Raw genomic sequence first — 57,671 nt, forward strand, 5'->3', positions numbered from 1 at the left:
GGGGCCCCTCCGAGCGCTCGGAGGGGCCCCGACGTGTGTCCGGGTGCGGTGTCGCCGAGGTTCCCGGGGTGGTTCCGGCCGGGTGCTGCGCACCAGGTCGTCGGGGCTGCTCAGGGGCAGTAGGGTCGAGAGTGACGCATACCCCGGGGGGTGTGACTTGAATACCCTAGGGGGTATGCGTCAGACTGGGGTCAACGCATTGCGGAACCGACCTCAAGGAGACACTTCCCATGCTGCTCGAACGGATCTACGACGAGGACCTCGCCCAGGCGAGCTACTTCATCGGGTGCCAGGCCAAGGGCGAGGCGGTCGTCGTCGACGCCCGTCGCGACGTCGCCGAGTACCTCGACCTCGCCCAGCGGCACGGCATGCAGATCGTGGCCGTGACCGAGACGCACATCCACGCCGACTACCTCTCCGGCACGCGGGAGCTGGCGGCCACCACCGGTGCCGACATCTACGTCTCCGGCGAGGGCGGCCAGGACTGGCAGTACGGCTTCGAGGCCAACCGCCTGTACCACGGCGACACCATCAGGATCGGCAACATCACCATCGAGGCGCGCCACACGCCGGGCCACACCCCCGAGCACCTCGCGATGCTCGTGACCGACGGTGCCTTCAGCGACGCCCCCGGCTACGCGCTCACCGGCGACTTCGTCTTCGCCGGCGACCTCGGCCGTCCCGACCTGCTCGACGAGGCCGCGGGCGGCGTCGACACCCGGTTCGAGGGTGCTCGCCAGCTCTTCGCCTCGCTGCGCGACGAGTTCCTGACCCTGGGCGACCACGTCCAGGTCTTCCCGGCCCACGGTGCCGGCAGCGCCTGCGGCAAGGCCCTCGGCGCCCTGCCCTCCACCACGGTCGGCTACGAGCGCCTGAACGCCTGGTGGGCGCCGTACCTGCGCGACAACGACGAGCAGGGCTTCATCGACGAGCTGCTGGACGGGCAGCCCGACGCCCACGCCTACTTCGGGCGGATGAAGCGCGAGAACAAGGACGGTCCGGCGCTGCTCGGCCCCCTGGCCCCGCTCGGCCGGATGGCCAACGACGACCTCGCCCGCCGTCTCGAGGCGGACGAGGTGATCTTCGTCGACACCCGCGACCAGCACGCCGTGCACGCCGGGACCGTCGCCCGCAGCCTCAACGTCCCCGGGATCGCCAAGGCGGCCAGCTACGGCGCCTGGGTCTACGACCCGGAGAAGGAGAACCGGCCGCTGATCCTGCTGGCCGAGGACCAGGCGTACGCCGAGGAGATGCGTGACCACCTGGTCCGCGTCGGCATCGACACCGTGGCCGGGTTCACCCCCGAGCTCGACGGCCTGCCGATGACCACGCCGCGGACGATCTCCCCGGCCGAGCTGGAGTCCTTCGACGCCACGCTGGTGCTCGACGTCCGCAACAAGACCGAGCACGCCGACGGCCACATCCCGGGCTCGAAGCAGCTCAGCGGCGGCCGTGTGCTGTGGAACCTCGACCAGCTGCCCGACGAGGGCACGATCGTCACGTACTGCCAGTCCGGCGTGCGCAACGCCGTGACCGCGAGCGCGCTGCGCCGTGCCGGCTACGACGTGGTCGAGCTCGAGGGCAGCTACGCGGGCTGGACCGCCTGGCGCGGCTCCCAGCGCGTCGCGCAGCCCGCGTGACCGCCCCGGCGACCCACGCCCCGTCCTCGACGCACGTCCCCCACCCCCTGACGAAAGGCACCACCTCACCGATGGCTTCCACCGCCACCGTCACCACGATCGAGCCCGGCGAGCTGAAGCAGCGCCTGGCCGACGACGAGCTGACCATCATCGACGTCCGCACCCCGGCCGAGTTCGAGACCGTGCACATCCGCGGCTCGTACAACGTGCCGCTGCCGCTGCTGTCCGAGCACACCCACGACCTCGCCGACCGCCTCGGCGGCCGCGTGGTGCTGGTGTGCCAGTCCGGCGTCCGTGCCGGGCAGGCGCAGGACCGGCTCTCCGCGGTCGGCCTGGCCAGCGCCGAGGTGCTGGCCGGCGGGATCTCCGCGTTCGAGTCCGCCGGCGGCGCCGTGGTGCGCGGCACCCAGCGCTGGGCCATGGACCGCCAGGTCCGGATGGTCGCGGGCTCGCTCGTGCTCGCCGGGTTCGTCGGCAGCAAGCTGATCCACCCGCGCGTCGGCTTCCTCGCCGGCGCGATCGGTGCCGGGCTGACGTACTCGGCCCTGTCCGACTCCTGCGCGATGGCCGCGGCGCTGTCCAAGGCGCCGTGGAACCGCACCGAGGTCAGCCCGACGGTCGAGAACACCATCCGGTCCATCCCGGTGGCGCCGCAGGCCGTCTCGGCCCGGGCCGCCTGAGCGGCGGGGGACGATCGTGGACATCACGACAGTGGCCGTGCTCCTGCTGGCGGTCGTGGTGGGCATCTCCCTCGGCCTGCTGGGCGGGGGAGGCTCCATCCTCACCGTCCCGCTGCTGACCTACGTCGCCGGCTTCCCGCCCAAGGAGGCCATCGCCGCCTCGTTGCTGGTGGTCGGTGTGACGTCGGTGACCAGCATGCTGGCCCACGCCCGCCGCGGCAACGTCCAGTGGCGCACCGGCCTGCTGTTCGGTGCGGCCGGGATGGCGGGTGCCTTCGCCGGCGGTCTCGTCGGCGGGCACGTCCCCGGCACGATCCTCATGATCGCCTTCGCGGCCATGATGATCGCGACGGCGGCCGCCATGATCCGCGGTCGCCGCAACGGCCGGGCGCCCGAGCACGACGGCACGCTGAAGGTCGGCCGGACCATCGTCGACGGGCTCGTCGTCGGGCTCGTCACGGGTCTGGTCGGGGCCGGGGGCGGCTTCCTGGTCGTCCCCGCGCTCGTCCTCCTCGGCGGGCTGCCGATGTCGGTGGCGGTCGGGACCTCCCTGCTGGTCATCGGGATGAAGTCGTTCGCCGGCCTGGCGGGCTACCTCACCTCGGTGTCCCTGGACTGGGGTCTCGTCGCGGCCGTCACGGTCGCGGCCGTGGTCGGCTCCCTCGTCGGAGCCCGGCTGAGCAGCCGGGTGCCCGAGGCGGCGCTGCGCCGCGGGTTCGGATACTTCGTCCTCGTGATGGGTGTGTTCGTCCTGGTGCAGGAGCTGCCGGGCGTCGGGGGCCTCGTGGTCGCCGTCGTCGCCGGCGTGGTCGCGGTCGCCGCGGTGGCGTGCCGCCTGGCGGGCACCCGGTGCCCCGTGCGCAGCCGGGTCGCGGCGCACTGACGCCACCCGGCCGCCACCCGCCCCGTCCCGGCCCGTCCGGGACGGGGCCTCCCGGAACGCCCCGGGGTGGACGTATCCTGACGTCCGCCCCGGGGCGTCCTCGTGTCCGGCGGCACCCGTCGACCAGGAGCGAACCGTCCGATGATCACTGCCGACCCGCAGACCCAGCGCCGCATCCTCAACCGCCTCAAGCGTGCCCGGGGCCAGCTCGACGGCGTCATCTCCGCCGTCGAGGACGGCGGCAGCTGCCGCGACGTGGTCACCCAGCTCGCCGCCGTCTCGACCGCGCTCGACCGGGCGGGCTTCGTCATCGTCTCCACGGCGATGCGCGAGTGCGTCAACGACCCGGACGGCACGGCCGAGGCCGAGGACGGGCTCACCGCCGAGGAGCTCGAGAAGCTGTTCCTCACCCTGGCCTGACCGCCGGCGGACGCCGCGTCGGGGCCGGCGGACGACGAGCCGCCACCTGACCGGTGGATGAACGACGGTGAACACTGCCGGAAGACTCAGCGACCTCGCCCCCGCCGCGCCTCCGCGGCTGCGATGCTCACGATCGTGCACGACGAGATCACAGAGGTCGCCCGCCACCGACAGGTCCGGGGCGGTGCCCGGCTGGCCGGCATCGTCGCCGACCTCGCCCGGCCCGTCACCGTGGTCGGCTCCTCGATGCCCGTGGGGCAGCTCGAGGTCATGTTCCGCAGTCCCGAGGTGACGTGCGTCGCCGTGCAGGACGACGACGGCGGGTCCCGCACGGGGCTCGTGGTGCGAGCCGGTCTGACGGCGGCGCTGACGGGCCGGCTGGGCTACGGCCGGGCCGTGCTGGAGCGACGCCCCGTCGCGTCCGTGACCGACTGGTCCCCGATGACGGTCTCGCCCGAGGACTCCGTCTCGACGGTCGCCACCCGCGCGATGGAACGCGACGAGGCGCACCGGTACGACGACGTCCTGGTGGCCGGGTCGCACTGGGCCACCGCCGCGACGGCGGACCTCATGCGAGCCCTCGTCGCGGCGCTGGCCGACCGGTCCACGCAGGACCCCCACACCCGGCTGCCCACCCGCGGTGCGACGTACCACTCGTTGTCACGGCGCTGCGAGCTGGTCCGGGGGTCGGCCCTGCGCGTGGCGCTCGTGCTCGTCGACGTGCGCGGCATGGGGGGCCTCAACGCCCTGCACGGGCTGCAGGTCGGCGACGACGTGCTGACGGCGCTCGCGCAGCGGCTGCGCACCGGGCTGCCCCGCGGGTGCGAGCCCGGCCGCGTCGACGGCGACCGCTTCGCCGTGCTCGCCACCCTCCCGGCGATGGACGACGTGCACGCCGCGGCCTCGGCGGACCAGCTGCGTCGGCTCGTGCTGGCACGGCTGACCGAGCCCGGCGACGACCTGCCGGTCCGGCCGGACCTGCGGTCGGCGGTGGTCTGGTCCGTCGCGGGCGCCGGGTCGCCGGACGAGCTCGTCGTCGAGGCGGAGTCGCGGCTCGCGCGGGACCTGGGGTCGCGCGACGGCGTCCCCGCCGTGCCGGACGGCCCGGGGTCGCCGTCACCCGCCCCGACCACGACGTCGTCGGGTGCGCCCGCGGTGACGCCGCCGACCCCCTCGGCGGCGCCTTCGCTCCTCCCGCGTCGCGAGCGGCGGGCCGGCGCCGCGAGCACGTCCGCGCCGCCGCTGGTCTGAGCCGATCCACCGGGTGCTGTCGACCCGGGGGCGCCGGATACGCGAAGATGTTCTGGTGCCTGCACGGAAAGCCCGATTCGTCCTGTCGACCCTGACCGTCGTGCTGCTCGCCGGTGCGTGCGGGGACGAGGTGAGCCCGCAGCCGTCCGACGGCCCGGCGGTGCGGACCGTGGTCCGCGAGCCGGCCTCGACGGTGCTGCTCGACTCGCCCGACCCGGCGGAGCTCGCGCTGACGGCGAGCCAGCAGATCTTCGAGCGGTCGCCGGTCGCCGTCGTGGCCGGGTCCGGGGCGGACCTGCCGGACGGGGCCGTCCGGGCCCTGCACGCCGCGGCCGCCGAGAGTCTCGGTGCCCCGGCGCTGCTCGTCGGGGGAGCGGTGTCCGACCGCGGGGTGTCCGACGAGCTGGACCGCCTGGGCGCCCGGGTCGCCGTCGTGGTCCGTCCGGGCGCCGACCCGGGGGAGGCGGAGAGCGCCTCGCCCGAGCCGCTGGCGGCGGAGGCGGCCCGAGCGGCCGGTGTCGAGGTGGTCACCCTGGAGACCCCCGCGCTGCTGCCGGGGAGCGACCCCGGCGTCGAGCCGCTGTCCGAGGACGAGGAGCAGGAGCTGCGTGACCGTGTCGACGCGGCGCTGGCGGACGGTCGGCCGTCCCCCGCGTCCTCACCCGCCGCGCGCCTGACCGAGGTGCTCGCCCTGACCGACCCGCGTCCCGGCCAGGAGGCCGCGATCGCCACCCTGCGCGCCGCGGGCGCCGTCGACCACGAGGTGCCGGGCGGGGACATCGCCGGTGCCCCGGAGGTCATCGAGCACGTGGACTCCGTCCAGGCGCTGGCCGTCGTCGGGGTGGGGCCGACCTTCGGCAGCGCGGAGGAGTTCGCGTGGCGGGTGGCCGCGGCCGAACGCGGCGAGCTGCTGCCGACCGGGACGCAGCAGCTGCTGCCGGCGCGGTACGTGAGCGTCGAGGGCGGTCGGCGTGACGAGCCGGCGGCGGTGGTCGACGCGGCGGCGGCCGCGGCCGACACCTACGCCGGCCTGGAGGGCGGGCCGGTCGTCCCGACGGTCGTCGTGCAGGCCAGCGCGGCGGCCGGCCACGAGGGGGAGGACGGCGACTGGGTGGCCGAGGAGCCGCCGGCCGAGCTGGAACCCCTGGTGGACGCGGCCCGGGACGCCGGCCAGTTCGTCCTGCTCGACGTGGGGGCCGGCATGTCCACCCTGCGTGAGGAGGTCGAGCCGCTGGAGGACCTGCTCGCGAGGCCGGGGGTGGGGGTGATGCTGCACCCGGAGGACCGGCGTTCCGACGGCGAGCAGCCTCCCGGACAGGTGTCGGCGGCCGAGGTGGAGGACGTGGTCCGCTATATTGAAGGGGTGGTAACTAATCACGGTCTACCCCCGACGATGGTGGTCCTGCACCAGACGCGACCGGAGTCCGTCGTCGACCGTGACCAGCTCGGCCGGACGGCCGCCGGCACCGAGGCGGTCGAGCTCGTCGTCGCCGCCGACCGGACCGGTGGTCTCACCACGACCGAGTGGGTGTGGGGGCGCGTGACCGACGGCCTGCCCGACGGGGTGCACGCCGGCTGGGCGGGCCCGGAGCCCGAGTACTACCGCTCCGTGGAGCTCGTGCCGACGGACCCCGCCCCGTTGCTCGTGACCGGTTCCTGACCGGCCGGGCCCGACTGGAGACCCATGCTGCTGCCCCTCATCCCGTGGCCCACCGACGTCGCCGGGACCGGTGACGACCCCGTCGCCGTCCCCGCGATCCGCGTCGACACCCCCGACCCCGCCGTGGCCGCGCTGGTCGCCGAGCAGGTCGAGGCCGCCGGCGTCCCGGTGTCCGACGACCCGGCGGAGGGACGTGCCGTGCCCTTCACGCTGCAGGTCGACCCGGCCGCCGGTCCGGACGGCTCGGACGCCGAGGAGCGGTACACGCTGCGGGTCGGCGAGGGCGAGATCCGTGCCACCGCCGCCGCGCCCGTCGGCCTCCTGCACGCCGCCCGCACGCTGCGCCAGCTCGTGACGCACCCCGCCACGGGCGGCGCACCCGTCGTGGCCCCCGTCGTCGTGCACGACGCACCGCGCTACGCCTGGCGCGGCCTGAGCCTGGACGTCGTGCGCCACTGGTTCGGCCCCGACGACCTCCGCGCCGTCGTCGACCTCGTCGCCTCGTTCAAGCTGCGCGTGCTGCACCTGCACCTGACCGACGACCAGGGCTGGCGCATCGAGATCCCCTCCCGTCCGGAGCTGGAGAGGGCCGCCGACCACCAGGTCGGCGGCGGCCCGGCCGGCCGCCTGACCGTGGACGACTACCAGGCGCTGCAGGAGTACGCCGCGGCGCGCCACGTGACGATCGTGCCCGAGTTCGACATGCCCGGGCACGTCAACGCCGCCACCCACGTCTACGGCGCGCTGACGTCCGACGGGGTGCCGACCGACGCCTACGACGGCATCGAGGTCGGGTTCTCGCGCCTGTGGTTCGACAACCCCGCCACCGAACCGTTCCTGCGCGACGTCATCGGTGACCTGGCGCGCATGACCCGCGGGCCGTGGGTGCACGTCGGCGGTGACGAGGTGCTGACCATGGAGGTCGCGGAGTTCGCGCGGTTCGTCGAGCTCGCCGCACGGATCGTGCGCGAGCACGGCAAGACGCCGATCTTCTGGCAGGAGGGGGCGCGCGGCCCGGTCGAGCCCGGCATGCTGCTGCAGTACTGGGAGCCCCGGGGCGAGGACCTCGACCGGTTCGTCGCGGCGGCCGAGGCGGGGGCCCGCTTCGTCATGTCACCGGGCGACCACGCCTACCTGGACATGAAGTACACCGCCGAGCACCCCCTCGGGCTGGAGTGGGCCGGCCACGTGGAGCTGCGCGACGCCTACGAGTGGGAGCCCACCGCGGTGATCGACGGGCTGCCGGCGTCCGCCGTCGAGGGTGTGTCGGCCGCGATCTGGACCGAGACCCTCACCACCCGGGACGAGCTGTTCTCCATGCTGCTGCCGCGGCTGGGCGCCGTCGCCGAGGTCGCCTGGACGGCCCCGGAGCGGAAGGACTTCGACGGGTTCACGGCCCGCACGGCCGCGTCGGCGCCGTCCTGGACGGCTGCGGGCTGGGCGTTCCACCCCACCCCGCAGGTCGCCTGGTAGGACCCGGAGCGACCTCGGGTCAGATCCAGTTCTGGAAGCGGATGATCTCGCGCCAGTAGTCGTACGGCACCGCCATCGCCGACCAGAACGGGTAGAACGCGACCGACACCAGGGTGATGAGCAGCACCACGACCGCGATCAACGCGGCGGTGCCGCCCTTGCCCTGACGCCATCGGGTGCGTTCGAGCGCGACGACCATCGGGTAGACCAGCGTCATGACGACGAACGGCGTGAAGACGATCGTGTAGAAGGTGAAGATCGTGCGGTCCGCGTACAGGAACCACGGCAGCCAGCCGGCGATCGTCCCGGAGATCACCGCCAGCGCACGCCAGTCGCGCAGCCAGATCCCCAGGGCGACCGTGACCACCAGCGCGATCGCGGCCAGGTACCAGAGCAGCGGGTTGCCCAGCGCCGTGACCGCGACCGCGCAGCCGCCGTCCGTGCCCGCCGGGCAGGCGCCGTCGCCCGCACCGAGCCGGTCCCAGTAGAAGGACGTCGGACGCCACTGCACGATCCAGCCCAGCGGGCCCGCCGCGTAGGCGTGCTCCGCGTCCAGCGTGGTGTGGAACTGGAACACCTGCTGGTGGTAGTGCCACAGGCTCGCCATCCAGTCGGGCAGCCAGGAGACGGCCTGTTCGGGGTTCTCCGCGGCCCAGTCGCGGTAGTAGCCCTCCGAGCCGGCGATCCACCGCCACCACGAGGCCACGTAGGTCAGCGCCGCGACCGGGACGATCTGCAGGAACGCCGGGACGGCGTCGGCGAGCGCCGAGTCCTCGAGCCATCGACCGATCCCGGCCCGACGTCGGGCCGTGACGTCCCACAGGACGGTGAGCAGCCCGAACGCCGCGACGAACCACAGCCCCGACCACTTCACGCCGCACGCCAGGCCCAGCGAGACGCCGGCCGCCAGCCGCCACCAGCGCATCCCGAGCCGCGGCCCGTACTTGTCCACCGTGCCGCCGGCGTCCAGGACGGCCGCCACCCGTGTCGCCAGGCGGCGGCGGGCCCACTCCCGGTCCAGCAGCAGGCAGCCGAAGGCGACGAGCACCCAGAACATGAGGAACTGGTCGAGCAGGGCGGTGCGCGAGTGCACGATCGCCTGCCCGTCGATCGCCAGCAGGAACCCGGCGACCAGGCCCATCGTCGTCGAGGCGAACAGCCGCCGTGCGATCCGGACGAGCAGCAGCACCGCCAGGATGCCGACGACGGCCGAGGCCAGACGCCACGCGAAGGGGTTCGCCGCCCCGCCGCCGGCCTCCATGCCCAGCCACATCATCCACTTGCCCACCGGCGGGTGGACGACGTAGGCGGCCTGGTCCAGGTAGGTGTCGACGTCGCCGGCCTCGAAGGCGGCGTTCGGGTCGTCCGGCCACTGCCGCTCGGTGCCCGAGCTGCCCAGGGTGTAGGCGTCCTTGACGTAGTACGTCTCGTCGAAGACCAGCGCGCCGGGCCGTCCGAGCTCCCACAGCCGGGCGACCGCGGCCACGAGGGTGACCAGGACGGCCCCCACCCAGCCGTGGAGACGGGCCGACCACGTCGCGCCGAGGCCCAGGCGCCGTTCGCCCAGCAGCCGGACGAGGAGAGCCCGCTCCGTGCCGCTCTCGGCACCGTCCGTCGTGCCCTGCGCGGCGTCGTCCGGGTGGTCGTCCCGGGCCGGGTCGGCCGTCGCCGACACCGTGGTGACGGTCGCGACCGCGGCTGCCGCGCGGCTCTCGGCGGCCGGCGTCATGCCGGTCTCGGGCCGGCGGGCCGGAGGGTCGGCGGGCGCGGACGCCGCGGCGTCGGGCGCGGACGTGGCCCGCCCCTCGCCGTTGACCGCGGGCGTGGACCCGGTCAGCGCCCGGAGTGCTCCCGTCACCGCGGGGATGCCGCGGGTGTTGGTGCGGCGGTCGTGCCCGTGGATCTCGCGACGGGACGGGTACTGGCGGTTCGGCGACCCCGTCGGGTCTTCCTCCGGCGGCACTCCGGTGTGGGCGGGGGCGTCGGGATCGTGGGCGCTCACCTCGGTCACTCTAGGGGGTCGACGACGCCCCGTGGGACAGTTGTCCCCATGAGTCGTGTCCCCGAGGCCGGGTCCGTCGTGCTGGCCGCCACCCCGATCGGCAACGTCGAGGACGCCTCACCGCGACTGCTGCGCCTGCTCTCCGAGGCCGACGTCGTCGCCGCCGAGGACACGCGGCGCCTGCACGCCCTGGCCGGTCGGCTCGGCGTCGAGGTCGGCGGGCGCGTCGTGTCGTACCACGAGCACAACGAGCGCGAGCGTGCCGACGACCTGCTCGACGTCGTCGCCGACGGCGGCACCGTCCTGGTCGTCACGGACGCCGGGATGCCGGCGGTGTCCGACCCCGGATTCCGGTTGGTCGCCCGGGCCGTCGAGCGGGGACTGGCCGTCACGTCGGCGCCCGGTGCCTCCGCCGTGCTCACCGCGCTGGCGCTGTCCGGGCTGCCCACGGACCGTTTCACGTTCGACGGCTTCGTCCCGCGCAAGACCGGTGACCGGTCGCGCTGGCTCGGCGACCTGGCCGGCGAGCGACGCACGATGGTGTTCTTCGAGTCGCCGCACCGCATCGTCGACACCCTGGCCGCCATGGCGGACGCCTTCGGCGCCGAGCGTCCGGGGGCCGTCTGCCGCGAGCTGACGAAGGTCTACGAGGAGGTGCTGCGCGGGCCGCTCGGGGAGCTGGCGGCGCTCGCGGCGGAGCGGGCCGCGGCCGGACAGGGGCTGCGCGGCGAGATCTGCGTCGTCGTCGGCGGGGCGCCGGCGCCGGAGGCTCCCGGCCTCGACGTGCTCGTGCCGCGCGTCCAGGAGCGGGTCGACGCCGGGGAACGGCTCAAGAGCGTCGTGTCCGAGGTCGCGGCGGCCGCCGGGGTCTCCAAGCGCGACCTCTACGAGGCCGCGCTGGCGGCTCGGCCCGCCCGCTGACCCCTCCGGCGGGTCAGGGCATCCCGGCGCGACTCAGGGCGACCCGGCGCGACTCAGGACGGGGCGCCGCGGGTCAGTCCCGTTCGACCCAGCGGTCGATCGCCCACACGACGGCCAGCGCCAGCCCGACGTCCACGCCGTCCACGACGTCGAGGGTGTAGGCGTCGCGGATGGTCACCCACTTCTGGGTGATCTGCACGACGTGCCGACCGCCGACGGTGACCGAGTAGTTCTTCTCGATGAACGACCCCTCGAGGCTCCAGGGCTCGCTCCCGGGCACCTCCATGGACATGCGGTCCTTGATGGGCGAGAACATCTTGGCGTGCAGCGAGGCGATCTCGGTGCCGTCGGCCCCGGAGATCGTCATGTGCTTGGGGATGCCGAACATCTTGCCGGTGACGGTGTACACCACCTGGCCGTCGCCGTCCTGGATGTCTGCCCGCGGCCGCATGCCGACCTTGCCGTCGACGAACCAGGACTGCTCGCCGGTGTCCGGGTCGAGGACGGCGAAGTCGCGGCCCACGCCGAACCTGCTCTTGAGGAGGTAGCGGGCCCAACCGGCAGGGGGCGGGGGCAGCGGCATCGGGACCTCCGGAGTCGACGTCTTCGCAACGTAGCGCGACGGGAGTGCCGGGGCACGCCGGAGGACGGGCACGCGCCCGGGGCCCTGACTCGCGGCGGGTCGCCCTGACTCGCGGCGGGTCGCCCTGACCCGCGGGTCGTGACCCTTGTCCCGGGGTCAGCGGGTCGAGGGCGTCAGCTCCACCCCGGCGGCCGCCAGCTCCCGGCGCGCCTGCTCGCCCAGCTCCGTCGAGACCGGCGCGGTGAGGTCGGTCAGCACGGTGGTGGCGAACCCCGACCGGACGGCGTCCAGCGCGGTGTGCTTCACGCAGTGCGACTCGGCCAGGCCGACGACGTCGACGGCGTCGACGTCCGCCTCGCGCAGCACCCGCTCCAGGGAGCGCCCGTCGGCGTCGGTCCCGTCGAAGCCGGAGTAGCCGTGGTGGTACTGGCCCTTGGTGATCGTCACGTCGGCGTCGAGGTCGGCGAGGGCCGGGTGCAGCCGGGCGTTCTCCGACTCCGCGACACCGTGCACCGGCCAGGAGTTCACGAAGTCCGGGTCGTCGCTGAAGTGCTCGCCGGGGTCGATGTGCCAGTCCTGCGTGGTGACGACCAGGTCGTAGCGGTCACGGTGGGCGGCGACGTAGGAGGCCACGTCCTGCGCGACGCGGTGGCCCCCGTCGACCGGGAGCTCGCCGCCCTCGCAGAACGTCGGCTGGACGTCGACGACGAGGAGTGCTCGCGTGCTCATGTCTCCACTCTGCCACCGTTCGCAACCCGTGAGGCCGTCCCGACGGGCGGGCGGCCGGTGAGACGCGACGGCCTCCGGGCGGCCCGGCCAGTAGGATTCGGGCCATGACCCACATCCTCTCGGCCGTGGCATGGCCCTATGCCAACGGTCCGCGGCACATCGGCCACGTCGCCGGCTTCGGCGTTCCCTCCGACGTCTTCAGCCGGCACATGCGGATGGCGGGTCACGACGTGCTGATGGTGTCCGGCACGGACGAGCACGGCACCCCGATCCTGGTCCAGGCCGAGCAGGAGGGCGTGACCCCGCAAGAGCTTGCCGACCGGTACAACCGCGTGATCGTCGAGGACCTGACCTCGCTCGGCCTCAGCTACGACCTGTTCACCCGCACCACGACGCGCAACCACTACGCCGTCGTGCAGGAGATGTTCCGCACCGTCCACCAGAACGGCTACATGGTCGAGAAGTCGACGATGGGTGCCATCTCGCCGTCGACCGGCCGCACGCTGCCCGACCGTTTCATCGAGGGCACCTGCCCGATCTGCGGCTACGACGGGGCGCGCGGCGACCAGTGCGACAACTGCGGCAACCAGCTCGACCCGATCGACCTGAAGAACCCCCGCAGCCGCATCAACGGCGAGACGCCGAAGTTCGTCGAGTCGAACCACTTCTTCCTCGACCTGCCGGCCTTCGTCGACGCGCTCGCCTCCTGGCTCGAGACGCGCACCGGGTGGCGGCAGAACGTGCTGAACTTCAGCCGCAACCTGCTCGACGACGTCCGCCCGCGCGCCATGACGCGCGACATCGACTGGGGCATCCCCGTGCCGCTCGACGGGTGGCAGGACAACCCGAACAAGCGCCTGTACGTCTGGTTCGACGCCGTCATCGGCTACCTGTCCAGCTCCATCGAGTGGGCCCGCCGCCGGGGCACGCCCGAGGCCTGGCGTGACTGGTGGACCAACCCGGACGCCCGGTCGTACTACTTCATGGGCAAGGACAACATCACCTTCCACTCGCAGATCTGGCCGGCCGAGCTGCTCGGGTACGACGGCGGCGGCTCGCACGGGGGGTCGCCCGGCCCGTACGGGTCCCTCCAGCTGCCCACCGAGGTCGTCTCCAGCGAGTTCCTCAACGTCGAGGGCCAGAAGTTCTCCTCCTCGCGCGGCGTGGTCATCTACGTGCGCGACATGCTGGCGCGCTACCAGCCCGACGCGTTCCGCTACTACGTGGCCGCCGCCGGCCCGGAGAACCAGGACGTCGACTTCACCTGGGACGGGTTCCTGCGCCGCACCAACGACGAGCTGGTCGCCGGCTGGGGGAACCTGGTCAACCGCACCGCGTCGATGGTGCACAAGAACTTCGGGGAGATCCCGGCCGCCGGCGAGCAGGCCGACGTCGACCGGGAGGTGCTCGCCACCACCGGTCAGGCGTTCGGCAAGATCGGTTCCCTCATCGAGTCCAACCGGCAGCGTGCCGCGATCGCGGAGGCGATGCGGGTCGTGGGCGAGGTCAACCGGTACGTCTCGGAGACCCAGCCGTGGAAGCTCAAGACGGACCCGGACCGGCTGTCCACCGTGCTGCACACCACCACCCAGGCGGTCAGCGACTGCAACACGCTGCTCGCACCGTTCCTGCCGCACTCGGCCCAGTCCGTGCACGAGGTGCTGGGCGGGACCGGCGAGTTCGCGCCGCAGCCGTCGCTCCAGGAGGTCACCGACCTCGACGACGACACGCGCCACTACCCGGTCATCACCGGCAACCACGACGGCGCCTACCGGTTCCCCGCCTGGGAGTCCGTGCCGGTGCGGCCCGGCACCCCGATCGGCAAGCCCACCCCGGTGTTCACCAAGCTCGACGACTCCATCGTCGAGGAGGAGCTGGAACGCCTGCGCGAGAAGGCCTGATGGGACGCAAGCGCGAACGGGGCTTCCCGCCGGACCCGGAGGCCCTGCCCGTCGCCGTGGTCGACAACCACACCCACCTCGACGCCATCGAGGACGTGCTCGACGAGCGCGCCCTCGACGGCGGCCCGGTCCCCACCGTCGCCGACCATCTCGAGCGTGCCGCGGCGGTCGGTGTCGACCGGCTGGTGCAGGTCGGCTGCGAGCTGCCGTCGATCGCGTGGACCGACGCCCTGCTGCGCGACCCGGAGCACGGGTCGCGGCTGCTGGGGGCCGTGGCGATCCACCCCAACGAGGCCGTGCTGCACGCCGGGGTCCGCGAGGTCGGTCCCGACGGGCTGGAGCCGTCGCCCCGGCCGCACCACGCGACGTCGCTCGACGACGCCGTGGCCCGGGTGGCCGAGGTCGCGCGGGCCAACCCGCGCGTGCGGGCGGTCGGCGAGACCGGGATGGACCTGTTCCGCACGGGCCCGCAGGGCGAGGTCGCCCAGCGGGAGTCCTTCCGCGCGCACGTCGCGCTGGCCAAGGAGCTGGGGCTCGCGCTGCAGATCCACGACCGGGACGCCCACGAGCAGGTGATCGAGGTCCTGCTCGCCGACGGCGCCCCGGACCGCACGGTCTTCCACTGCTACTCCGGCGACGAGCAGATGGCGGCGCTGGCCGCCGAGCACGGGTGGTACCTCTCGTTCGCCGGGCCGGTGACCTACCCGAGGAACGACCACCTGCGCGAGGCCCTGCGCACCGTGCCGCTCGAGCTCGTCCTGGTCGAGACCGACGCGCCCTACCTGCCGCCGCACCCGTACCGCGGCCGCCCCAACGCGCCCTACGTCGCCGGGCACACGGTGCGGGCGATGGCGGAGGTCCTCGACCGGCCGCTGGAGGAGCTCTGCCGCGCCCTGTCCGAGAACTCCGAGCGGGTGTACGGATCCTGGTGACCGCTTCCGTGCCCGGCGGGCGGTCCACTACTGTGCGGTGACAGTGGCGACGAACAGGACGAATCGACGGGCAGAGCCCCGTCGTCGGCGTACCCGGGCACCCTTCGTGGGGCGGCGTGGCCCGCTGCCCGCCGCCGCAGGCCTCGTCACGCGTGGCGTCGTCGTGGCCGCGGTCGCCGTCGGGACGGCCGGCGTCGTGGACGCCCACGCGGAGATCACCCTGGACGTCGACGGTCAGGTCCGCACGGTCGACGGCTACGGTGACACGGTCGCCGACGTCCTGGCGTTCCACGGGATCACGCCCGGACCGGACGACCTGGTCCAGCCCGCGCTGTCGGCCTCGGCGCCGGACGACGGCGAGGTCGTGGTGCGCACCAGCAGGGACGTCACGATGGAGATCGACGGAGAGACGGTGACGTTCCCGACGACGGCCCACACCGTGGGAGAGCTCCTCGCCGCCCTCGGTCCCCGCGGCGAGGGGGCGGTCACGACGGCGTCGCGCAGCGACCTGCTGGGGCGCTCGCCGGTCCGGGTCTCGACGCTCAAGACCGTCCACGTCTCCGTCGACGGCGCCGTGCTCCCGCTGCGCACCACGCAGGCCACCGTGCGCGAGGTGCTCGACGAGGTGGGGATCACGCTCGCCGCCCAGGACGGCACGTCGGTGCCCCTCGGGGCCGCGGCCGTCGACGGCATGGTGGTGGTGGTGCACCGGGGCCAGTCGGCCTCGGACGTCGTCACCGAGGTGGTCCCGTTCGAGACGGAGACCGTCGAGTCCGACGAGCTGCCTCGGGGGCGCGAGATCGTGCAGACCCGCGGTGTGCCGGGGGAGCGTGTGACGACCTACGAGGTGCGCACGATCGACGGGACCGAGGTGGAGCGCACCGTCGTGGAGCGCACGGTCACGGTGGAGCCCGTGACGGAGGTCGTGCTGGTGGGCACCCTCGACATCGCCGACATGCAGGTCGACCCCTCCTCGGCGAAGGCCGTCGCGCGGTCGCTCGTGGCCGAGCGCGGTTGGGGCGACGACCAGTTCATCTGCCTGGACCAGCTCTGGGAGAAGGAGTCCGGCTGGCGCTGGAACGCCGAGAACCCGTCCAGCGGGGCGTACGGCATCCCGCAGGCGCTGCCCGGTTCGAAGATGCAGTCGGCGGGGTCGGACTGGCAGACGAATCCCACCACGCAGATCATCTGGGGCCTGGACTACATCACCGGCCGCTACGGCACCCCGTGCGAGGCCTGGGACCACTCGATGACCGTCGGCTGGTACTGAACCGTGTGACATCGGTAACACCCGGGGGCGGAATTTTTCGGTCATAGGCGTCCGCAACCGGCCATTCTTACCATGAGCACGGTTGGTCGAAGATCACGATGCGGTTACGGTCGTCGCGATCGCCGGACCGACCCGGACCCGACCGCTCGCGCCGGGGTAACCGTCGTCGAACCCGGACCGCACGACGTCTGGACCGCCATGCAGGCCTCTCCTTTCGACTCCGTGACTCCCTCGACCGAGCCGGTTGCCGTTCACTCCTCGTCCGCCGGCAGCGGTGGCGAGCCGCCCGCCGATGCGGCGGCCACCCGTCGTCGACGCCGCCGGTGGCCGCTCGTGGCCGTCGTGGCGACGCTCAGCCTGGTCGTGGCCGGCGGGGTCTCCGCGGCCGTGGTCGAGCAGCTGCGCAAGGACGTCACCATCGACGTCGACGGCCGCCTCACCACCGTCACGACCTACGCCGACACCGTCGACGACGTGCTGGCGGAAGAGGGCGTCCGCGTCGGCGACAACGACGAGGTGACCCCCGCCGTCGACGACGAGCTGCGTGACGGCACCGTCGTCGAGGTCCGGTACGGCCGCGAGCTGACGGTCGAGGCCGACGGCGAGCGGGAGGACGTCTGGGTCGCCGCCCTCGACGCCGACGAGGCGCTGGAGGAGCTCGCCGACCGTGCCGAGCAGATCCGGCTGCTGCCGTCGCGCTCCGCGGAGCGCGCCGTGCTGCCGATCCGCCTCGACGCCGACCAGCCCGTGACGCTCGTCGTCGGCGGCAAGTCGTCGGTGGTCGACGACGGTGCGGTCACCCTGGCCGAGCTGCTCGCCGCCGAGGGCGTCGAGATCGACGCCGACGACCGCGTGCACGTCGAGCAGGTCGACCCGCCGCGCGCCGGCGAACCGTCCGTGCGGGTCGTCGTGCAGATCGTCGACACCGAGAAGGTCGTGCGGACCAAGAAGATCGACTTCGACACCGTCACGAAGACCGACCCCGACCGCTACGCCGACCAGGGCTCGACCGTGGCCACGCAGGGCCGGCCGGGCGAGCGCACCATCACCTGGCGGGTCACCCGGGTCGACGGCGAGGTGACGAAGCGCGAGAAGGTGTCGAACAAGGTCACGACGAAGCCGGTGGATCGCGTCGTCGTCAAGGGCACCAAGGAGCGTCCCGCTCCCGAACCTGCTCCGCAGCCGACCGAGTCCAGCAGCTCGTCGTCCTCCTCGTCCGGTTCCACCTCGTCCTCCTCGTCGTCCGGTTCCACGTCCGGCGGGTCCGCGCCCTCCGGCTCCGTGTGGGCCGCGCTCGCGGAGTGCGAGTCCGGCGGTGACCCGACGACGAACACCGGCAACGGGTACTACGGGATGTACCAGTTCTCGCTGTCCACCTGGCAGGCGGTGGGCGGTACCGGGCTGCCGTCCGACGCGTCGGCCGCCGAGCAGACGAAGCGGGCGCAGATCCTGCAGTCGCGGGCCGGGTGGGGCCAGTGGCCGCACTGCGCCGCGAAGCTCGGTCTGCTCTGACCGGTTGAGCCGCGGCCGGCAGGCCCGGACCACGTCGCGTTCACGCGCCCCAGGGGGCGCTCCACTTCGGGGATGACGACGCGGTCCGGGCCTGCCGGCCGCTTCGCCGCGTCCTCCGTCCCCGCAGCCGGGCCGGTTCGACCCTCGTGCCCGTCTCCGGGCGGTCCCGTCTCGGCGGTCACCCGGGAGATGACGGAGCCTCGGATCTGACGGTGGGGGAACGGGGGTGTGCGGGGCGTGTGAAAGCCGTGTGCCCGCTGCCCCGATGTGACCTACGTCCTCTTGCCACGGATCACGGAATGGTTACGGTGGCCGCCGCGTCGTTCCGACCGGGCGAGTCCACGCCGTCAGGACCGACCGTCCAGAGCTGTCGACATGCACGGCCCGCAGGGGGCCGGCCCCACGCACTCACCTTGGAGCTGTATGACCTCCGTGCCCGAGAACATCGAGCCGCAGCCGACCACGGCTGAGACCCGAGCCGTGACCCGGACGCACCGCGTCCGTCGTCGGCGCACCCTCATCGCCTCGTTCACCGTCGGCGCCCTCGCCCTCGGTGTCGGTTCCGCCGTGGGCGTCTCGCAGGCCCACAAGACCGTGACGCTGGACGTCGACGGGGAGACCCGTTCGGTCGGCACCTTCGCCGGCGACGTCGACGGACTGCTCGACGAGCAGGGTGTCGACCTCGGCGAGCGCGACGTCGTGGCGCCGTCCACCGCCGCGGCGCTGCGCGACGGGAGCGACATCGTCGTGCGCACCGGCAAGCAGGTGGACGTCGAGGTCGACGGCAAGGAGTCGTCCACCTGGATCAACGCCGCCGACGCCAACGAGGCCCTGAACCTGCTGAGCCAGCGTGGCAGCGAGGTCCGCCTCGTCGCCTCGCGCTCCGCTGACCGTGCGGCGCTGCCGCTGGACGTGCACGCCGGCGAGGACGTCGCCGTCGTGGCCGACGACGAGATCGAGGTCGTGGACGGTTCCGACGAGCTGGACGCCGTGCTCGGCGCCGCCGACGTCGAGATCGACTCCGACGACATCGTCACCGTCACCGACGCCGCGACCGCCGGCGTCAAGGCCAAGAAGCTGCCCGAGGGCGTCGAGATGCCCGACGTGGCCGCCGTCGTCGAGCGCCTCGAGGTCGAGCGGGTCGAGAAGACCAAGAAGATCGAGCGGGACGTCAAGGTCGTCCAGGACGACGGCCGGTACGAGGACCTCGACCGCAAGGTCAAGAAGAAGGGCCGCGACGGGGTGCGCACCATCGTCCGCGAGGTCACCACGATCGACGGCGAGAAGGTCTCGAGCGAGAAGATCAGCTCCGAGGTCACCAAGAAGCCGAAGACCCGCGTGCTGGTCCAGGGCACCAAGGAGCGTCCGGAGCCGGAGCCCGAGCCCGCGCCGGAGCCCGCGACGTCGTCGAGCTCCAGCTCGTCGAGCTCGGGTTCGTCGAGCTCGGGATCGTCCTACTCCGGGTCGAACCGGTCGATCGGTCAGCAGATGGCCGCCGAGCGCGGCTGGACCGGCTCGCAGTGGACCTGCCTGGAGTCGCTGTGGACCAAGGAGTCCAACTGGTCGCACACCGCGTCCAACCCGTCCTCGGGTGCCTACGGCATCCCGCAGGCGCTGCCCGGCGGCAAGATGTCCTCGCACGGCGGCGACTGGCAGACCAACCCGGCCACCCAGATCGCCTGGGGCCTGGACTACATCGCCGGCCGCTACGGCACGCCGTGCGGTGCCTGGAGCCACTCCCAGGCGAACAACTGGTACTGAGCCGACTGGTACCGACACCCCTGGTCGGGCGATACTGCCGCCCATGACCAACACCCCTGGCGCCCTGCTCGGCCCTGCGGAGATCCGCGAGCTGGCAGGGCGCCTCGGCGTCCGGCCGACCAAGACGCTGGGGCAGAACTTCGTCCACGACGGCGGCACGGTGCGCAAGATCGTCCGTGCCGCCGACGTGCGACCCGGTGACCGCGTCGTCGAGGTCGGTCCGGGGCTCGGATCCCTGACCCTGGGGCTCCTCGAGGCCGGCGCCTCGGTCGTGGCCGTCGAGATCGACCCGGTGCTCGCCGGCCAGATCACCGACACGGTGCGGCACCACGCCCCCGACGCGGACCTCGAGGTCGTGACCGCCGACGCGCTCGACGTCACCACGCTGCCGGGCGAGCCGCCGACCGCCCTCGTGGCGAACCTCCCGTACAACGTCGCCGTGCCGGTGCTGCTGACGTTCCTCGAGCGTTTCGACTCGCTCCGTTCGGTGCTGGTGATGGTGCAGGCCGAGGTCGCCGACCGTCTGGCCGCGCCGCCCGGGTCCCGGACGTACGGCGTGCCGTCGGCGAAGGCCGCCTGGTACGGCGCCGCCCGTCGGTCGCTCAACATCTCCCGGCACGTGTTCTGGCCGGAGCCCAACGTCGACTCCGCGCTGGTGGCGATCGAACGCCACGACCCGCCGGAGACCACCGCCACGCGACGGCAGGTGTTCACCGTCGTGGACGCGGCGTTCGCCCAGCGGCGCAAGACCCTGCGCGCCGCGCTGTCGGGGCTGTTCGGCTCCGGCGCCGCGGCCGAGGACGCGCTGCGTGCCGCGGGCGTCGACCCGCGGCTGCGCGGCGAGCGACTCTCGATCACGGATTTCGCGCGGATCGCCGAGCACCTTCCCGTCACGGCTGGCACGGTGGACGAGTGACACTTGCTGCCGCCCCGTCGCCGTCCGTCCGCGTCCGCGCGCCGGGCAAGGTCAACCTCTCGCTGCGTGTCGGTCCGGTCGAGGAGGACGGCTACCACCCGCTGGTGACCGTGTTCCAGGCCGTGGCCCTGGTCGAGGAGGTGACGGCCACCGAGGTCGCCGACGGCGCGGGGATCTCCGTGACCGTCGAGGGGCCGCAGGCCGACCGGGTCCCGCTGGACGCCACCAACCTCGCCTGGCGGGCGGCCGAGCTGCTCGCCGAGCACGTCGGCATCTCCCCGGACGTCGCGCTGCACCTGGCCAAGGGTGTCCCCGTCGCCGGCGGGATGGCGGGCGGGTCCGCCGACGCCGCGGCCACGCTGGTCGCCTGCGACGCGCTGTGGGGCACCGGGCTGTCCCGTGGTGAGCTCTCCACGTTGGCCGCGGTCCTCGGGTCCGACGTGCCGTTCGCCCTGCTGGGCCACACGGCCGTCGGGACCGGTCGCGGCCACCTGCTGACGCCGGCGATGTCCCGCGGGGAGTTCCACTGGGCGTTCGCGACCCGCGACGAGGGTCTGTCGACACCGGCGGTGTACCGACGGTTCGACGAGCTGTGCGGCCCGACCGCCCCGCCGGTGGACCTCGTCGACGACAACCCCCTCATGCAGGCGCTGCGCGCGGGCGACCCGTCGGCCCTCGGGGCGGCGCTGCACAACGACCTCGAGCCCGCCGCGCTGGACCTGCGGCCCGAGCTGGAGCGGACGCTCGAGATCGCCCGGAACGGCGGGGCGCTCGGGGCGATGGTGTCGGGGTCCGGACCCACGGTCGCCGCGCTGGCGCGGTCGCGCCAGCACGCACTGGCGATCGCGGCGACCTGGACCGCCGAGGACGCCGCGGACTCGGTGTGGTGCACGACGGCGCCCGCCGCGGGGGCCCGCGTCCTCTGACGGGCCGCGGAGCCCGCGGGTCAGGGCGGGATCTGCCCGATCAGGGCCGACCCCCGCGAGTCAGGGCGGAACCCGCCGGGTCAGGGCCGACCCCGGCGAGTCAGGGCGGAACCCGCCGGGTCGGGACGGCAGGGCAGGGCTCGAGGTCCGTGACCTCGAGTGCTCATGACGAGGGTCGCGGCTCAGACCTGCTTGCGCAGGAACGCGAGCGTCGGCGCGAAACGGTACTGCTGACCGCCCTCGTGCCCGTTGTACGGGTAGACGTCGATCTCCCGGTCGGTGCCGCCCCAGGCGTTGTACGCGGCGTAGACGGTGGACGGCGGGCAGACCTGGTCCATGAGCGCGACGGAGAACAGCCCGGCGGCCCGCGCGCGGCGGGCGAAGGAGACGCCGTCGACGTAGGAGAGCGTGCGCCACACGGCGTCGGCGTGCTCGCGGTGGACCGACAGGTACCGCGTGATCTCCGCGTACGGGTCGGCGTCCGTGATCTCCACGGCGCGGCGGAAGTGGCTCAGGAACGGCACGTTCGGTGCCGCGGCGGCGACGTCGGGCAGCATGCCGGCCACGGCGATCGCGATGCCGCCACCCTGGGAGGTCCCGGCGACGGCGACCCGGGCCGGGTCGATCCCGTCGAGCCCGCGCACGGCGTCCACGGCCCGCACCCCGTCGGTGTACACGCGGCGGTAGTAGTGCTCGGCCGGGTCGAGGATGCCGCGGGTCAGGAACCCCGGGGAGGCGGGGCCGTGCCCCACCGGGTCGGGGGTGTCGCCGCCGGACCCCCAGCCGGACCCCTGACCCCGGGTGTCGACCACGAGGTGGGCGAATCCGGCAGCCGCGTAGCCGAGGTGCTCGTGGGGCAGACCGCGTCCGCCGCCGTACCCGATGTACTCCACGACCGCCGGCAGCGGCCCGTCGACCCGTGCCGGCCGGACCAGCCACGCCTTGATCGGGTGCCCGCCGAACCCGGGGAACGTCACGTCGTCCACCGTGAGCTCCGTCAGTCCGGCGTCGACCCGCTCCACCCGCACGTCGCCGCCGTGACCGCGGGCCTCGGCGACGGTACCGGTCCAGAACGTGTCGAAGTCCTCCGGCTCTGGGATCGTCGGGCGGTACTCCTCGAGCTCGGCCGGGGACAGGTCGAACTGGGCCATCGGGCTCTCCTCACGCGGTGTCGGCGACGGTCCGAGGCTAGCGGTCCCGGCACCGTCGTCCGGACCGGGGGTGCAGCCGTGGCGACTACCCTGTTGCGGTGGCACATCTCCTCGGCGCGGACAGCATCTCGCTGACCATCGGCACCCGCACCCTGCTCGACGACGTCTCCCTCGGGCTCGACGACGGCGACCGGATCGGCGTCGTCGGCCCCAACGGCGCCGGCAAGTCCACCCTGCTGCGGATGCTCGCCGGGACCGCCGTGCCCGACGCCGGCCGCATCACCCGCGTGGGCGGCTCCCGGCTCGGGATGCTCGACCAGCGCGACGACGTCCCCGAGGGCGCCACGGTGCTCGACCTCGTGCACGGCGACGACGAGACCCACGAGTGGGCCTCGGACCCGCGGGTCCGTGCCGTGCACGCCGGGCTGCTGGCGGACCTCGACCTCGACAAGCCGGCCACGACCCTCTCGGGCGGCCAGCGCCGCCGCGTGGCGCTCGCCCACCTGCTCGTCGAGGACCCGGACGTGCTGCTGCTCGACGAGCCCACCAACCACCTGGACGTCGAGGGCGTGGCCTGGCTGGCCGAGCACCTGAGGAACCGCTACGGCCGCCCCGGTGCGACCGGTGCGCTGGTGGTCGTCACCCACGACCGCTGGTTCCTCGACGCCGTCTGCTCGCGCATGTGGGAGGTCCGGGGCGACGGCTCCGGCGCCGTCGACGGCTACGAGGGCGGGTACGCCGCCTACATCCTGGCCCGGGCCGAGCGGTCCCGTCAGGCCGCCGCGGCCGCCGAGAAGCGCAACAACCTGCTGCGCAAGGAGCTCGCCTGGCTCAAGCGGGGCGCCCCGGCGCGCACCTCGAAGCCGAAGTTCCGCGTCGAGGCCGCCCAGACGCTCATCGCCGACGAGCCGCCGCCGCGCGACCGGCTCGAGCTGACGCAGATGGCGACCAAGCGGCTCGGCAAGGATGTCCTGGACCTGGAGGACGTCACGGTGCGCGTCCCCCTGCCCGACGGCGGGGAGCGCACCCTGCTCGACGACGTCACGTGGCGCCTCGGGCCCGGCGACCGGTACGGCGTCGTCGGCGTCAACGGTGCGGGCAAGACGACCCTGCTCGCGCTGCTGGCCGGCCGCCGCACCCCGGAGGAGGGGCGCGTGCGACGGGGCAAGACCGTCGAGGTCGCCGAGCTCACCCAGGACGTCACCGAGCTGGACGACGTCGCGCACCTGACCGCCGTGCAGGTCGTGGACCGGGAGAAGCGGACCGTCGTCGTGGACGGCAAGGAGCTCACCGCGGGCCAGCTGACCGAGCGGCTCGGCTTCACCCGCGAGCGGGCGCACACCATCGTGCGCGACCTGTCCGGCGGGGAGCGGCGCCGGCTGCAGCTGCTGCGCCTGCTCGTCTCCGAGCCGAACGTCCTGCTGCTGGACGAGCCCACCAACGACCTCGACACCGACACCCTCGCCGCCGTGGAGGACCTGCTCGACGGCTGGCCCGGCACCCTGATCGTGGTCTCCCACGACCGCTACCTGCTGGAGCGGGTCTGCGACCGGCAGTGGGCGCTGCTCGGCGACGGGGCGCTGCGTGACCTGCCGGGCGGCGTCGAGCAGTACCTGGAGCTGCGGCGTGCGGCGACGTCCGGCCGGGCGCCGGCCCCGGGCGCCTCGTCCGCCGCCACGGCGCCCGAGGCCTCGGGCCCGGCCGCGTCGTCGGACGACCGGAAGGCCCCGGTGGCCTCGGCGGCCGAGCAGCGTCAGGCGAAGAAGACGGTGCAGCGCCTGGAGAAGCAGCTCGCCCGGCTCGCCGACGAGGAGACGCGCCTGCACGAGCAGATGGCGGCCGACCCGACCGACTTCGAGGCGACGGCGCGGCTCGACGCGCGGCTGCGCGCGCTGCAGGCCGAGAAGGACGAGCTCGAGATGGAGTGGCTGGAGGCCGCCGAGCTCGTCGAGTGACCCGTAGGCGAGGGGCGGCCCCGGGAGGACCGCCCCTCACGACAGGTCACGGCACGCGGTAGCCCGCGGCGCGGAACATCTCGTACCACTCGGCGCGGGTCAGCGGGATGTCCGAGCCCTGCGCGGCACCGGCGACGCGCTCCGGCGTCGTCGTGCCCAGCACGACCTGCATCCCGGCCGGGTGGCGGGTGATCCAGGCCGTGGCGATCGCGATGGCCGGCACGTCGTACTTCGCGGCGAGCCGGTCGATGACGGCGTTGAGCTCCGGGTAGTCCTCCGACCCGAGGAACACGCCGTTGAAGAACCCCGCCTGGAACGGCGACCAGGCCTGCACGGTGATGTCGTGCAGGCGGCAGTAGTCCAGCAGCCCGTTGTCGAGGCTGATCGACTGCTCCAGGCCGGCCATGTTGGCGGCCACGCCCTGGGCCACGACCGGCGAGTGGGTGATCGAGAGCTGCACCTGGTTCGCCACCAGCGGCTGACGGACGGACTTCTTCAGCAGCTCGATCTGCCCGGGCGTGTGGTTGGAGACGCCGAAGGAGCGGACCTTGCCGGTCGACTCCAGGTGGTCGAAGGCGCGGGCGACCTCGTCCGGCTCCACCAGCGCGTCGGGACGGTGCAGCAGCAGCACGTCCAGGTAGTCGGTGTCGAGGGCCTTCAGCGACTCCTCGACCGAGGTGACCAGGTGGTCGTAGGAGAAGTCGAAGTACGGGCCCTCGCGGACGATGCCCGCCTTGGACTGGATGGTCAGCTCCTCGCGCTGCGAGGGCGTGAGCTGCATGGCCTCGGCGAACCGGCGCTCGCAGCCGTGCAGGGGGTCGCCGTAGATGTCGGCGTGGTCGACGAAGTCGATGCCGGCGTCGCGGGCGGTGCGCACGAGCTCGCGGACGGCGTCGTCGTCCATCTGCTGGATGCGCATGAGGCCGAGGACGACGTTGGGGACCTGGCGGCCGCTGGTGCCGAGGGGGACGGTCTTCATGGGTGGATCCTCCGGGTGGTTCAGTGGTCGGAGAGCTCGGCGAGCTCGTCGGTGGTGAGCTCGAGGCCGACGGCGCCGGCCGAGTCCTGGATGCTCGTCGGTCGCGAGGCGCCGGGGATCGGCACGACGACCGGGGCGAGGGACAGCTCCCAGGCGAGCGTGACCTGCTGCGGGCTGACGCCGTGGCGCTCGGCCACGCGGCCGAACGCCGCGTGCGCCGTGCCGACCTCCGCGGCCCGGGCGATGCCGCCGAGCGGCGACCAGGGCAGGAAGGCCACGCCGAGCTCGGCGCAGTGCTGCAGCTCGCCCAGGCTGGAGCGGAACGCGGGGGAGAACTGGTTCTGCACGGACGCGAGGCGTCCGCCGAGCACCGCGTTCGCCTCGTCGATCTGCGCGACGTTCGCGTTGGAGATGCCGGCCTGCTGGATCACGCCCTCGTCGAGCAGCTCGACCAGGGCGCCGACCGACTCGGCGTAGGGCACCGACGGGTCGGGCCGGTGGAACTGGTACAGGCCGATCGCCTCGACGCCGAGCCGCTGTGCGGAGGCCTTGGCCGCCGCCTTGAGGTGCTCGGGGCGGCCGTCCTGGGTCCAGGAGCCGTCGCCGGGGCGCAGGTGCCCGCCCTTGGTGGCGACGAGCACCGAGGAGGTGTCGCCGCCCCAGGAGCGCAGGGCTTCGGCGATCAGCTCCTCGTTGTGCCCGACCTCCCCGGCGTCGCGGTGGTAGGCGTCAGCGGTGTCGATCAGCGTGACACCGGCGTCGAGCGCCGCATGGACGGTGGCGATCGAGCGCTCCCGGTCGGGGCGTCCCTCGATGGACAGGGGCATGCCGCCGAGCCCGATCGCGCTGACGGAGCGGTCTCCGATGGTGCGTGATTCCACGGTTCTCCTTGTCTCGACTGTGCTGTCGACGATAAGAAGTGAGCGATGATGAGTCCAACGACTTGAACTCATACCGTTCAGAACTGGGAGTGATCAATGGAGCTGCGGCAGATGGAGTACCTGGTCGCGGTGGCCGAGGAGGGGCACTTCACCCGTGCCGCGGCGCTGTGCGGGGTGACCCAGTCCGGGCTGTCCGCGGCGATCCGGAACCTCGAGAAGGAGCTGGGCGCGTCGCTGTTCTCCCGGACCACCCGCCAGGTCTCCCTCACCGACGCCGGGCGGGCCCTGCTGCCGTTCGCGCGGCGCATGCTCGCCCAGGCCTCCGCCGGGCGGGACGCCGTGGCGCGCGCCAGCCAGCAGCTCTCGGGACGGCTGCGGCTCGGGTCCGAGCAGTGCCTCGGCGTCATCGACGTCGGGCCGCTGCTCGAACGGTTCCGGCTGCGGTACCCGCTGGTGGACGTGCAGTTCACCCAGGCCGGGTCCGCCGAGCTCGCCACCCAGGTGCGGGCGGGCGACCTCGACGTCGCGTTCCTGGCGACCACCGAGCACCTCGGCTCCCTGCGGCGTCTGGAGCTCGGCCGCCGACCCGTCGTCGCGCTCGCCCACCCGACCGACGACCTCGCCCGGTCGCCGCAGGTCTCGTGGGAGGACCTGGCCGCCCGGGACTTCGTCGACTTCCGCGAGCCGTGGGCGATCCGTCGGCTCGTCGACGACGCCTTCGCCGACCGGCACCTCGAGCGGAGGGTGCGGATGAGCGTCGACGACGTCCACACGCTGCTGGACTTCGTCCAGCGCGGGCTCGGGGTCGCCGTCGTGCCCCAGCACGTCGCCGCCAAGCCGCAGGCCGCCGGTCTCGCGATCCTGGAGCTGCCCGCCGGCGGCGCCCCGGAGTGGGTGGTCTCGGCCGTCTCGGGGGCCTCGGCCGCGCCGACGGCGGTCCGTCTGCTCGAGCTGCTCGGAGAGGCGAACCTGGCGGTCGCGCAGCCGGCGTGAGCCGTCGCCGGGGCGGCTACTCGTCGAACTGGGCGCCGAGGGTGCGCAGCAGCGCGGCGAGGCGGGGGCGTTCCTCGGCGGGCAGGGCGTCGAGGACCTGGGCCTCGACGTCCAGCAGGTCGCTCATCGCCGCGTCGACACGTGAGCGCCCGGCGCCGGTGAGCCGGACCAGCACGCCGCGCCGGTCCTCGGGGGAGCGGTGGCGCTCGACGAGGCCGCGCTCGGCGAGCCGGTCGATGCGGTTGGTCATGGTGCCGCTGGTGACCAGGGTCTGGGCGACGAGGCGTCCGGGGGAGAGGCGGTACGGCTCGCCGGCGCGCCGCAGGGCGGACAGGACGTCGAACTCCCACGTCTCGAGGTCGTGCCGGGCGAAGGCTCCGCGACGGGCACGGTCGAGGTGCCGCGCGAGCCGGCTGATCCGGGAGAAGACGGTCAGCGGCTCGACGTCGAGGTCGGGGCGTTCGCGCTGCCAGGCGGTGACGATGCGGTCGACCTCGTCGCCGGGGTGCGTGCTCTCCATCCTCCGAGCCTAGCGCGGGTCTCTCGATATCAAGAATCTTGATATCGGCCTGTCGACGGCGGGGTCAGCGCTCGATGAGCCCCGGCTTGCGCTCCATGCCGGACAGCCCGTTCCAGGCCAGGTTGACGAGGTGCGCGGCGACGTCGGCCTTCTTCGGCCGCCGGGCGTCGAGCCAGTACTGACCGGTCAGCGCCACCATGCCCACCAGCATCTGTGCGTACAGCGGGGCGACCTTGGGGTCCAGCCCATTGCTGCGGAACTCCTCGGCCAGGATGTGCTCGACCTGCGTGGCCACGTCCCCGATCAGGGACGAGAAGGTCCCGGTCGCCTGGGCGACGGGGGAGTCGCGCACCAGGATGCGGAACCCGTCCTCGGAGGACTCGATGTAGTCGAGCAGCGCCAGCGCCGTCCGCTCGAGCAGCACCTTGGGGTGGCCGCCCTCGGCCAGCGCCCCCGTCAGGGCGCCCGTCAGGGCCTGCACCTCGCGGTCGACGATGACGGCGTAGATGCCCTCCTTGCCGCCGAAGTGCTCGTACACCACGGGTTTGGAGACCTCCGCCGTGCTGGCGATCTCCTCGACGCTCGTGCCGTCGAACCCCTTCGCCGCGAACAGTCCGCGGCTCACGGCCACCAGCTGCTCGCGGCGCTGGCTCGCGGTCATGCGCGCACGCGGCGGGCGTTTCGTCTCCCGGGGTGCAGCAGCCATGACCTCCATTCTGCCTGGTGCGCGGCCCGGCGGGGTGCGTGGTCCGTCCCGGCGGTGCCCCCGGTCGGCGTGGCGCCGCGCGAGCCCCGGTGTGGTGCGCCCCACGGTGCCGGCCGGTGCGCCCGGGCGGGATGTGTGCGAGCCACCCGCGGCGACCTGGCAGACTGAGGCCTGGATGTGCGGCGCCCGGGGCCCCGGAGGTCGCCGGCCCGACGGCGGAGCCGGGCGTGGTCCGGTACGACGTCGCGCACGATCCGCCTTGGTGTAATCGGCAGCACAAGGGTTTTTGGTGCCCTTGGTCCAGGTTCGAATCCTGGGGGCGGAGCTCGCGCCAGACCCCCGACAGAGACGGAGCAGTGGTGGTTCCCACGGTCCCCCAGGGCGAGCAGCACCCGACCGACCCGACGGCGGCACGACCCGCCGCCGTCGTGGTCCTGGCAGCCGGGCAGGGCACCCGGATGAAGTCCGCGACCCCCAAGGTGCTGCACGGCATCGGCGGCCGCACGATGCTCGGGCACGCGATGACCGCGGCACGGGAGCTGACGCCGGAGCACGTCGCCGTCGTCGTGCGCCACGAGCGCGAGCAGGTCGCGGCCGCGGCGCGGGAGATCGACGCGTCGGCGCTCGTCGTCGACCAGGACGAGATCCCCGGCACCGGGCGCGCCGTGCAGTGCGCACTGGACGCCCTCGACGCCCGGGCGCACGCCGTCCGCGCGGCCGACCTGGTGCACAGCGCCGACGAGGTCCACGACGCCGACGGCGAGCACCCGCTCGGCGACGGCCTCGAAGGTGCCGTCGTCGTGCTCGCCGGCGACATCCCGCTGCTCGACGGCGCCACGCTCGCCGAGCTCCTCGCCGCCCACCACGCCGACGGCAACGCCGTGACGGTCCTGACGACCGAGCTGGAGGACGCCACCGGCTACGGGCGGATCGTGCGCGAGGCCGGCACCGGCGACGTCACCGCGATCGTCGAGCACGCCGACGCCACGCCCGAGCAGCGCGAGATCCGGGAGATCAACTCCTCGGTCTACGTCTTCGACGCCGCCGTGCTGCGACGCGGCCTGGGCGGTCTCGGCGACGACAACGCCCAGGGCGAGGTCTACCTCACCGACGTCATCGCCTCCGCCCGCGAGGCCGGCGGCGCCGTGCGCGCGCTGCTGTCCGACGACCCGATGCTCGTCGAGGGCGTCAACGACCGGCTGGCGCTGGCCACGCTCGGTGCCGAGCTGAACCGCCGCACCCTGGAGCGCTGGATGCGCGAGGGCGTGACCGTCGTCGACCCCGCCAGCACCTGGGTGGACGTCGACGTCGAGCTCGCCCGCGACGTCACCCTCCTCCCGGGCACCCAGCTGCACGGGGCGACCACGGTCGCCGAGGGTGCCACGGTCGGCCCCGACACCACGCTGACCGACGTCGAGGTCGGCGAGCGGGCCAGCGTCGTGCGCACGCACGGTTCGCTCGCGGTGATCGGCGCCGACGCCTCGGTCGGGCCGTTCGCCTACCTGCGGCCGAACACGGTGCTCGGCGCCCGCGGCAAGATCGGCACCTTCGTCGAGACGAAGAACAGCCAGATCGGCGAGGGCTCGAAGATCCCGCACCTGTCCTACATCGGGGACGCCACGATCGGCGACGAGAGCAACGTCGGCGCGGCCTCCGTGACGGTCAACTATGACGGCGTGCACAAGCACCGCACGGTCATCGGCTCGCACGCGCGCACCGGGGCGGACAACATGTTCGTCGCCCCCGTGACCATCGGTGACGGCGCGTACACCGGCGCCGGCAGCGTCGTCACCCGGGACGTCCCCGCGGGCGCGCTCGGCGTCAGCCGTGCCCAGCAGCAGAACATCGAGGGGTGGGTGGAGCGCCGTCGCGCCGGCACGCCGGCCGCGGAGGCCGCCGCCCGCACCCGGGACGGGGCGGCCGAGGACGGTGGCGGCCTCGGCCCGCAGGCGAAGCTGGAGCTGGCCGAGCACAATGCCCTGACAGGAGCGATCCCGAAGGTGTCGCACACCGACGACGCCGGGGACCCGGCCTCCTCCGAGTCCGCCTGAGACCGAGCCGCACGTAGCGAAGGAATCTCCTACTGATGAACACCTCCATCCCGGGTACCGGAGAGCGGACCCTCGTCGTCGCGGCCGGTCGCGCACATCCGGCCCTCGCCGAGGACGTCGCCGACGAGCTGGGCATCAACCTGCTGCCGACCTCCGCGTACGACTTCGCCAACAGCGAGACGTACGTCCGGTTCGGCGAGTCGGTCCGCGGCACGGACATCTTCCTGCTGCAGAGCCACACGGCACCGGTCAACCAGTGGTTGATGGAGCACCTGCTCATGGTCGACGCGGCCAAGCGTGCCTCGGCCCGGACGATCACGGTGGTCGCCCCGTTCTACGCCTACGCCCGGCAGGACAAGAAGTCCCGCGGTCGCGAGCCGATCTCCGCGCGGCTGGTCGCGGACATGCTGCACACCGCCGGTGCGGACCGGATCATGAGCGTGGACCTGCACACCGCGCAGATCCAGGGCTTCTTCGACGGTCCGGTCGACCACCTGTGGGCGATGCCGGTGCTGACGGACTACGTCCGCACCCGTGTCGACACCTCGAACGTCACGGTCGTGTCCCCGGACGCCGGCCGGATCCGCGTGGCCGAGCAGTGGGCCGCCAAGCTCGGCGGCGGCCCGCTGGCGTTCGTGCACAAGACGCGTGACGTGACCCGCCCCAACCAGGCGGTGGCGAACCGGGTCGTCGGTGACGTCGAGGGGCGCGACTGCGTGCTCGTCGACGACCTCATCGACACCGGCGGCACGATCTCCGAGGCGGCCAAGGTCTGCATGGAGGCCGGTGCGAAGTCCGTGATCGTGGCCGCCACCCACGGCGTGCTGTCGGACCCCGCCCCGCAGCGGCTGTCCGAGTCCGGTGCCGTCGAGGTCGTCGTGACCGACACGCTGCCGATCCCGCCCGAGAAGCGCTTCGACGGGCTGACCGTGCTGTCGATCGCGCCGCTGGTCGCCCGCGCGATCCGCGAGGTGTTCGACGACGGCTCGGTGACGTCGCTCTTCGACGGCAACCCCTGATCCCCGCCGGGGCGTGCGCCGGCGTGAGCCGGTGCACGCCCGCGGATGTTTCCTCGACGTCCGCGGACCGGGTACAGTAGACCGGTTGCCTCGGCGAGGGACGTCTGACGGGCAGCGGATCCGACCGGGTCGTGCTGCTCGACGCAGGGACTGCGTCGGACCTCCGTGATCGACTGGGCGGCTGCCGGTGCGGTGACGTCGTCCCGCCCGTGCGGCGTCCCGCGGTCGTGTCCGTCACGTGCCCCACGCCGACGCAGCCGCCCCGTCCGCACCGGCTTCGGTCGCGGGCAGCCGGTGGTCCTGTTCCGTCCGCCGGCACGCACAGTCTTCCCAGGAGTGATCCCCATGGCCGAGATCAAGCTCGCCTCCGAGGTCCGCACCGAGTTCGGCAAGGGCGCTGCCCGTCGTATCCGCCGTGCGAACAACATCCCCGCCGTCCTGTACGGCCACGGCACGGACCCGGTCCACGTCACGCTGCCGGGCCACGCCACGATGCTGGCCGTGCGCCACACCAACGCCCTCATCGAGCTCACCTTCGACAACGGCACCGAGCTCGCCGTCGTCAAGGACATCCAGCGCCACCCCGTGACCTGGAACATCGAGCACATCGACCTGCTGCTGGTGAAGAAGGGCGAGAAGATCGCCGTGGACGTCTGGATCCAGGTCGACGGCGAGTCCGCCCCCGGCACGATCCACTTCGTCGAGTCGCAGACCGTGTCCGTCGAGACCGACGCCACGAGCATCCCCGAGTACATCCACGTCTCGATCGAGGGTCGCGAGTCCGGCGACAACATCCACGCGGGCGACCTCGAGATGCCGAAGGGCGTCACGCTGCTGACCGACCCGGAGCACGCGGTCGTGACGATCACCGAGCCGCGCGGCGAGGAGTCGGCCGAGGAGGCCGAGGAGGAGTCCGCCGCGTCGGCCGAGCCGACCGAGGGCGAGTCCTCCGCGGAGTGATCCCGGCCTGAGCGGACCGTCCGGCCACGGCCGGGCGCCGCACCGCGCCGCGACATCGCGCCAGGGCCCGACGGCGGACCACACGTCCCGCCGTCGGGCCCTTCGTCGTCCGGCTAGAGTCGGCGCTGACCCGCACCGGGGCGCCCCCGACCCGACCGACCGATGGGAGACGAGCATGGCTGACGGACCCTGGCTGGTGGTGGGCCTCGGCAACCCCGGGCCCCGCTACGCCGGCAACCGCCACAACGTCGGTCACATGGTGCTCGACGTCCTGGCGGAGCGCACCGGCAGCCGGTTCGCCAAGCACCCCCGTGCCCAGGCGGCCGTCGCCGAGGCGCGGCTCGGGGTCCTGCCCGGCGGCGCCCCCGGGCCCCGCGTCGTGCTGGCCAAGCCCACGACCTACATGAACACCTCCGGCGGCCCGACGTCGGCGCTGGCCTCCTACTACGGCATCGGGGCCGACCGTGTGCTGGTCGTGCACGACGAGGTCGACATCCCCTTCGACTCCCTCAAGCTGAAGACCGGCGGGGGCGAGGGCGGCCACAACGGCCTGCGGGACATCTCCAAGGCGCTGGGGACCCGCGACTACACCCGGGTGCGCGTCGGCGTCGGCCGCCCGCCGGGACGGATGGACACCGCGGACTACGTGCTCAAGGACTTCTCCGGGTCCGAGCGCAAGGAGCTGCCGATGCTGCTCGTCGACGCGGCCGACGCCGTCGAGATGGTCGCCACCGAGGGCCTGCTCGCGGCGCAGGGCCGGTACCACGCCCGAGCCTGACCGGGCGGGGCCCCGCCGGGCCCGCGCCACCCGCCGTATCCTGAGGACGCCAGCCCGCACGCCCCGCACCGGGGCGAGGTGGGCCCGTCGCCGTGCGCACGAAGGACTCTCATGAACCTCACCGGCATCGTCCCTGCTCTGCTCGCCGACCCCGGCGCTGCCGCTGCGCTCGACGCGGTCCCCGAGGGCGGCGAGGTCGACGTCGTCGGTCCGCGGGGCGTCCGCGCGCCGCTGCTCGCCGCCGCCGCCGAGAAGCGCCCCCTCGTGGTCGTCACGGCGACCGGCCGGGACGCCGACGAGCTGGCCGCCGCGTTGCGCGCGTACCTGCCGGACGACCGGTCCGACGGCATCGCCGTACTGCCCTCGTGGGAGACGCTGCCGCACGAACGGCTGTCGCCCCGCGCCGACACCGTGGCCCGCCGCCTCGCGGTCTTCCGGCGGCTCGCCCACCCCGACGAGGCAGGCCCGACCGGCCCCGTCGACGTCCTGGTGATGCCGGTGCGGGCTCTGCTGCAGCCCGTGGTGGACGGCCTCGGCGAGCTGGAGCCCGTGGCGCTGCGCACCGGGCAGGAGGCGGACCTCACCGCCGTGGGCGACGCCCTCGTGGCCGCCGCCTACACCCGCGTCGACATGGTCGAGCGCCGGGGGGAGTTCGCCGTGCGCGGCGGCATCCTCGACGTCTTCCCGCCGACGGAGGACCACCCGCTGCGCATCGAGTTCTGGGGCGACGAGATCACCGAGATCCGGTGGTTCGCCGTGGCCGACCAGCGGTCCCTGGAGATCGCCGACCACGGGCTGTGGGCACCGCCGTGCCGCGAGATCCTGCTCACCGACGCCGTGCGCGCCCGGGCCGCGGACCTGGTGCAGCAGCTCCCGGGCGCCACCGACATGCTGGACAAGCTCGCCGCGGGCGTCGCGGTCGAGGGCATGGAGTCCCTCGCCCCGGTGCTCGTGGAGCGCATGGTGCCGGTGCTCGACCTGGTCCGCGACGACGCGCTGCTGGTCCTGGACGAGCCGGAGCGGGTGCGGCGTCGCGCCCACGACCTCGTGGCCACGACCGAGGAGTTCCTCGCCGCGGCCTGGACCGGCGCCGTCGCCGGTGCCGACGCACCGATCGACCTGTCCGCCGCGTCGTTCGCGACGTTCGCCGAGACCCGCGAGGTCGCCGCCCGCCGGGGCCTGGGCTGGTGGACGCTGTCCGCGTTCTCCCTGGAGGGGGCCGAGACCGCCGACGAGGACGCGCCGCCCGTCGCGACGGGGGAGGACGGCGCGACCACCGTCACGATCGCCGCCCGCGATGTGGAGTCCTACCGCGGGGACGTCGCCCGTGCGCTGGACGACGTGCGGGGGCTGCAGAAGGCGGGCTGGCGCCTCGTGCTCACCACGGAGGGCCCCGGACCGGCCAAGCGCATGGTCGAGCAGCTCGGCGCGTCCGACACCGCGGCCCGGCTGTCCACGGACCTGGCCACCGAACCCGAGGGCGGCGTCGTGCACGTCGTCCCGGCGCTGGTCGGCAAGGGGTTCGTCGTCCCCGAGCTGCGGCTCGCGGTCTTCAGCGAGGCCGACCTCACCGGTCGGCAGGGTTCGACCACCCGCGACATGCGCAAGATGCCCTCCCGGCGCCGCAACGTCGTCGACCCGCTGCAGCTCCAGGCCGGCGACTTCGTGGTCCACGAGCAGCACGGGGTCGGACGGTTCGTCGAGATGGTGCAGCGCACCCTCGGCGCCGGGGCGAGCGCGGCCACCCGCGAGTACCTGGTGATCGAGTACGCGTCCTCCAAGCGCGGGCACCCCGGCGACCGCCTGTTCGTGCCGATGGACCAGCTCGACCAGGTCACCAAGTACACCGGCGGGGAGTCGCCCAGCCTGAACAAGATGGGCGGCGCCGACTGGAAGAACACCAAGGCGCGCGCCCGCAAGCACGTCCGGGAGATCGCGAGCGAGCTCATCCGGCTGTACTCGGCGCGCATGGCCACCGAGGGCTACGCCTTCGGGCCGGACACCCCGTGGCAGCGGGAGCTCGAGGACGCCTTCGCCTACGTCGAGACGCCCGACCAGCTCGTCACCATCGACGAGGTCAAGGCCGACATGGAGAAGACCGTCCCCATGGACCGGCTGATCTGCGGTGACGTCGGCTACGGCAAGACCGAGATCGCGATCCGGGCGGCGTTCAAGGCCGTCCAGGACGGCAAGCAGGTGGCCGTGCTCGTGCCCACCACGCTGCTGGTTCAGCAGCACTTCGACACGTTCTCCGAACGGTACGCGGGGTTCCCGGTGAACGTCCGCGCCCTGTCGCGGTTCCAGAGCGCCAAGGAGTCCGAAGAGACGATCGCCGGCCTCAAGGACGGCTCGGTCGACATCGTCATCGGCACCCACCGGCTCATCACGGGCTCGGTGCACTTCAAGAGCCTCGGCCTGGTGATCGTCGACGAGGAGCAGCGCTTCGGCGTCGAGCACAAGGAGACGCTCAAGCAGCTGCGCACCAACGTCGACGTGCTGGCGATGTCGGCGACGCCGATCCCGCGCACGCTGGAGATGGCGGTCACCGGCATCCGGGAGATGTCGACGCTCGCCACGCCCCCGGAGGAGCGCCACCCGGTGCTCACCTACGTCGGTGCGTACGAGGAGAGGCAGATCGCCGCGGCGGTGCGCCGTGAGCTGCTGCGCGAGGGGCAGGTCTTCTACATCCACAACAAGGTCGAGTCCATCGACCGGACGGCGGCGAAGATCCGTGAGCTCGTGCCGGAGGCCCGCGTGGGTGTCGCGCACGGCAAGATGAGCGAGAACCAGCTCGACCAGGTCATCCGGGCCTTCTGGGAGCGGGAGGTCGACGTCCTGGTGTGCACCACGATCGTCGAGACCGGCCTGGACATCTCCAACGCCAACACCCTGATCCTCGAGCGCGCCGACACCTTCGGGCTGTCGCAGCTCCACCAGCTGCGCGGTCGCGTGGGCCGTGGTCGCGAACGTGCCTACGCCTACTTCCTGTACCCCCCGGAGCGGCCGCTCACCGAGACGGCCCACGACCGGCTGGCGACGATGGCCGCGAACACCGACCTCGGGGCGGGCATGCAGATCGCGATGAAGGACCTCGAGATCCGTGGGGCGGGCAACCTGCTCGGCGGCGAGCAGTCCGGCCACATCGCCGGTGTCGGGTTCGACCTGTACGTGCGGATGGTCGGCGAGGCCGTCCGCGCGTTCAAGGGCGAGGGGGACGCCGAGGAACCCGAGGTCACCATCGAGCTCCCGGTCGACGCGCACCTGCCCGAGTCGTACATCGCGACGGAGCGCCTGCGCCTCGAGGCGTACAAGAAGATCGCGGCCGCGCAGGACTCCGCGGCGCTGGCCGAGGTCCGCGCCGAGCTGACCGACCGGTACGGGGCGCTCCCGGAGCCGACCGAGTCGCTGTTCTGGGTGGCGGAGTTCCGCAACCACGTGCGGCGGGCCGGGCTCACCGACATCACCGCGCAGGGCAAGTACATCCGCTTCGCGCCGGTGGACCTCCCCGAGTCGGCCCAGATGCGGCTCAAGCGGCTGTACCCCGGCACGGTCCTCAAGCCCGGCATCCGCGCGTTCCTGGTGCCGTTCCCGACCACGGCGCGGATCGGCGGCAAACTGCTGCGCGGCGCGGCACTGCTGGACTGGGCGCGGCAGCTGGTGGACGCCGTCGTCCTGGGGGAGGTGTCCGCCGCCGCGGCGGCCGGGACCGCCGCGCGCTGACGACGCGCCGGTCCCAACCGGCGTGACGACGGTCCCCGGGCCTAGCCTGGGCGCATGATCACCTCCGAGCGGGTCGTCATCCACGTCGTCGCGGACTCGACCGGTGACACCGGTGCGCGGGTGGGCCGAGCGGTCCAGGCGCAGTACCCCGAGCTCGAGGTCGTCGTCGTGCGGCACCCGCGCCTGCACAGCCAGGAGGGGCTCGACGACGTCGTGGAGCAGCTGCGCGCCGACCCGGACCTGGCCGTCGTGTTCTGCACCGTCGTGGACGAGGTGCTGCACGGGCAGGTCATCGACCGGTGCGCCGAGCTGGACATCCCGTGCGCCGACCTGCTCACCCCGGCCCTGGACGCCGTCACCGCCCGGACGGGGGCCGAACCCGCCCGGCTCGTCCAGCCGGTCGGTCTGGCGGCGGACTACTTCGAGCGCATCCACGCGATGGAGTTCGCGATCGCCAACGACGACGGTCACGTCACGCCGGACGGGCTCCAGGAGGCGCAGATCGTCCTGGTCGGCGCCTCGCGCACCGGCAAGACGCCGCTGTCGATGTACCTCGGCTACCTGGGCTACCGGACCGCGAACATCCCCCTCGTCGCCGGCGTCCCGCCGCCGCCGGAGCTGTTCCGGGTCGACTCCTGGAAGATCGTCGGGCTGACCATCGACCCGGAGCGCCTGGTGTCGATCCGCCGGCGCCGGGTGGACCTCATGGGGGCCGCGCGGCAGGGCTCCGGGAGCCTCGGCGGGTACGCCGACCTGGCGCGCATCGTCGACGAGCTCGACGACGTCGCGCAGGTGCAGCGCCGGCTCGGCTGCCCGGTGCTGGACACCACCACGCTGGCCCTGGAGGAGGCCGCGGGGCGGATCATCGATCTTGTGACAGCGCGGCGCCGCACCCGTACAGTCCTGCCCACAAGCGCCGACGGGCGGAGCGATCCTTCCGCCCGGAGCTGAGAGGAAGGCAAGGGAGCCATGACCGACCAGTCCGAGCACGCCCGCACCGACCAGACCGTCGTCGAGGACCGGAGCCGACGGCTCGTCTACGACCTGGGCGAGGGAACCGCGGAGATGAAGCCGCTGCTCGGCGGCAAGGGCGCCGGGGTGGCGGAGATGATCCGCATCGGCGTCCCCGTGCCCGACGGCTTCACCGTCACCACCGAGGCCTGCGTCGCGACGATGGAGTCCGGCGGCACCTGGCCGGACGGCCTGTGGGAGGAGATCCTCGCGCACCTGGACGCGCTCGAGCAGCGCACGGGCCGGCGTCTGGGCGCCGCGGAGCGGCCGCTGCTGGTCTCCGTCCGGTCGGGCGCGGTGATGTCGATGCCCGGCATGATGGACACCATCCTCAACCTCGGGATCTCGGACGAGTCCGTCGTCGGGCTGGCCGAGGAGTCCGGCAACCCCCGGTTCGCCTGGGACTGCTACCGCCGCTTCCTGCAGATGTACGGCGAGGTCGTCGAGGGGGTGCCCGGGCACGCGTTCGAGGACGAGATCTCGGCGCTGAAGGCCCGCCGGGGCGTCGAGCTCGACAACGAGCTGACGGTCGAGGACCTCCAGGAGCTGGTCGACACCTTCCGCACCGTGGCACTGCGCCACACCGGCCAGGGGCTGCCCACGGACCCGCGCGAGCAGCTCCGCCGGTCCGTGCAGGCCGTGTTCTCCTCGTGGGACACCCCGCGGGCGAACGTCTACCGCCGGGCGCACGACATCCCCGACGACCTCGGCACGGCGGTCAACGTCATGCAGATGGTGTTCGGCAACCGCGGCGACACGTCCGCCACCGGCGTGTGCTTCACGCGGAACCCCGCCACCGGGGCCAAGGAGCTCTACGGCGAGTTCCTGGTCGACGCCCAGGGGGAGGACGTCGTCGCGGGCATCCGGACCCCGCGCGCCCTCGCCGAGATGGAGGAGGTCCTGCCGGACGCCTACCGCGAGCTGCTGGACACCATGGCCCGGCTCGAGCAGCACTACGGCGACATGCAGGACATCGAGTTCACCGTCGACGACGGCAAGCTCTACCTGCTGCAGACCCGTACCGGGAAGCGCACCGCCGCCGCGGCGCTGAAGGTCGCCCGCGACCTCGTCGCCGAGGGCGTCATCGACCGCAGCACGGCGTTGCGGCGGATCGAGCCCGCCCAGCTCGACCAGCTCCTGCACCCGGGCCTCGACCCCGAGCACGGGGAGAAGCCGCTGACCCGCGGCCTGAACGCCTCGCCGGGTGCCGGCGTCGGCACCGTCGTGTTCGACGCCGACACCGCCGCCGAGCGCGGGGACGCCGGCGAGTCCGTGGTGCTCGTGCGGTGGGAGACGACACCGGACGACATCCACGGCGTCATCGCGGCCCAGGGTGTGCTCACCACCCACGGCGGCATGACCTCGCACGCCGCCGTCGTCGCCCGGGGCATGGGCAAGCCGTGCGTCGCCGGTGCGGGCGAGCTGCAGATCGACGTCGAGGCCCGCACGGTCACCGTGGGGGACACGGTGCTCTCCGAGGGGGACACCATCACCATCGACGGCACCACGGGCGACGTGTACGCCGGCGCGCTGACGCTGGTGCCGCCGCGGATCACCGAGGACTTCACCGCGGTGCTGGCCTGGGCCGACGACGTGCGACGCCTGGGTGTGCGCGCCAACGCGGACACCGGCCCGGACGCGGCCAAGGCCCGTGAGCTCGGTGCCGAGGGCATCGGCCTGTGCCGCACGGAACACATGTTCATGGACGCCGAGCGGCTGCCCGTCGTGCAGTCGATGATCCTCGCCGAGACCACCGAGGAGCGGGCCGCGGCGCTGGAGCGGCTGCTGCCGATGCAGCAGGCGGACTTCGAGGAGATCCTCACCGCGATGAGCGGGCTGCCGGTCACGATCCGGCTCATCGACCCGCCGCTGCACGAGTTCCTGCCGGACCTCGTCGAGCAGTCCGTGCACGTCCAGCGGCTCGAGGACGCGGGCACCACCGGCCCCGAGCTGGACGACGCCCGCGAGCTGCTGGCCCACGTCAAGCGGCTCAGCGAGATGAACCCGATGCTCGGCACCCGGGGCGTGCGGCTCGCGCTGCTCTACCCGGAGATCGCGCGGATGCAGGTGCGGGCGATCGCCCGCGCGGCCCGCGCCGTCCGCGAGCGGGGCCAGGACCCGCACGTCGAGATCATGGTGCCGCTGGTCGGGTTCGACGAGGAGCTGCGCCGCATGCGCGAGGTCGTCGAGGAGACCTGGGCCGAGGAGGTGCCCGGGGACGACGTGCCGCACTCGGTCGGCACGATGATCGAGCTGCCGCGGGCCGCGCTCGTGGCCGACGCGATCGCCGCGCACGCCGACTTCTTCTCGTTCGGCACCAACGACCTGACCCAGACCACGGTCGGTATCTCGCGCGACGACGCGGAGGGCTCCTTCCTCAACGCCTACGTCGAGGCCGGCATCCTGCCGGGCAACCCGTTCGCGAGCATCGACGTCGACGGCGTGGGCGAGCTGGTCCGCACCGGCGTCCGGAAGGGTCGCGACACGGTCCCGGACCTCAAGACCGGCGTCTGCGGGGAGCACGGCGGCGACCCGGCGTCGATCGCCCTGTTCGACGAGATCGGTCTGGACTACGTCTCGTGCTCGCCGTACCGCGTCCCGATCGCGCGGCTCGCGGCGGCGCAGGTGTCCCTCGGCACGAGCTGAGCGCCCTGACGAGCACGCCCTGACGGCCCGTCCCGGTCCCGGGACGGGCCGTCAGGGCGTCGTGTCCCCGCGGTCCGACGAGTCGTGGGCGGTGGCGCCCAGCTCGCCCGCGATCCGCTGCTCGATGGCGGCGGTGGCGGCGTCGGGCAGCACGACGATGCCCTCGAGCTCCTTCATGGCCCGGCGGTAGGCGGACTGCCGCTCGGCCGGGGAGGCGCCGTCGTCGTCGGCCAGGGCCAGCAGCTTCTTCGCCCGGTCCAGCGCCCGCCGCTCCTCCGCCGAGAAGTCGGAGGCCCGACGCCGCTTCGCCTCGCGCTCGGCGACGTCGAACGTGAGCTGGTACTCGCGCACCGCTGCGCCGTAGCGGTCCAGCCGCCGACGGTCGCGCAGGTCGGCCGGGTCCTCCGGCCGCAGCGCCTCGGCCTCCCGGCGTGCGCGGTGGTAGTCGACGGTGACCTGCTCGCGCATGTCGGTCATGACCGGGAAGTCGAGGGTCTTGACGGCGTCCAGCTCGTACTCGAGCCAGCGGCGCTCGGTCTCCTCGTGCGTCGCGATCGTGCGCTCGATCTCGTCGGTCAGCGACTCCTCCGCCTCCGCGGCGGCGACGCGGTCCGCGTGCTGGAGCCGGTAGAGCTCGATCTTGTCCCGGCGTCGGCGTTCGTCCCACCGGCGGACGCCACCGGCCCACCCGCCGATGATCCCGCTCAGCGGGAACACCAGCCACCAGTAGGAGCCGACGAAGTCCCAGAAGCCCTCCACCCTCGTCACGATAGTGCGGCCGCCCCGCGGTGCGCGGGTGAGTTCCGGACAGCGGGTGCTCGCCTGCCGGGCAGGACGGCGGGCCCGCCACGTGAGGGCTACCCTGGGGGCGTCAACCCTCCAACGTCGTGGGCGTCGGCTGCCACGGGACGTCAGAGCGTCCGGGCCTGGCCCCGACCGCCCACGAGCCCTGCAGAAGGAGCATCCGTGGCAAGCATCGAAGCCGTTGGCGCACGCGAGATCCTGGACTCTCGTGGCAACCCCACCGTCGAGGTCGAGATCGCCCTCGACGACGGCACGTTCGCCCGTGCCGCGGTCCCGTCGGGCGCCTCCACGGGCGCCTTCGAGGCCGTCGAGCGCCGGGACGCCGACAAGAACCGCTACCTGGGCAAGGGCGTCGAGGGCGCGGTCAACGCCGTCATCGACGACATCGCTCCCGAGCTCATCGGCTACGACGCCGAGGAGCAGCGCCTGATCGACCAGACGCTGATCGAGCTGGACGGCACCGCGAACAAGGGCAAGCTGGGCGCGAACGCGATCCTCGGCGTCTCGCTCGCCGTGGCGAAGGCCGCGGCCAAGAGCGCGGGCCTGGACCTGTTCCGCTACGTCGGCGGCCCGAACGCGCACGTCCTGCCCGTGCCGATGATGAACATCCTCAACGGCGGGTCCCACGCGGACTCCAACGTCGACATCCAGGAGTTCATGATCGCGCCGGTCGGTGCGGAGTCCTTCAAGGAAGCCCTGCGCATGGGCGCCGAGGTCTACCACGCCCTCAAGGGCGTGCTGAAGGCCGAGGGCCTGGCGACCGGTCTCGGCGACGAGGGCGGTTTCGCCCCGAACCTGTCGAGCAACCGTGCCGCGCTCGACCTGATCATCACCGCGATCGAGAAGGCCGGCTACAAGCCCGGCGACGACGTCGCGCTCGCGCTGGACGTGGCCTCGACCGAGTTCTTCTCGGACGACAAGTACTCCTTCGAGGGCAAGAGCCTGCAGGCCGCCGAGATGACCGAGTACTACGAGCAGCTCGTGGAGGACTACCCGCTGGTCTCCATCGAGGACCCGCTGGCCGAGGACGACTGGGAGGGCTGGAGCACCCTGGTCGCGCGCATCGGCGACAAGGTCCAGATCGTGGGCGACGACCTCTTCGTCACCAACCCGGAGCGTCTGACCAAGGGCATCGAGCTCAAGGCGGCGAACTCCCTGCTGGTCAAGCTCAACCAGATCGGCACCCTCACCGAGACGCTCGACGCCGTGACGCTCGCGCAGCGCAACGGCTTCACCACGATGACCTCGCACCGTTCCGGCGAGACGGAGGACACCATCATCGCGGACCTGTCCGTGGCCACGAACGCCGGTCAGATCAAGACCGGTGCGCCGGCTCGCGGCGAGCGCGTCAACAAGTACAACCAGCTGCTGCGCATCGAGGATGCGCTGGACGACGCCGGGCGCTACGCCGGCAAGTCGGCCTTCCCGCGCTACCAGGGCTGACGTCGACGCCCGACCGGGTCGCGGGTCAGGACCGACTCGCGCGAGTCAGGACTGATCCGCACGGGTCAGGATGACGAGCCCGTACGACCGACGGCCGGTCGCCCCTCCGCGAGGGGCGACCGGCCGTCGTCGTTCCTGGGACGGGCCCCATCGTCCTGACTCGCGCTCGATCTTTCTGACTCGCGCCGGGCCGTTCTGACTCGCGCTCGATCCTTCTGACTCGCGGTCTGTGAACCTGACTCGCGCCCGGTCGTCCTGACCCGCGCAGTCGGCCCGGACGCGGGCACGCCGGGCGGGGTGAGCCGCTCGCGTCCCGTGGACCGGCAGAATCGGGACGTGTCCTCCCGTCGACCGACCACGCCCCGACCCCGCCGGGGTCCGACGCGCCCGACCGGCCACCCCGGGCCGCGGCCGTCCTCACGCTCCACCGGCGGTCGGACCCGCACGACGTCGTCGGCGTCCGCCACCGCCGGCGCCTCGCGCCGCCCGGCCGGGCCGTCGCGGGACGAACGGCGCCGCAGCCGGTTCGGGCTGGTCCTGCCCGAGGTGCTCACCGTCCGGCTCATCGTGCTCTCGGTCGTGGTGCTCCTCGCGTTCGTCCTGCTCCTGCCGACGGTGCGCGGCGCGGTGCAGCAGCAGGCCGAGATCGATCGCCTGCGGGCGGAGCTGACCGCCAACCAGGCCGAGCGGGACCAGCTCGAGAACGAGCTGGCGCGCTGGGACGACCGGACCTACGTCATCCAGCAGGCCCGGAGCCGGCTGAACTACGTGCTGCCCGGGGACACCGCCTGGCGTGTCGTCGACGCCGAGGAGATCGAGCAGGACGACGAGCCGGTCACGGGGGCCGACCCGACACCGGACGTCGGGGCGGGCACCACGGGCGCCCCCTGGTACCAGGCGATGTGGGAGTCCGTGCAGGCCGCGGACCGCGCGGTGGTGGACCCCGGGTCGGGCCTGGACCCGGCCGACGTGGAGACCCCCGGCCCCGGCGAGGGACAATGACCGGGTGAGTCCCGAACCCTCGTCCCCGTCCACCGCGCCGGCACCCGGCGACGACCCGACCGTCGCGACCCCCCACGACCTCGAGGTGATGGCCGAGCAGCTCGGCCGGACGCCCCGGGGCGTCGTCGGCGTCGCCGCACGGTGCGTGTGCGGGCGCCCGCTGGTGGCGCGCACCGCGCCGCGGTTGCCGGACGGCACGCCCTTCCCGACGACGTACTACCTGACCCACCCCGGCGCCGTCGCCGCGGCCTCCCGCCTCGAGGCCGAGGGCGTGATGAAGGAGATGACCGACCGGCTCGCCGTCGACGACGAGCTCGCCGCCGCCTACCGGGCCGCCCACGAGCACTACCTGGCGCGTCGGGCGGAGCTCGGCCAGGTGGAGGAGATCGAGGGCATCTCGGCCGGCGGGATGCCGACCCGGGTCAAGTGCCTGCACGTGCTCGTCGCGCACAGCCTCGCCGCCGGCCCCGGGGTCAACCCGCTGGGTGACGAGGCGCTGGCGATGGTCCGGGACCAGTGGCGCCCGGACCGGTGCTCGTGCTGACGTCGCACGTGTCGGTCCGGGGTGAGAGGGTGCGTCCGTGATGAGCAGCACCCGTGTGGCCGCCGTGGACTGCGGCACGAACTCCATCCGCCTCCTGGTGGCCGACGTCGCCGCCGACGGCACCCTGACCGAGCTGGACCGGAGGATGCAGATCGTGCGGCTCGGCCAGGGCGTCGACCGCACCGGTGAGCTGGCGCCCGAGGCGCTCGAGCGCACGCTCGCCGCCTCGCGGGAGTACGCGAAGGTCGCCGCCGAGCTGGGGGCGACGCGGGTCCGGTTCGTGGCGACGTCCGCCACCCGCGACGCCCGGAACCGGGACGAGTTCGCCGCGGGCGTGCGCGCCGCGCTCGGCGTGGACCCGGAGGTGATCACCGGCCAGGAGGAGGCCGAGCTGTCCTTCCGCGGTGCGACGAGCGGCGAGGCCGCGGGCCACCCGGGCCCCTACCTCGTGGTCGACCTCGGCGGCGGCTCCACCGAGCTGGTGCTGGGTACGACGACGCCGGACGCGGCCGTGTCGATGGACGTCGGCTCGGTGCGCCTCACCGAGCGTCACCTGCCGTCCGACCCGCCGACGGCCGACGAGGTCGCCGCGGCACGGGCCGACGTCGACGCGGCCCTCGACGAGGCCGCCCGGGTCGTGCCGCTGGGGCGCACCGCCACCCTCGTGGGGCTCGCGGGCTCCGTGACGTCGGTGACGGCGCACGCCCTGCGGCTGCCGAGCTATCAGCGGGACGCCATCAACGGCACCGTGCTCGGCGTCGACGACGTGCTGACGGCCTGCGACGACCTGCTGCGGCGTACTCGCGAGGAGCGGCTCGCGCTGGGGTTCATGCACCCGGGCCGGGCCGACGTGATCGGTGCGGGTGCGCTGATCTGGTCGCAGATCGTGGCCCGGGTGCGCGACGACGTCGCCGCGGCGGGTGGTGGTCTCACCGAGGTCGTCACGAGCGAGAGCGACATCCTCGACGGCATCGCGCTGTCCCTCGTCTGACCGACCGATCACATCGTGGACACCTTCGGGGTGTCCGTTCTGTCGATCCTGTGCCGTGATGTCGGCGCAAACGCCTGGTCACAGCGGTCCGGGGCGGTGACCGTGAGCACAGGCCGTCACCTCCCGTGCGATCCGAGGTGAGGCAGTCGTAGACTGGTGGTCATGCCTCAGAACGTTCTGTCGACGGACAACCCTGCCCAGGACGCGCCCGCGCCCGCACCGCGCCCCCGCAAGGTGCCTCGCATCGTCGTGCTCGGCGGTGGCTCCGTCGGGCTGTACGTGGCGCGCCGGCTGCGCAAGAAGCTCGGCAAGCGCGAGGCGGCGATCGTCGTCGTGGACCCGCGCCCCTACATGACGTACGCGCCCTTCCTGCCGGAGGCCGGCGCCGGTTCGATCGACGCGCGCGACGTGGTCGCCCCGCACCGGATCGCCCTCAAGGGCATCGACGTGCTGCAGGGCAAGGTCACCAACATCGCCCACGGCGACAAGAAGGTCACGATCTCGCCCGAGGAGGGCATGGACTACGAGGTCTCCTACGACCACCTCGTCGTCGGCCTCGGCTCGGTCTCGCGCACGCTGCCCATCCCGGGCCTGGCGGAGAACGCCATCGGCTTCAAGAACGTCGAGGAAGCCATCGCGGTGCGCAACCACGTGCTCAACCGCATGGACGTCGCCTCGTCCACGTGGGACGCCGACCTGCGCGAGCGGATGCTGACCTTCACCTTCGTCGGCGGCGGCTTCGCGGGGATCGAGGCGCTCGCCGAGATCGAGGACATGGCGCGCTACGCGACCCGCAACTACCCGACCATCGAGGAGTCGGACCTGCGGTTCGTCATGATCGAGGGCGCCGGCCGCATCCTGCCGGAGGTCTCCGAGCCCATGGGCGAGTGGGCGCTCGAGGAGATGAAGAAGCGCGGCATCGAGTTCCACCTCAACACGTTCCTGTCCTCCTGCGAGGACGGCCACGTCGTGACCTCCACGGGTGTCGAGTTCGACACCGAGACGATCGTGTGGACGGCCGGGGTCAAGGCGAACCCGGTCATCAAGGACAGCTCCGACCTGCCCAGCGACAAGATGGGTCGCGTCACGGTGCTGCCGACGCTGCAGGTCGCGCGGACGAACGAGGACGGCACCGAGGGCGAGGTCGTCCCTGACGCCTGGGCCGCCGGTGACTGCGCCGCGGTGCCGGACCTGCTCAACCCCGGCTCGTTCTGCCCGCCGAACGCGCAGCACGCGATCCGCGAGGCCACCCAGCTCGCGGACAACCTGATCGCCCAGCTCAAGGGCGAGTCGCTGGTGGAGTACAAGCACAAGAACATCGGCGTGGTCGCCTCCCTCGGCCTGTACAAGGGCGTGGCGGAGCTGTTCGGCTTCGTCAAGCTCAAGGGCCCCCTCGCCTGGCTCGCCCACCGCAGCTACCACGTCATGGCGATGCCGACGGGCAACCGGAAGTTCCGCATCCTCATCGGCTGGATCGGCCAGTTCCTCATGGGCCGCGAGATCGTCTCCCTCGGTTCGCTGCACGACCCGCGCGACGAGTTCCGCAAGGCCTCGGTGCCGCCGAAGCAGCAGGGTGAGAAGGTCGAGCAGAAGGCGGAGGCCTCCGCGGCCAAGGCGGAGCACGGCGGCTGACGTCCCGGCGAGCACGCATCGGGCGGTCCCGGTCGACGCTCCCGTCCCGTTCGGTATCTTGAGCTGCCGATCGCGACCGGAGCTGTCGATCGAGGCCGCCCGATCGTCGTCCCGCACGCCCCCGTAGCCCAACTGGCAGAGGCAGCCGGCTTAAACCCGGTCCAGTCCCGGTTCGAACCCGGGCGGGGGCACGGACCGCGGCGTCAGCCCGCGTGGGCCACGGGCCCGGCGTGGTCACGCCGACGTCGAACCGTCGCGGGGCCGGCGGCCCTCGACGCCGTGACGCCGGGCCGTGTCCGCGGCGGCGGCGGTGAGGCTGTCCAGCACGTGTCGGACGGCCCGGCGTCGGGCGCGGTCGGGTCGCATCACCGCGGAGAGGTGACGCACGGCCGGTACGCCGGTCAGCGGACGGAGCGTGAGCCCGTCATCGACCGGCGTGGTGAACCGGGGCAGCGCCGCCAGCCGTGAGCTGGTCGCGACCAGGGCCTCCACCAGCCGGTTGTCGAGCAGGCGCTGGCGCACGTCCAGCTGCGCCCCCGTGGCCTGCTCGATGGTGCGCAGCACGGTGTCGAACGGGAACCCCCGGGGCACACCCACCCAGACCTCGTCGACGACGTCGGCCGGCGACACGGTGCCGTGGGCCGCGAGACGGTGGTGCGTGGCCATCGCGACGTCGATCGGTTCGTCGACGACGGGCACGACGACGAGACCGTCGGTCCCGGGCGGCCGCACGCTGGTCATGCTGTGCGCGACGACGACGTCGTGGTCGGCGGTCATGGCCCCGTACTCCGCCTCGGCGAGATCGAGCTCGGTCAGTCGCAGCTCGACGCCGCTCGCGGCCAGGTCCCGCTCCAGCGCGGGGAAGAGGTAGGTGGCGGCGCTCGGCAGGGCGGCCACGGAGACCGTGCCCGCGGGCGCGTCGCGGAACGCGTCCCAGCGCGCCTGGACGGCGGACAGCGCGACGGCGACCTCCACCGCACCGTCCGCGAGCAGCCGGCCCGCGTCGGTCAGCCGGACCCCGCGCCCGTGCGGCTCCACCAACGCGGCACCGAGCTCGCGCTGCGCCGTGCGCAGCTGCTGGGACACGGCGGAGGGCGTGCGATGCGTGGCTGCGGCGACGGCAGAGATGCTGCCCCGGTCCGCCAGCTCGCGCAGCAGCTCGAGGTGCCGGACTTCCATGAAGTCAGCCTACGTCGTCGATGAAGAAAGTTTCGCTTGTCCTTCATCCTCGGACAGGTCGAGCATGAGGACGTGCCGACCCGTCATCGTCTCCTCGCCGCCCTCGTGGCGTTGCTGTGGGGCCTGAACTTCCTGGCCATCGACGCCTCGTTGCAGCACTACCCGCCGCTGTTCCTGGTGGCGCTGCGGTTCGCCGTCCTGGCGGTGCCGACCGTCCTGCTCGTGCCGTGGCCCGGGGTGCCGGTGCGCTGGCTGATCGGCTACGGCCTCGGCTTCGGCGTGCTGCAGTTCACGTTCCTGTACTGGGGGATGGCGGCGGGGATGCCGGCCGGGCTCGCCTCCCTCGTCCTGCAGGCGTCGGGGCCCTTCACCGTCGTGCTGGGTGCGACGTTCCTGCGCGAGCGCTTCAGCGGCCGCCAGCTCGTGGGCATCCTCGTCGCGGTGGCGGGACTCGCGGTCGTCGGGTGGCAACGGGCCGAGCACGCCGCTGTGCTGCCCTTCCTGCTGACGCTGGCCGGTGCCTTCGGCTGGGCCATCGGGAACGTGTGCAACCGGCAGGCCAGGCCGCGCAACCCGCTGCACCTGGCCCTGTGGATGTCGGTGGTGCCGCCCCTGCCGATGCTGGCGGTCTCGCTCCTCGTCGAGGGGCCGGACCGCATCCGGACCTCGCTGGTCTCCTACGACGACCCGGGCGCCGTCGGTGCCGTCGTCGGCCTCGCGTACACGGTGCTGCTCGGCACCGTGGCGGGGTCGGGTCTGTGGACCTGGCTGATGTCGCGCCACCCGGCGGGCGTGGTCGCGCCGTTCTCGATGCTGGTGCCCGTCGTGGGCATGACCGCGGCGTGGCTCGTGCTGGGGGAGACGGCGACCCCGGGGGAGCTCGCCGGCGGTGTGCTCGTGATCCTCGGCGTTCTCCTGGGTAGTCGGCTGCCGCGACCCGGGAGCCGACCGGCGTCGGGGAGGCGTGCGGGGCCGCGGGGCACGTCGGAGCAGCGTGCCGCGAGCCCCGCAGCGTCCTACGGCCGCCAGCTCTCCTCGTAGTCCGGGTGGTCCGCGTAGACGGTCCCGAGGGCGGCGACCGTGAGGCAGGGCCATCGCGCACCGGGGTCGGACTCGTTCCCGTGGCCGCAGCGGTAGCAGAGCGTCTCACCGAGATCGCCGATGATGAAGGGTTCGTGCAGCTCCACGATCCGGCGTTTCGCCTCGACCTCCGCCAGCACACGGGAGGGGTCGAGGCGGGTGAGGTAGTCGGTCAGCAGCCCGTCGTCGGCCACGACGGGCCAGCGGCCGGACGGAACCTCCCGGGCCGAGATCTCGTCCTCGCCGAGTCGCTCTGCCAGGAACTCGAACAGCGTCATGGGCGCATCCTTGCGTCTCCGGCGGCCTTTCGGCTACCTCCAGGACGACGGGGCGCTTGGCGCGCTAGCATTCGAACATGAGTTCGACACGGCGTGGGGAGGGCGACCGCGGCATCGAGCGTGTGCCGCTGCGTGACGTCGCCACCGAGGTCCCGCCCGAGGCGCGCCGGGAGCCGCCGACCCGCCCTCCGGAGCCGTTGCCGGTGACCGCGTGGGTGACGGACGGCCGGGGGAGGACCTTCCAGGCGGACGGCGAGGCCCTCGCCTGGACCCCGCGTGCCGTGTACGTGCGGTACGTCGACCCTGTCGGCCGCGAGGGGTTCGCCTGGCTGTGGGCCTCGGCGGTGAGCAGGCGCTGAGGGCGCCCGGGGGTCAGCCGAGCGGGTCGCCGTGACCCGCGGCGTCGGTGCCGGCGGGTCGTGACGGCCCGTCGTCAGGGACGACCGGGAAGGCGTTGAAGTGGATCTGCACGGGCCGGGACCGCGGGTCGGGTTCCTGGCTCGTGAGCCGGCTGATCTCGGCGGTGATCGTCGCCTGGACGGCCTCGACCAGTCCGAGGAGCTGTTCGGGCGTCGCGTGCGCATTGGCGGTCATGAGGGTGATCGCCTCCTCCCAGCCGGCGGAGTCCGGGATCTGCGCGGGGTCTTCGTTCATCAGGTCGAGGAGTCGCCAGATCTTCTCCTGGCGGGCCTGCTCGAAGCCGGCGCGGACGAGCGAGCGGGTGGTGCGGACGCCCGCGTCGTCGGCCGCCGCCGGCCCGATGACGAGACCCCCCGGCGTCGCTTCCCACCAGCGTTCGCGGGCGGTGCCCTTGCCCTCGACCTCCCGGACGAACTGGTGCTTGGCGAGCTGGCGCAGGTGGTAGCTGGTGGATCCGCTGGACTCGCCGACGAGCTCGGCCAGGCGGCTGGCGGTGAGGGACCCGTGCACCTGGAGCAGGTCGAGGATCCGGACGCGGAGCGGGTGCGACAGTCCCCGCAGCCGGGCCGCGTCGACCGGGGCGGGCGGCCGGGGGGCGTCCGGTGCCGGCGTGGAGGGGTCCGTCATGTCACGACCGTACTGTGCCGAGACCTCAGCGGAGACCCAGCGGGTTGATCTGCGCGGTGTTGTCGCGCGTCCGCTCGACGGCGAGGTGCTGGTGTCGGCCCCGGGCGCGGCGGTCCCGGGCGTGCGCGTCACGGTGCTTCGCACGGCTGGCGCGGTGCTCCGCGCGGGCGGTGAGGGTGTCGCCCAGGTGGGTGCCGGCGTCGACCAGCAGCCGTGCGACGCGGCCGCCGACGCGGTCGACGACGGTCGGGCGCGGTGCGGTGGCGGTGAGCATCATGGCGTCTCCTGCGGTGAGGTCTGGCGGATGGTCCAAACATAGCGCTGCAAAGACATCTTTGCCAACAGATGTTTGGAATGCGTTTCCCGCGGTTTCGACACGGGACGCCTCCCGGGTCGACGACCCGTCCCGGGAGGGCGTTCGGCGTGACGTGCGCCACGGTGCGGTGGACCACCCCCGGGAACTTCGTATGCTGAGGATCCGTTGTGCTCCCGTACGACCGTCGCTGATCGTCCACGCCCTGGAGTGAGTGTGTTCCGCCTTGCCCGCCTGTCCCTGGCGAACCGCGCCGTGGTCGCCCTGGTGACCGTCGCGATCTTCGTCTTCGGCACCCTGAGCCTGACCTCGCTGAAGCAGGAGCTCATCCCCTCCCTCCAGTTCCCCGCCGGCGTCGTCCTGGCGACGTACCCCGGCGCCTCGCCGCAGGTCGTCGAGGAGAACGTCACCGAGCAGGTCGAGGCCGCGGTGCAGGCCGTCGACGGCATCGAGTCCATCAGCTCGACCGCCTCCACGGGGACGTCGACCACGACTGTCGAGTTCGCCTACGGCACCGACATGGACGCCGCCACGCAGCGGCTGACCACCGCCATGACGCAGATCCAGTCCGCCCTGCCGGAGGACGTCGAGCCCCAGGTCATCACCGGGTCCCTCGACGACCTGCCCGTCATCCAGCTCGCCGCGGCCGGTGCGGGCGACGACCTCGCCGAGCTGGCCGACCAGATCGACGCCGTGCTGGTGCCGGACCTGGAGGACATCGAGGACGTCCGCTCCGTGACGGTCAGCGGCGCGGTCGACGACCAGATCCTCATCGACGTCGACCCCGGCGACCTCGCCGACGAGGGACTCGACGTCGCGCAGGTCACCCGGGTGCTCACCGACTACGGCACCGTCGTCCCGGCCGGGACGGTCACCGAGGAGGGCGACACCTACTCCCTGCAGGCCGGTACCCGCCTCGGCAGCCTCGAGGAGCTGCGGGAGATCCCCCTCGTGCCGACGGTGTCCGCCGCCGCGCCTACCGACGGGGGCGCCGCGGGAGCGACGGACGACCCCGCGGCCGCCGCGGCAGGTGCGCAGGGTGCCGTGCCGCCGTCCGGGACCGACGGCGCCGCCGGGGCACCGGCCGACGGCAGCGCCGGCACGGAGCCCGAGGGGCTGCCCGACGCCAACGCACCCCCCGCCCCGCCCGAGCCCGTCCTGCTCGGCGACGTCGCCGACATCTCCGTCGCCCCGTCCGAGCAGACCTCCTTCTCGCGCCTCGACGGCGAGCCCTCGCTGGGCATCGCCATCATCAAGACGCCGCAGGGCAACACCGTCGACGTCTCGCACGCCGTCCAGGAGGCCATCGACGCCAACGCCGCCGAGCTCGACGAGGCCGGCATCACCACGGCCGTCGTGTTCGACCAGGCGCCCTTCATCGAGGAGTCCATCGAGGGGCTCGCGACCGAGGGCGGGCTCGGTCTCGTCTTCGCGGTCCTGATCATCCTCGTCTTCCTGCTGTCGATGCGCGCCACGCTCGTCTCGGCGGTGTCCATCCCGCTGTCGCTGGCCACGGCGTTCCTCGTCATGGACGTCACCGGCTACACCCTGAACATCCTCACGCTGGCCGCCCTCACGATCTCCATCGGCCGCGTGGTCGACGACGCGATCGTCGTCATCGAGAACATCAAGCGACACCTGTCGTACGGCGAGGACAAGAAGAGCGCCATCCTCACCGCGACCGGTGAGGTCGCCGGCGCCATCGCGGCCTCGACCATCTGCACCGTCGCCGTCTTCCTGCCCCTCGGCCTCGTCTCCGGCATGACCGGGGAGCTGTTCCGCCCGTTCGCGTTCACCGTGGCCATCGCGATGCTCGCCTCGCTGCTCGTGGCCCTGACGATCGTGCCGGTCCTGGCGTACTGGTTCGTCAAGGCGCCGAAGGGTTCCGAGGAGGCCACCGACGGCGGCCGGGCGATCCGCGAGGCGGCCGAGGCCAAGGAGCGCCGGGGCCTGTGGCAGCGGGCGTACGTGCCCAGCCTGGCCGCCTCGCTGCGCCACCCGTGGATCTCGCTGCTGCTGGCCGTCGGCATCCTCGGCGGGACGCTCGCCCTGGTGCCCCGCCTGGAGACGAACTTCATCGGCGACTCCGGGCAGGACACGCTCGCGGTGACCCAGACGTTCGAGAACACCGCCTCCCTCGCGGCGCAGGACGACGCCGCGCGCGAGATGGAGCAGGCGATCGCCGGCGTCGACGGCGTCGAGACGGTGCAGACCTCCGTCGGAGCCGGCGACTCGCCCGAGGCGGCGTTCTTCGGCGGGGGCGCCGCGCCCAGCGCGAGCTTCTCCGTGACCCTCGACGAGGACGCCGACGGCGTCGCGGTGCAGGACGAGGTCCGCACCGCGGTCGAGGGTCTCGCCGACGACGGCCCCACGACGGAGATCAGCGTCTCCACCGGGGACTCCGGGTTCGGGGGAGCCGACACGATCGACCTGGTCGTCCGGGCGACGGACCTCGACGACCTCGGGACGGCGTCCCGGACGGTGCAGGACGCCGTCGCCGACCTCGACGGCGTCGCCGAGGTGACCAACAACCTCGCGACCGCCCAGACGGTCCTCCAGGTGGACGTCGACCGGGAGGCCGCGGCCGAGGCCGGGCTCAGCGAGACGCAGGTCGCCGCCGTCGTCTCCGGCGAGATGACCCCGGAGCAGACCGTGGGCGAGGTCGACCTGGGCGACGGGCCCCTGGAGACCCTGGTCGTGACCGGTGAGGCGCCCGAGACGGTCGGCAAGATCGAGAGGATCAAGATCCCGACCGCCTCCGGGACGGTGCGCCTGAACGACGTGGCCGTCGTGGAGGAGGTGGAGACGCCCGCCTCGATCAGCCGCGCCGACGGGCAGCGGTCCGCCACGGTCTCCGTGACCCCGGGCGCCCAGGACCTCGGCACCTTGAGCGCCGAGGTGTCCGCCGCCATCGAGGGGCTCGACCTGCCGGCCGGGGCGACCGTCGAGGTCGGGGGTGTGACCGCGGACCAGGAGGAGGCGTTCGCCGACCTCGGCCTGGCCCTGCTGGCGGCGATCGCGCTGGTCTACGTGATCATGGTCGCGACCTTCAAGTCGCTGATCCAGCCGCTCATCCTGCTGGTCTCGGTGCCGCTGTCCGCCACCGGTGCGCTGGTCGCGCTGCTGGTCACCGACACCCCGCTCGGGGTCGCGGCGCTCATCGGCGTGCTGATGCTGGTCGGCATCGTGGTGTCCAACGCCATCGTGCTCATCGACCTCATCAACCAGTACCGCCGACGCGGCCGCACCCTGGAGGACGCGGTGCGCGAGGGCGCCCGCAAGCGACTGCGGCCGATCGTCATGACGGCGCTGGCGACGATCTTCGCGCTGACCCCCATGGCCTTCGGGCTGACCGGTGGCGGGGCGTTCATCTCCCAGCCGCTGGCCCTGGTCGTGATCGGTGGTCTGATCTCCTCGACGCTGCTGACGCTGCTCATCGTCCCGGTGCTGTACACGCTGGTCGAGGGCCGCACGGAGCGCCGTGCCGCACGCCGGCGTCGGCGGGCCGAGAAGAAGGAGGGCCCGGTCGTCGAGCCCACGGACCGCGAGACGACCGCCGCGGGGGCGGCCGGCTGAGCCGGGCGGTGGCCGCGACGCCGGCCGGGGGTTCCCCGGTCAGGCGTCGCGGCGCCGCCACGCGACGCCTGCCGCGACCAGCAGCGCGACCGTGTACCCCGCCAGGACGCCGTACCCGACCCACGGCTCCAGCAGCGTGGGCGGGGTGACACCGGTCGAGATGATCCGCTCCCCGGCGACCGAGGGCAGCAGCTTGTTGACCCATTCGGCCCAGACGGCGTCCGACGCCGAGACCACGATCTGGAAGATGATCGGCAGCACGAAGAACAGCGCCACGAGAGTGAAGATCGCTCCGGCCGTGTGCCGCAGCAGCGCGCCGACGGCCAGGGAGAACGCCGCCACCGTGGCGAGGTAGAGGACGCAGCCCACCAGCGCACGGACCTGGTCCGCATCGGACAGGTCGACCGGGAGCCCCGCGGAGTCCAGGATCGGCATCGTGACCAGCACGGCCACGCCCAGGGCGAGCGAGATCACGACGACGGTCGCCGAGACGACCACCACGAGCTTGGCCCACAGCGCGGGCAACCGGTGCGGCACGGCGGAGAACGTCGCGCGGATCATCCCGGTCGAGTACTCGTTCGTGACGGTCAGCGCGGCCAGCACCGCCACGGCGAGCTGGGCGAACGAGTAGCCGAGCGTGACCGCCGTCGTCCCCGTCAGGCCCAGGGCCTGCAGCCCCGGGTCGGAGGACATGCCCTCCTGCATCTCGGGTTCGGTCGAGGCGGTGTTCAGCAGGGACGCCATCATCAGGGCGAACCCCACCATGAGCAGGGCCGTGATCAGCACCGTCCAGACCGTCGAGCGCAGCGACCTGAACTTGATCCATTCCGAGCGCAGCGCACCGACGAACGAGACGGGCCGCACGGGCACCCGGGAGGTCGGTGCGGCGGGGGAGGCGGCGGTCGCGGTCATCAGGAGACCTCCTCGGCGTGGTACTCGACGGCGTCCGAGGTCAGCGACAGGTAGGCGTCCTCCAGCGTGGAGGAGACCGGCGTCAGCTCGTGCAGCACGAATCCTTCGGCGGCGGCGAGCTCGCCGATGCGTGCGGCCTCCGTCCCGGCGACGTCCAGTCCGCCGTCCTCGGACGCCGTGACCTGGGCGCCCGCCCGGCGCAACGCCTCCGCCAGGGCCGTGGGCTCCGGGGTGCGTACCCGGACGCGGCGACGGGCGGCGTCGTCCAGCAGCTCGGCGACGGACGTGTCGGCGAGGATCCGGCCCCGTCCGATGACCAGGACGTGGTCGGCCGTCTGGGCGACCTCGCTCATCAGGTGGCTGGACAGGAAGACCGTGCGTCCCTCCGCGGCGAGCCGGCGCGCGAGGTGGCGCACCCACAGCACGCCCTCCGGGTCCAGCCCGTTGACGGGCTCGTCGAGGATGAGCGTGCGGGGGTCGCCGAGCAGCGCCGCCGCGATGCCGAGCCGCTGCCCCATCCCGAGCGAGAACCCGCCGACCCGCTTGCGCGCGACGTCCGTCAGGCCGGTGAGGTCGATCACCTCGTCGACGCGGGAGTCCGGGATGGCGTGCGTCGCGGCCAGCGCCTGCAGGTGACGCCGTGCGGTGCGTCCCGGGTGCACGGCCTTGGCCTCCAGCAGGGCGCCGACCTCCGCCAGGGGGCGTGCGTGGTCGGCGTAGGGGCGTCCGTTGACGGTCACCGTGCCCGCGGTCGGTCGGTCCAGGCCCATGACCAGCCGCATCGTCGTCGACTTGCCGGCACCGTTCGGGCCGAGGAACCCGGTGACGACGCCGGGGCGCACGGTGAAGGAGATGTCGTCGACGGCGAGCTTGTCGCCGTACCTCTTCGAGAGGCCTCGTGCCTCGATCATGGGCGCCACTCCTTCGTCGGACGCTGCACGCCGCTGGTCCCGAGCCTAGCGCCGGGACGCCGCCGAGGGCGGGAACGTGTGACAGGGTCCGCGCGTTGCCTAGGATGAGTGTCACGGCCAGCGACCCGGCACTGCGCGCGACAACCCGTCGTGCGCATCCGGCAGCCGCGACCAGGAGGAGTTCATGAGCAACCCCGTCTTCTCGAACAGCGACGTCTTCGGCGAGCCGCGCCGCACCGGGCGTGGCGGAGCCGCCACGGCCGCACGCCCGGCGCAGTACGGCGCCTACGGCGCACAGGCCGCCGACGCCGCGTCCCTGCAGAACATGTACGAGGCGCCGTCCGCGACCCCCGTGGACACGCAGCGCCTGACCTACACCGACGTCATCATGAAGACCGGCGGGCTGCTCGCGCTGCTGGTCGTCGTGGCGGCGGCGACCTGGTCGATCGCGCCCGAACTGTGGATCGGCGGCATGATCGTCGGTCTCGTGCTCGGCCTGGTCAACGCCTTCAAGAAGAACCCGAGCCCCGTGCTCATCACGCTGTACGCCGCCGCGCAGGGTGTGTTCCTGGGCGGGATCTCGAAGTTCTACGAGTCGTGGCAGGACGGCGTGGTCCTCCAGGCGGTGCTGGCGACGCTGTCGGTGTTCGCCGTGGCGCTGTTCCTGTACAGCTCCGGCAAGGTGCGCGTCACCCCGAAGTTCACGCGCTTCCTGCTCATCGGCATGGTGGGCTACCTCGTGTTCTCCCTGGTCAACGTGGTCCTGGTCTGGACCGGCGTCCTCGAGGGCTGGGGCATGCGGGGCGGCACGATGGGCATCGTCGTCGGCATCATCGCCGTGGTCCTGGCCTCGATGTCGCTGATCATGGACTTCGACTTCATCAAGCGCGGTGTCGAGCAGGGCGTCCCGGCGAAGTTCGCCTGGTCGGCGGCCTTCGGCCTCATCGTCACGCTCGTCTGGCTGTACCTGGAGCTGCTGCGCCTGCTGGCGATCTTCAACAGCGGCGACTGACGACTCCTCGCCGGCCCGCACCGGCGCGCTGAACGTCCGACGGCCGGGCACCCTGCACAGGGTGCCCGGCCGTCGTCGTCCCACCTCCGCGAGTCAGTACGGATCGGGCCGGGTCAG

The 57,671-nt window shown here is 73.0% G+C and carries 48 protein-coding genes and 2 tRNA genes; 35 read left to right on the forward strand and 15 right to left on the reverse strand.

The window, feature by feature from the left end; genetic code table 11:
* The first annotated feature begins 230 nt into the window (after positions 1-230).
* The 7 genes from Q6347_RS13160 (at position 231) to Q6347_RS13190 (ending at position 8,007) form a co-directional block, all read left to right on the forward strand.
* Complete coding sequence (locus Q6347_RS13160) at positions 231-1,640, forward strand: rhodanese-like domain-containing protein (RefSeq protein WP_304603212.1); 1,410 nt, start codon at positions 231-233, stop codon at positions 1,638-1,640.
* Positions 1,641-1,711: 71 nt separating this feature from the next.
* A complete protein-coding gene (locus tag Q6347_RS13165) occupies positions 1,712-2,320 on the forward strand; it encodes a rhodanese-like domain-containing protein (RefSeq protein ID WP_304603213.1) in 609 nt (202 codons plus the stop codon).
* A 16-nt stretch (positions 2,321-2,336) separates the two neighbouring features.
* On the forward strand, positions 2,337-3,203 hold the full coding sequence (locus tag Q6347_RS13170) for a sulfite exporter TauE/SafE family protein (RefSeq protein WP_304603214.1): 867 nt from the start codon (positions 2,337-2,339) through the stop codon (positions 3,201-3,203).
* Positions 3,204-3,344: 141 nt separating this feature from the next.
* Positions 3,345-3,623, forward strand: coding sequence for a metal-sensitive transcriptional regulator (locus Q6347_RS13175; RefSeq protein ID WP_171247119.1), 279 nt, complete (start codon positions 3,345-3,347; stop codon positions 3,621-3,623).
* 135 nt (positions 3,624-3,758) lie between these two features.
* Entirely contained in the window at positions 3,759-4,874 is a 1,116-nt protein-coding gene (locus Q6347_RS13180) for a GGDEF domain-containing protein (protein ID WP_304607585.1), read from the forward strand.
* Positions 4,875-4,929: 55 nt separating this feature from the next.
* A complete protein-coding gene (locus Q6347_RS13185; protein ID WP_304607586.1) occupies positions 4,930-6,534 on the forward strand; it encodes a hypothetical protein in 1,605 nt (534 codons plus the stop codon).
* Between the two features lie 24 nt (positions 6,535-6,558).
* Positions 6,559-8,007 (forward strand): family 20 glycosylhydrolase, encoded by a 1,449-nt coding sequence (locus tag Q6347_RS13190; protein WP_304607587.1) that lies wholly within the window; start codon positions 6,559-6,561, stop codon positions 8,005-8,007.
* A 19-nt stretch (positions 8,008-8,026) separates the two neighbouring features.
* On the opposite strand, the gene Q6347_RS13195 is transcribed toward Q6347_RS13190, so the two are convergent.
* Positions 8,027-10,009: a dolichyl-phosphate-mannose--protein mannosyltransferase gene (locus Q6347_RS13195; RefSeq protein WP_304603218.1), complete on the reverse strand. Its 1,983-nt coding sequence runs from the start codon at positions 10,007-10,009 to the stop codon at positions 8,027-8,029.
* Positions 10,010-10,057: 48 nt separating this feature from the next.
* On the opposite strand from Q6347_RS13195, the gene rsmI reads away from it, so the two are divergent.
* Positions 10,058-10,930, forward strand: coding sequence for a 16S rRNA (cytidine(1402)-2'-O)-methyltransferase (gene rsmI, locus Q6347_RS13200; protein WP_304607588.1), 873 nt, complete (start codon positions 10,058-10,060; stop codon positions 10,928-10,930).
* Between the two features lie 73 nt (positions 10,931-11,003).
* Here rsmI and Q6347_RS13205 read toward each other — a convergent pair whose 3' ends face one another.
* Entirely contained in the window at positions 11,004-11,513 is a 510-nt protein-coding gene (locus tag Q6347_RS13205) for an LURP-one-related/scramblase family protein (protein WP_304603220.1), read from the reverse strand.
* A 156-nt stretch (positions 11,514-11,669) separates the two neighbouring features.
* Positions 11,670-12,242, reverse strand: coding sequence for an isochorismatase family protein (locus Q6347_RS13210; RefSeq protein ID WP_304603221.1), 573 nt, complete (start codon positions 12,240-12,242; stop codon positions 11,670-11,672).
* A 104-nt stretch (positions 12,243-12,346) separates the two neighbouring features.
* On the opposite strand from Q6347_RS13210, the gene metG reads away from it, so the two are divergent.
* The 7 genes from metG to Q6347_RS13245 all read left to right on the forward strand — a co-directional run bounded on the left by metG (position 12,347) and on the right by Q6347_RS13245 (position 21,460).
* A complete protein-coding gene (gene metG / locus Q6347_RS13215) occupies positions 12,347-14,143 on the forward strand; it encodes a methionine--tRNA ligase (RefSeq protein ID WP_304607589.1) in 1,797 nt (598 codons plus the stop codon).
* Positions 14,143-15,075: a TatD family hydrolase gene (locus Q6347_RS13220; protein WP_304603223.1), complete on the forward strand. Its 933-nt coding sequence runs from the start codon at positions 14,143-14,145 to the stop codon at positions 15,073-15,075. The genes metG and Q6347_RS13220 overlap by 1 nt, the downstream gene beginning before the upstream one ends.
* A 106-nt stretch (positions 15,076-15,181) precedes the next feature.
* Positions 15,182-16,345 carry a ubiquitin-like domain-containing protein gene (locus tag Q6347_RS13225; protein ID WP_304607590.1) on the forward strand — a complete coding sequence of 388 codons (1,164 nt, stop codon included), beginning with the start codon at positions 15,182-15,184 and terminating at the stop codon, positions 16,343-16,345.
* 222 nt (positions 16,346-16,567) lie between these two features.
* A complete protein-coding gene (locus tag Q6347_RS13230) occupies positions 16,568-17,857 on the forward strand; it encodes a resuscitation-promoting factor (RefSeq protein ID WP_304607591.1) in 1,290 nt (429 codons plus the stop codon).
* Positions 17,858-18,280: 423 nt separating this feature from the next.
* Positions 18,281-19,618, forward strand: coding sequence for a ubiquitin-like domain-containing protein (locus Q6347_RS13235; protein ID WP_304607592.1), 1,338 nt, complete (start codon positions 18,281-18,283; stop codon positions 19,616-19,618).
* Positions 19,619-19,661: 43 nt separating this feature from the next.
* Positions 19,662-20,534, forward strand: a complete 873-nt coding sequence (rsmA, locus tag Q6347_RS13240) for a 16S rRNA (adenine(1518)-N(6)/adenine(1519)-N(6))-dimethyltransferase RsmA (RefSeq protein ID WP_304607593.1) — start codon at positions 19,662-19,664, stop codon at positions 20,532-20,534.
* Positions 20,531-21,460 (forward strand): 4-(cytidine 5'-diphospho)-2-C-methyl-D-erythritol kinase, encoded by a 930-nt coding sequence (locus Q6347_RS13245; RefSeq protein WP_304607594.1) that lies wholly within the window; start codon positions 20,531-20,533, stop codon positions 21,458-21,460. The genes rsmA and Q6347_RS13245 overlap by 4 nt, the downstream gene beginning before the upstream one ends.
* A 182-nt stretch (positions 21,461-21,642) precedes the next feature.
* On the opposite strand, the gene Q6347_RS13250 is transcribed toward Q6347_RS13245, so the two are convergent.
* The gene (locus Q6347_RS13250) at positions 21,643-22,611 is read right to left on the reverse strand and encodes an acetylxylan esterase (protein ID WP_304607595.1); all 969 of its coding nucleotides are present in this window, start codon (positions 22,609-22,611) and stop codon (positions 21,643-21,645) included.
* A gap of 98 nt (positions 22,612-22,709) precedes the next feature.
* Here Q6347_RS13250 and Q6347_RS13255 point away from each other — a divergent pair, with 98 nt between their 5' ends.
* Positions 22,710-24,566 carry an ABC-F family ATP-binding cassette domain-containing protein gene (locus Q6347_RS13255; protein WP_304607596.1) on the forward strand — a complete coding sequence of 619 codons (1,857 nt, stop codon included), beginning with the start codon at positions 22,710-22,712 and terminating at the stop codon, positions 24,564-24,566.
* 46 nt (positions 24,567-24,612) lie between these two features.
* Here the strand turns inward: Q6347_RS13255 and Q6347_RS13260 are convergent, their stop codons facing one another.
* Both Q6347_RS13260 and Q6347_RS13265 read right to left on the reverse strand, forming a co-directional pair.
* Positions 24,613-25,545 carry an aldo/keto reductase family oxidoreductase gene (locus Q6347_RS13260; protein WP_171247002.1) on the reverse strand — a complete coding sequence of 311 codons (933 nt, stop codon included), beginning with the start codon at positions 25,543-25,545 and terminating at the stop codon, positions 24,613-24,615.
* Between the two features lie 20 nt (positions 25,546-25,565).
* A complete protein-coding gene (locus Q6347_RS13265; protein ID WP_304607597.1) occupies positions 25,566-26,426 on the reverse strand; it encodes an aldo/keto reductase in 861 nt (286 codons plus the stop codon).
* 96 nt (positions 26,427-26,522) lie between these two features.
* On the opposite strand from Q6347_RS13265, the gene Q6347_RS13270 reads away from it, so the two are divergent.
* A complete protein-coding gene (locus tag Q6347_RS13270; protein ID WP_304607598.1) occupies positions 26,523-27,419 on the forward strand; it encodes a LysR family transcriptional regulator in 897 nt (298 codons plus the stop codon).
* 16 nt (positions 27,420-27,435) lie between these two features.
* On the opposite strand, the gene Q6347_RS13275 is transcribed toward Q6347_RS13270, so the two are convergent.
* Positions 27,436-27,939, reverse strand: a complete 504-nt coding sequence (locus Q6347_RS13275) for a MarR family winged helix-turn-helix transcriptional regulator (RefSeq protein ID WP_304607599.1) — start codon at positions 27,937-27,939, stop codon at positions 27,436-27,438.
* A gap of 64 nt (positions 27,940-28,003) precedes the next feature.
* On the reverse strand, positions 28,004-28,600 hold the full coding sequence (locus Q6347_RS13280) for a TetR/AcrR family transcriptional regulator (RefSeq protein WP_304603777.1): 597 nt from the start codon (positions 28,598-28,600) through the stop codon (positions 28,004-28,006).
* Between the two features lie 298 nt (positions 28,601-28,898).
* On the opposite strand from Q6347_RS13280, the gene Q6347_RS13285 reads away from it, so the two are divergent.
* From Q6347_RS13285 to ppdK, 8 genes are all read left to right on the forward strand, one after another.
* A tRNA-Gln gene (locus tag Q6347_RS13285) sits at positions 28,899-28,970 on the forward strand.
* Between the two features lie 133 nt (positions 28,971-29,103).
* Positions 29,104-30,696: a bifunctional UDP-N-acetylglucosamine diphosphorylase/glucosamine-1-phosphate N-acetyltransferase GlmU gene (glmU, locus tag Q6347_RS13290; RefSeq protein ID WP_369810858.1), complete on the forward strand. Its 1,593-nt coding sequence runs from the start codon at positions 29,104-29,106 to the stop codon at positions 30,694-30,696.
* A gap of 35 nt (positions 30,697-30,731) precedes the next feature.
* Positions 30,732-31,715 carry a ribose-phosphate diphosphokinase gene (locus tag Q6347_RS13295; RefSeq protein WP_171246998.1) on the forward strand — a complete coding sequence of 328 codons (984 nt, stop codon included), beginning with the start codon at positions 30,732-30,734 and terminating at the stop codon, positions 31,713-31,715.
* A 345-nt stretch (positions 31,716-32,060) separates the two neighbouring features.
* Complete coding sequence (locus tag Q6347_RS13300; protein ID WP_304603234.1) at positions 32,061-32,675, forward strand: 50S ribosomal protein L25/general stress protein Ctc; 615 nt, start codon at positions 32,061-32,063, stop codon at positions 32,673-32,675.
* A 175-nt stretch (positions 32,676-32,850) separates the two neighbouring features.
* Positions 32,851-33,453: an aminoacyl-tRNA hydrolase gene (gene pth, locus Q6347_RS13305; protein WP_171246996.1), complete on the forward strand. Its 603-nt coding sequence runs from the start codon at positions 32,851-32,853 to the stop codon at positions 33,451-33,453.
* A gap of 111 nt (positions 33,454-33,564) precedes the next feature.
* Complete coding sequence (gene mfd / locus Q6347_RS13310; RefSeq protein WP_304607602.1) at positions 33,565-37,173, forward strand: transcription-repair coupling factor; 3,609 nt, start codon at positions 33,565-33,567, stop codon at positions 37,171-37,173.
* Positions 37,174-37,227: 54 nt separating this feature from the next.
* On the forward strand, positions 37,228-38,124 hold the full coding sequence (locus tag Q6347_RS13315) for a pyruvate, water dikinase regulatory protein (protein WP_304607603.1): 897 nt from the start codon (positions 37,228-37,230) through the stop codon (positions 38,122-38,124).
* Between the two features lie 18 nt (positions 38,125-38,142).
* Positions 38,143-40,830: a pyruvate, phosphate dikinase gene (gene ppdK / locus Q6347_RS13320; protein ID WP_304607604.1), complete on the forward strand. Its 2,688-nt coding sequence runs from the start codon at positions 38,143-38,145 to the stop codon at positions 40,828-40,830.
* 51 nt (positions 40,831-40,881) lie between these two features.
* Here the strand turns inward: ppdK and Q6347_RS13325 are convergent, their stop codons facing one another.
* Positions 40,882-41,589: a hypothetical protein gene (locus Q6347_RS13325; protein ID WP_304607605.1), complete on the reverse strand. Its 708-nt coding sequence runs from the start codon at positions 41,587-41,589 to the stop codon at positions 40,882-40,884.
* A gap of 207 nt (positions 41,590-41,796) precedes the next feature.
* On the opposite strand from Q6347_RS13325, the gene eno reads away from it, so the two are divergent.
* From eno to Q6347_RS13355, 6 genes are all read left to right on the forward strand, one after another.
* Complete coding sequence (eno, locus tag Q6347_RS13330; RefSeq protein WP_304603241.1) at positions 41,797-43,077, forward strand: phosphopyruvate hydratase; 1,281 nt, start codon at positions 41,797-41,799, stop codon at positions 43,075-43,077.
* 336 nt (positions 43,078-43,413) lie between these two features.
* On the forward strand, positions 43,414-44,079 hold the full coding sequence (locus Q6347_RS13335) for a septum formation initiator family protein (RefSeq protein ID WP_304607606.1): 666 nt from the start codon (positions 43,414-43,416) through the stop codon (positions 44,077-44,079).
* A gap of 88 nt (positions 44,080-44,167) precedes the next feature.
* Positions 44,168-44,623 carry a DUF501 domain-containing protein gene (locus Q6347_RS13340; RefSeq protein WP_304603778.1) on the forward strand — a complete coding sequence of 152 codons (456 nt, stop codon included), beginning with the start codon at positions 44,168-44,170 and terminating at the stop codon, positions 44,621-44,623.
* 40 nt (positions 44,624-44,663) lie between these two features.
* Positions 44,664-45,614: a Ppx/GppA phosphatase family protein gene (locus Q6347_RS13345; RefSeq protein WP_304603243.1), complete on the forward strand. Its 951-nt coding sequence runs from the start codon at positions 44,664-44,666 to the stop codon at positions 45,612-45,614.
* Positions 45,615-45,776: 162 nt separating this feature from the next.
* Complete coding sequence (locus tag Q6347_RS13350) at positions 45,777-47,246, forward strand: NAD(P)/FAD-dependent oxidoreductase (protein ID WP_171246989.1); 1,470 nt, start codon at positions 45,777-45,779, stop codon at positions 47,244-47,246.
* Between the two features lie 117 nt (positions 47,247-47,363).
* Positions 47,364-47,437, forward strand: a tRNA-Leu gene (locus Q6347_RS13355).
* A 43-nt stretch (positions 47,438-47,480) separates the two neighbouring features.
* On the opposite strand, the gene Q6347_RS13360 is transcribed toward Q6347_RS13355, so the two are convergent.
* The gene (locus Q6347_RS13360) at positions 47,481-48,425 is read right to left on the reverse strand and encodes a LysR family transcriptional regulator (protein WP_304603244.1); all 945 of its coding nucleotides are present in this window, start codon (positions 48,423-48,425) and stop codon (positions 47,481-47,483) included.
* A 72-nt stretch (positions 48,426-48,497) separates the two neighbouring features.
* Here Q6347_RS13360 and Q6347_RS13365 point away from each other — a divergent pair, with 72 nt between their 5' ends.
* Positions 48,498-49,466 (forward strand): EamA family transporter, encoded by a 969-nt coding sequence (locus tag Q6347_RS13365; protein ID WP_304603245.1) that lies wholly within the window; start codon positions 48,498-48,500, stop codon positions 49,464-49,466.
* On the opposite strand, the gene Q6347_RS13370 is transcribed toward Q6347_RS13365, so the two are convergent.
* Positions 49,442-49,783, reverse strand: a complete 342-nt coding sequence (locus Q6347_RS13370; protein WP_304607607.1) for a DUF6221 family protein — start codon at positions 49,781-49,783, stop codon at positions 49,442-49,444. The two genes, Q6347_RS13365 and Q6347_RS13370, sit on opposite strands and share 25 nt — an antisense overlap.
* Positions 49,784-49,860: 77 nt before the next feature.
* On the opposite strand from Q6347_RS13370, the gene Q6347_RS13375 reads away from it, so the two are divergent.
* Positions 49,861-50,142 carry a hypothetical protein gene (locus Q6347_RS13375; protein ID WP_304603247.1) on the forward strand — a complete coding sequence of 94 codons (282 nt, stop codon included), beginning with the start codon at positions 49,861-49,863 and terminating at the stop codon, positions 50,140-50,142.
* A 13-nt stretch (positions 50,143-50,155) separates the two neighbouring features.
* Here Q6347_RS13375 and Q6347_RS13380 read toward each other — a convergent pair whose 3' ends face one another.
* Positions 50,156-50,830, reverse strand: a complete 675-nt coding sequence (locus tag Q6347_RS13380) for a winged helix-turn-helix domain-containing protein (RefSeq protein WP_304607608.1) — start codon at positions 50,828-50,830, stop codon at positions 50,156-50,158.
* A gap of 25 nt (positions 50,831-50,855) precedes the next feature.
* Positions 50,856-51,107: a hypothetical protein gene (locus tag Q6347_RS13385; RefSeq protein WP_304607609.1), complete on the reverse strand. Its 252-nt coding sequence runs from the start codon at positions 51,105-51,107 to the stop codon at positions 50,856-50,858.
* 252 nt (positions 51,108-51,359) lie between these two features.
* Between Q6347_RS13385 and Q6347_RS13390 the strand changes: the two genes are divergently transcribed.
* On the forward strand, positions 51,360-54,719 hold the full coding sequence (locus tag Q6347_RS13390; RefSeq protein WP_304607610.1) for an efflux RND transporter permease subunit: 3,360 nt from the start codon (positions 51,360-51,362) through the stop codon (positions 54,717-54,719).
* A 39-nt stretch (positions 54,720-54,758) separates the two neighbouring features.
* Here the strand turns inward: Q6347_RS13390 and Q6347_RS13395 are convergent, their stop codons facing one another.
* A complete protein-coding gene (locus Q6347_RS13395; protein ID WP_304607611.1) occupies positions 54,759-55,631 on the reverse strand; it encodes an ABC transporter permease subunit in 873 nt (290 codons plus the stop codon).
* A complete protein-coding gene (locus tag Q6347_RS13400; protein ID WP_304603252.1) occupies positions 55,631-56,542 on the reverse strand; it encodes an ABC transporter ATP-binding protein in 912 nt (303 codons plus the stop codon). Before Q6347_RS13400 ends, Q6347_RS13395 begins: the two co-directional genes overlap by 1 nt.
* A gap of 184 nt (positions 56,543-56,726) precedes the next feature.
* Between Q6347_RS13400 and Q6347_RS13405 the strand changes: the two genes are divergently transcribed.
* Positions 56,727-57,554 carry a Bax inhibitor-1/YccA family protein gene (locus tag Q6347_RS13405; protein WP_304603253.1) on the forward strand — a complete coding sequence of 276 codons (828 nt, stop codon included), beginning with the start codon at positions 56,727-56,729 and terminating at the stop codon, positions 57,552-57,554.
* Positions 57,555-57,671: the final 117 nt, after the last annotated feature.

Source organism: Isoptericola sp. b408, from assembly GCF_030588085.1.
Classification (GTDB): domain Bacteria; phylum Actinomycetota; class Actinomycetes; order Actinomycetales; family Cellulomonadaceae; genus Isoptericola; species Isoptericola sediminis.

Bases quoted from the DNA above. Each gene is read 5' to 3' on its own strand.
- Q6347_RS13160 (WP_304603212.1), top strand. From the start codon at position 231: ATGCTGCTCGAACGGATCTACGACGAGGACCTCGCCCAGGCGAGCTAC.
- Q6347_RS13165 (WP_304603213.1), top strand. From the start codon at position 1,712: ATGGCTTCCACCGCCACCGTCACCACGATCGAGCCCGGCGAGCTGAAG.
- Q6347_RS13175 (WP_171247119.1), top strand. From the start codon at position 3,345: ATGATCACTGCCGACCCGCAGACCCAGCGCCGCATCCTCAACCGCCTC.
- Q6347_RS13190 (WP_304607587.1), top strand. From the start codon at position 6,559: ATGCTGCTGCCCCTCATCCCGTGGCCCACCGACGTCGCCGGGACCGGT.
- rsmI (WP_304607588.1), top strand. From the start codon at position 10,058: ATGAGTCGTGTCCCCGAGGCCGGGTCCGTCGTGCTGGCCGCCACCCCG.
- Q6347_RS13205 (WP_304603220.1), bottom strand. From the start codon at position 11,513: ATGCCGCTGCCCCCGCCCCCTGCCGGTTGGGCCCGCTACCTCCTCAAG.
- Q6347_RS13210 (WP_304603221.1), bottom strand. From the start codon at position 12,242: ATGAGCACGCGAGCACTCCTCGTCGTCGACGTCCAGCCGACGTTCTGC.
- metG (WP_304607589.1), top strand. From the start codon at position 12,347: ATGACCCACATCCTCTCGGCCGTGGCATGGCCCTATGCCAACGGTCCG.
- Q6347_RS13220 (WP_304603223.1), top strand. From the start codon at position 14,143: ATGGGACGCAAGCGCGAACGGGGCTTCCCGCCGGACCCGGAGGCCCTG.
- Q6347_RS13235 (WP_304607592.1), top strand. From the start codon at position 18,281: ATGACCTCCGTGCCCGAGAACATCGAGCCGCAGCCGACCACGGCTGAG.
- rsmA (WP_304607593.1), top strand. From the start codon at position 19,662: ATGACCAACACCCCTGGCGCCCTGCTCGGCCCTGCGGAGATCCGCGAG.
- Q6347_RS13250 (WP_304607595.1), bottom strand. From the start codon at position 22,611: ATGGCCCAGTTCGACCTGTCCCCGGCCGAGCTCGAGGAGTACCGCCCG.
- Q6347_RS13260 (WP_171247002.1), bottom strand. From the start codon at position 25,545: ATGAAGACCGTCCCCCTCGGCACCAGCGGCCGCCAGGTCCCCAACGTC.
- Q6347_RS13270 (WP_304607598.1), top strand. From the start codon at position 26,523: ATGGAGCTGCGGCAGATGGAGTACCTGGTCGCGGTGGCCGAGGAGGGG.
- Q6347_RS13275 (WP_304607599.1), bottom strand. From the start codon at position 27,939: ATGGAGAGCACGCACCCCGGCGACGAGGTCGACCGCATCGTCACCGCC.
- Q6347_RS13280 (WP_304603777.1), bottom strand. From the start codon at position 28,600: ATGACCGCGAGCCAGCGCCGCGAGCAGCTGGTGGCCGTGAGCCGCGGA.
- glmU (WP_369810858.1), top strand. From the start codon at position 29,104: ATGAAGTCCGCGACCCCCAAGGTGCTGCACGGCATCGGCGGCCGCACG.
- Q6347_RS13295 (WP_171246998.1), top strand. From the start codon at position 30,732: ATGAACACCTCCATCCCGGGTACCGGAGAGCGGACCCTCGTCGTCGCG.
- Q6347_RS13300 (WP_304603234.1), top strand. From the start codon at position 32,061: ATGGCCGAGATCAAGCTCGCCTCCGAGGTCCGCACCGAGTTCGGCAAG.
- pth (WP_171246996.1), top strand. From the start codon at position 32,851: ATGGCTGACGGACCCTGGCTGGTGGTGGGCCTCGGCAACCCCGGGCCC.
- mfd (WP_304607602.1), top strand. From the start codon at position 33,565: ATGAACCTCACCGGCATCGTCCCTGCTCTGCTCGCCGACCCCGGCGCT.
- Q6347_RS13315 (WP_304607603.1), top strand. From the start codon at position 37,228: ATGATCACCTCCGAGCGGGTCGTCATCCACGTCGTCGCGGACTCGACC.
- ppdK (WP_304607604.1), top strand. From the start codon at position 38,143: ATGACCGACCAGTCCGAGCACGCCCGCACCGACCAGACCGTCGTCGAG.
- Q6347_RS13340 (WP_304603778.1), top strand. From the start codon at position 44,168: ATGGCCGAGCAGCTCGGCCGGACGCCCCGGGGCGTCGTCGGCGTCGCC.
- Q6347_RS13345 (WP_304603243.1), top strand. From the start codon at position 44,664: ATGAGCAGCACCCGTGTGGCCGCCGTGGACTGCGGCACGAACTCCATC.
- Q6347_RS13350 (WP_171246989.1), top strand. From the start codon at position 45,777: ATGCCTCAGAACGTTCTGTCGACGGACAACCCTGCCCAGGACGCGCCC.
- Q6347_RS13360 (WP_304603244.1), bottom strand. From the start codon at position 48,425: ATGGAAGTCCGGCACCTCGAGCTGCTGCGCGAGCTGGCGGACCGGGGC.
- Q6347_RS13370 (WP_304607607.1), bottom strand. From the start codon at position 49,783: ATGACGCTGTTCGAGTTCCTGGCAGAGCGACTCGGCGAGGACGAGATC.
- Q6347_RS13375 (WP_304603247.1), top strand. From the start codon at position 49,861: ATGAGTTCGACACGGCGTGGGGAGGGCGACCGCGGCATCGAGCGTGTG.
- Q6347_RS13380 (WP_304607608.1), bottom strand. From the start codon at position 50,830: ATGACGGACCCCTCCACGCCGGCACCGGACGCCCCCCGGCCGCCCGCC.
- Q6347_RS13385 (WP_304607609.1), bottom strand. From the start codon at position 51,107: ATGATGCTCACCGCCACCGCACCGCGCCCGACCGTCGTCGACCGCGTC.
- Q6347_RS13395 (WP_304607611.1), bottom strand. From the start codon at position 55,631: ATGACCGCGACCGCCGCCTCCCCCGCCGCACCGACCTCCCGGGTGCCC.
- Q6347_RS13400 (WP_304603252.1), bottom strand. From the start codon at position 56,542: ATGATCGAGGCACGAGGCCTCTCGAAGAGGTACGGCGACAAGCTCGCC.
- Q6347_RS13405 (WP_304603253.1), top strand. From the start codon at position 56,727: ATGAGCAACCCCGTCTTCTCGAACAGCGACGTCTTCGGCGAGCCGCGC.